The sequence below is a fragment of the Marinactinospora thermotolerans DSM 45154 genome (assembly GCF_900167435.1).
Lineage (GTDB): Bacteria > Actinomycetota > Actinomycetes > Streptosporangiales > Streptosporangiaceae > Marinactinospora > Marinactinospora thermotolerans.
On record NZ_FUWS01000003.1, the window covers coordinates 339,601 to 397,271 of the forward strand.

The 57,671-nt window shown below is 74.5% G+C and carries 38 protein-coding genes and 2 pseudogenes (1 of these 40 running past the window's edge); 30 read left to right on the plus strand and 10 right to left on the minus strand.

Going from position 1 to position 57,671, the window contains the following annotated elements; all coding sequences use genetic code 11:
- On the plus strand, positions 1–483 hold the 3' portion of the coding sequence (locus B5D66_RS07090; protein WP_078760830.1) for a methylated-DNA--[protein]-cysteine S-methyltransferase. It extends 66 nt beyond the left edge of the window; the window shows 483 of its 549 coding nt (coding positions 67–549); the start codon falls outside the window, past its left edge; the stop codon is at positions 481–483.
- Positions 484–493: 10 nt separating this feature from the next.
- Here the strand turns inward: B5D66_RS07090 and B5D66_RS07095 are convergent, their stop codons facing one another.
- Together B5D66_RS07095 and B5D66_RS07100 are read right to left on the minus strand one after the other, a co-directional pair.
- Positions 494–1,291: an NAD-dependent protein deacetylase gene (locus B5D66_RS07095; RefSeq protein WP_078760967.1), complete on the minus strand. Its 798-nt coding sequence runs from the start codon at positions 1,289–1,291 to the stop codon at positions 494–496.
- Between the two features lie 541 nt (positions 1,292–1,832).
- Positions 1,833–2,627 (minus strand): alpha/beta fold hydrolase, encoded by a 795-nt coding sequence (locus tag B5D66_RS07100; protein ID WP_078760831.1) that lies wholly within the window; start codon positions 2,625–2,627, stop codon positions 1,833–1,835.
- 1,049 nt (positions 2,628–3,676) lie between these two features.
- Between B5D66_RS07100 and B5D66_RS07105 the strand changes: the two genes are divergently transcribed.
- Positions 3,677–4,000, plus strand: a complete 324-nt coding sequence (locus B5D66_RS07105; protein WP_078760832.1) for a thioredoxin family protein — start codon at positions 3,677–3,679, stop codon at positions 3,998–4,000.
- 264 nt (positions 4,001–4,264) lie between these two features.
- Here B5D66_RS07105 and B5D66_RS07110 read toward each other — a convergent pair whose 3' ends face one another.
- Positions 4,265–4,573 (minus strand): GNAT family N-acetyltransferase, encoded by a 309-nt coding sequence (locus tag B5D66_RS07110; protein WP_235000823.1) that lies wholly within the window; start codon positions 4,571–4,573, stop codon positions 4,265–4,267.
- 31 nt (positions 4,574–4,604) lie between these two features.
- On the opposite strand from B5D66_RS07110, the gene B5D66_RS07115 reads away from it, so the two are divergent.
- The 4 genes from B5D66_RS07115 (at position 4,605) to B5D66_RS07130 (ending at position 9,490) form a co-directional block, all read left to right on the plus strand.
- Entirely contained in the window at positions 4,605–5,624 is a 1,020-nt protein-coding gene (locus tag B5D66_RS07115) for a helix-turn-helix domain-containing protein (protein ID WP_078760834.1), read from the plus strand.
- A gap of 548 nt (positions 5,625–6,172) precedes the next feature.
- Positions 6,173–6,862 carry a hypothetical protein gene (locus tag B5D66_RS07120; RefSeq protein ID WP_144390007.1) on the plus strand — a complete coding sequence of 230 codons (690 nt, stop codon included), beginning with the start codon at positions 6,173–6,175 and terminating at the stop codon, positions 6,860–6,862.
- Positions 6,859–8,133 (plus strand): hypothetical protein, encoded by a 1,275-nt coding sequence (locus tag B5D66_RS07125; RefSeq protein ID WP_078760836.1) that lies wholly within the window; start codon positions 6,859–6,861, stop codon positions 8,131–8,133. Before B5D66_RS07120 ends, B5D66_RS07125 begins: the two co-directional genes overlap by 4 nt.
- Positions 8,123–9,490, plus strand: a complete 1,368-nt coding sequence (locus B5D66_RS07130) for a hypothetical protein (RefSeq protein ID WP_144390008.1) — start codon at positions 8,123–8,125, stop codon at positions 9,488–9,490. The genes B5D66_RS07125 and B5D66_RS07130 overlap by 11 nt, the downstream gene beginning before the upstream one ends.
- Before the next feature lie 856 nt (positions 9,491–10,346).
- On the opposite strand, the gene B5D66_RS07135 is transcribed toward B5D66_RS07130, so the two are convergent.
- From B5D66_RS07135 to B5D66_RS07145, 3 genes and pseudogenes are all read right to left on the minus strand, one after another.
- Complete coding sequence (locus B5D66_RS07135; RefSeq protein ID WP_144390009.1) at positions 10,347–11,462, minus strand: NAD(P)-dependent alcohol dehydrogenase; 1,116 nt, start codon at positions 11,460–11,462, stop codon at positions 10,347–10,349.
- Between the two features lie 1,144 nt (positions 11,463–12,606).
- Positions 12,607–12,774 (minus strand): annotated as a pseudogene (locus B5D66_RS24950) (BldC family transcriptional regulator); the annotation flags it as partial.
- Positions 12,771–13,010 (minus strand): hypothetical protein, encoded by a 240-nt coding sequence (locus B5D66_RS07145; protein WP_078760840.1) that lies wholly within the window; start codon positions 13,008–13,010, stop codon positions 12,771–12,773. The gene B5D66_RS07145 and the pseudogene B5D66_RS24950, both read right to left, overlap by 4 nt.
- Positions 13,011–13,422: 412 nt before the next feature.
- Between B5D66_RS07145 and B5D66_RS07150 the strand changes: the two genes are divergently transcribed.
- The 6 genes and pseudogenes from B5D66_RS07150 to B5D66_RS07175 all read left to right on the plus strand — a co-directional run bounded on the left by B5D66_RS07150 (position 13,423) and on the right by B5D66_RS07175 (position 20,134).
- Entirely contained in the window at positions 13,423–14,763 is a 1,341-nt protein-coding gene (locus tag B5D66_RS07150) for an NsdA family TPR-like regulatory protein (RefSeq protein WP_144390010.1), read from the plus strand.
- A gap of 479 nt (positions 14,764–15,242) precedes the next feature.
- Positions 15,243–15,821, plus strand: coding sequence for a hypothetical protein (locus B5D66_RS07155; protein WP_144390012.1), 579 nt, complete (start codon positions 15,243–15,245; stop codon positions 15,819–15,821).
- 27 nt (positions 15,822–15,848) lie between these two features.
- Positions 15,849–16,491, plus strand: a pseudogene (locus tag B5D66_RS07160) (transposase).
- 268 nt (positions 16,492–16,759) lie between these two features.
- Positions 16,760–18,034, plus strand: coding sequence for a 3-phosphoshikimate 1-carboxyvinyltransferase (gene aroA, locus B5D66_RS07165; RefSeq protein ID WP_078760843.1), 1,275 nt, complete (start codon positions 16,760–16,762; stop codon positions 18,032–18,034).
- Positions 18,035–18,579: 545 nt separating this feature from the next.
- A complete protein-coding gene (locus B5D66_RS07170) occupies positions 18,580–19,371 on the plus strand; it encodes a 2,3-dihydro-2,3-dihydroxybenzoate dehydrogenase (RefSeq protein WP_078760968.1) in 792 nt (263 codons plus the stop codon).
- Positions 19,372–19,465: 94 nt separating this feature from the next.
- Complete coding sequence (locus tag B5D66_RS07175) at positions 19,466–20,134, plus strand: isochorismatase family protein (RefSeq protein WP_078760844.1); 669 nt, start codon at positions 19,466–19,468, stop codon at positions 20,132–20,134.
- A gap of 754 nt (positions 20,135–20,888) precedes the next feature.
- Here B5D66_RS07175 and B5D66_RS07180 read toward each other — a convergent pair.
- Positions 20,889–22,541: a (2,3-dihydroxybenzoyl)adenylate synthase gene (locus tag B5D66_RS07180; protein ID WP_078760845.1), complete on the minus strand. Its 1,653-nt coding sequence runs from the start codon at positions 22,539–22,541 to the stop codon at positions 20,889–20,891.
- 129 nt (positions 22,542–22,670) lie between these two features.
- On the opposite strand from B5D66_RS07180, the gene B5D66_RS07185 reads away from it, so the two are divergent.
- From B5D66_RS07185 to B5D66_RS07260, 16 genes are all read left to right on the plus strand, one after another.
- Positions 22,671–29,198, plus strand: coding sequence for a non-ribosomal peptide synthetase (locus tag B5D66_RS07185; RefSeq protein ID WP_078760846.1), 6,528 nt, complete (start codon positions 22,671–22,673; stop codon positions 29,196–29,198).
- Positions 29,199–29,276: 78 nt separating this feature from the next.
- The gene (locus B5D66_RS07190) at positions 29,277–34,763 is read left to right on the plus strand and encodes a non-ribosomal peptide synthetase (RefSeq protein WP_235000824.1); all 5,487 of its coding nucleotides are present in this window, start codon (positions 29,277–29,279) and stop codon (positions 34,761–34,763) included.
- A complete protein-coding gene (locus B5D66_RS07195) occupies positions 34,760–35,905 on the plus strand; it encodes a saccharopine dehydrogenase NADP-binding domain-containing protein (RefSeq protein ID WP_078760847.1) in 1,146 nt (381 codons plus the stop codon). Before B5D66_RS07190 ends, B5D66_RS07195 begins: the two co-directional genes overlap by 4 nt.
- On the plus strand, positions 35,902–37,029 hold the full coding sequence (locus B5D66_RS07200) for a Gfo/Idh/MocA family oxidoreductase (RefSeq protein ID WP_078760848.1): 1,128 nt from the start codon (positions 35,902–35,904) through the stop codon (positions 37,027–37,029). Before B5D66_RS07195 ends, B5D66_RS07200 begins: the two co-directional genes overlap by 4 nt.
- Positions 37,026–37,811 (plus strand): thioesterase II family protein, encoded by a 786-nt coding sequence (locus B5D66_RS07205; protein ID WP_078760849.1) that lies wholly within the window; start codon positions 37,026–37,028, stop codon positions 37,809–37,811. The genes B5D66_RS07200 and B5D66_RS07205 overlap by 4 nt, the downstream gene beginning before the upstream one ends.
- Positions 37,812–37,901: 90 nt before the next feature.
- Entirely contained in the window at positions 37,902–38,573 is a 672-nt protein-coding gene (locus tag B5D66_RS07210) for a class I SAM-dependent methyltransferase (RefSeq protein ID WP_078760850.1), read from the plus strand.
- Positions 38,570–40,408, plus strand: coding sequence for an ABC transporter ATP-binding protein (locus tag B5D66_RS07215; protein WP_078760851.1), 1,839 nt, complete (start codon positions 38,570–38,572; stop codon positions 40,406–40,408). The genes B5D66_RS07210 and B5D66_RS07215 overlap by 4 nt, the downstream gene beginning before the upstream one ends.
- On the plus strand, positions 40,405–42,144 hold the full coding sequence (locus tag B5D66_RS07220; protein ID WP_078760852.1) for an ABC transporter ATP-binding protein: 1,740 nt from the start codon (positions 40,405–40,407) through the stop codon (positions 42,142–42,144). Before B5D66_RS07215 ends, B5D66_RS07220 begins: the two co-directional genes overlap by 4 nt.
- A 78-nt stretch (positions 42,145–42,222) precedes the next feature.
- Positions 42,223–43,452, plus strand: a complete 1,230-nt coding sequence (locus B5D66_RS07225; protein ID WP_078760853.1) for a cytochrome P450 — start codon at positions 42,223–42,225, stop codon at positions 43,450–43,452.
- Positions 43,449–43,673 carry a ferredoxin gene (locus tag B5D66_RS07230; protein WP_235000826.1) on the plus strand — a complete coding sequence of 75 codons (225 nt, stop codon included), beginning with the start codon at positions 43,449–43,451 and terminating at the stop codon, positions 43,671–43,673. The genes B5D66_RS07225 and B5D66_RS07230 overlap by 4 nt, the downstream gene beginning before the upstream one ends.
- Positions 43,674–43,719: 46 nt before the next feature.
- Positions 43,720–45,231 carry an ABC transporter substrate-binding protein gene (locus B5D66_RS07235; RefSeq protein ID WP_078760854.1) on the plus strand — a complete coding sequence of 504 codons (1,512 nt, stop codon included), beginning with the start codon at positions 43,720–43,722 and terminating at the stop codon, positions 45,229–45,231.
- A gap of 74 nt (positions 45,232–45,305) precedes the next feature.
- A complete protein-coding gene (locus tag B5D66_RS07240; protein ID WP_235000827.1) occupies positions 45,306–46,241 on the plus strand; it encodes an ABC transporter permease in 936 nt (311 codons plus the stop codon).
- Positions 46,238–47,032 (plus strand): ABC transporter permease subunit, encoded by a 795-nt coding sequence (locus tag B5D66_RS07245; RefSeq protein WP_078760856.1) that lies wholly within the window; start codon positions 46,238–46,240, stop codon positions 47,030–47,032. Before B5D66_RS07240 ends, B5D66_RS07245 begins: the two co-directional genes overlap by 4 nt.
- A gap of 49 nt (positions 47,033–47,081) precedes the next feature.
- The gene (locus B5D66_RS07250) at positions 47,082–48,569 is read left to right on the plus strand and encodes an ABC transporter ATP-binding protein (protein WP_235000828.1); all 1,488 of its coding nucleotides are present in this window, start codon (positions 47,082–47,084) and stop codon (positions 48,567–48,569) included.
- On the plus strand, positions 48,562–49,305 hold the full coding sequence (locus B5D66_RS07255; protein WP_078760858.1) for a class I SAM-dependent methyltransferase: 744 nt from the start codon (positions 48,562–48,564) through the stop codon (positions 49,303–49,305). The genes B5D66_RS07250 and B5D66_RS07255 overlap by 8 nt, the downstream gene beginning before the upstream one ends.
- 208 nt (positions 49,306–49,513) lie before the next feature.
- Positions 49,514–50,458, plus strand: a complete 945-nt coding sequence (locus tag B5D66_RS07260) for a DUF2382 domain-containing protein (RefSeq protein WP_078760859.1) — start codon at positions 49,514–49,516, stop codon at positions 50,456–50,458.
- On the opposite strand, the gene B5D66_RS26540 is transcribed toward B5D66_RS07260, so the two are convergent.
- Together B5D66_RS26540 and B5D66_RS07270 are read right to left on the minus strand one after the other, a co-directional pair.
- Entirely contained in the window at positions 50,425–51,114 is a 690-nt protein-coding gene (locus tag B5D66_RS26540; RefSeq protein WP_078760860.1) for a MerR family transcriptional regulator, read from the minus strand. The two genes, B5D66_RS07260 and B5D66_RS26540, sit on opposite strands and share 34 nt — an antisense overlap.
- Positions 51,115–51,391: 277 nt before the next feature.
- The gene (locus B5D66_RS07270; RefSeq protein ID WP_235000829.1) at positions 51,392–52,156 is read right to left on the minus strand and encodes a ZIP family metal transporter; all 765 of its coding nucleotides are present in this window, start codon (positions 52,154–52,156) and stop codon (positions 51,392–51,394) included.
- Between the two features lie 227 nt (positions 52,157–52,383).
- On the opposite strand from B5D66_RS07270, the gene B5D66_RS07275 reads away from it, so the two are divergent.
- Entirely contained in the window at positions 52,384–53,565 is a 1,182-nt protein-coding gene (locus B5D66_RS07275; RefSeq protein ID WP_235000830.1) for a GTP-binding protein, read from the plus strand.
- Between the two features lie 36 nt (positions 53,566–53,601).
- Here B5D66_RS07275 and B5D66_RS07280 read toward each other — a convergent pair whose 3' ends face one another.
- Positions 53,602–54,168, minus strand: a complete 567-nt coding sequence (locus tag B5D66_RS07280; protein ID WP_159457230.1) for a TetR/AcrR family transcriptional regulator — start codon at positions 54,166–54,168, stop codon at positions 53,602–53,604.
- Between the two features lie 82 nt (positions 54,169–54,250).
- Between B5D66_RS07280 and B5D66_RS07285 the strand changes: the two genes are divergently transcribed.
- Positions 54,251–57,370, plus strand: coding sequence for a bifunctional cytochrome P450/NADPH--P450 reductase (locus tag B5D66_RS07285; RefSeq protein WP_078760863.1), 3,120 nt, complete (start codon positions 54,251–54,253; stop codon positions 57,368–57,370).
- The last annotated feature ends 301 nt before the right edge of the window (positions 57,371–57,671 follow it).

A 57,671-nucleotide genomic window follows, 5' to 3' on the forward strand; every position in this document is an offset into this window, starting at 1 on the left:
ACCCTCGTCGCCGAGGACGGCGCCCTGACCGGCCTGTACATGGAACGGCAGCGGCACCGCCCGGCCGACACGCTGTTCGGCGAGCGCGTCGAGGGGGAGGCCGTGCCCGTCCTCTCCGCCGCCGCCGAGCAGCTCGCCGCCTACTTCGCGGGGGAGCGCAGGGGGTTCGACCTGCCGTTGCAGCCGCGCGGCACCGTGTTCCAACGCCGCGTCTGGGCCGCACTGCGCGACATCCCGTACGGGACCACGCTCACCTACGGCCGGCTGGCCGAGGAGATCGGCAGCCCGGGGGCCTCGCGCGCCGTGGGGCTGGCCAACGGCAAGAACCCGATCGGGATCGTCATCCCCTGCCACCGGGTCGTCGGCTCCGGCGGCTCCCTGACCGGGTACGGCGGCGGGCTGGAGCGCAAGCGCTTCCTGCTCGACCTCGAAGGCGCGGGTGTGCCGGCCCTCGCACCGGCGGGGGTGGACACGCTGTTCTGAACCGGCCCCCTCAGCCGGTGTAGGCCGCCACGAGGGCGCGCAGCGCCGGCGAGCAGCCCGCGTCGACGGTCAGTGTCGCGATCGCGTCCGCCCGGGTCGCGCCCCGGTTGAGGATCACCACCGGCTTGCCCTGGTCGGCGGCGCGCTTGACGAACCGCCGGCCCGAGAGCACGGTCAGCGACGAGCCGGCGACCAGCAGGGCGGCGGCCTCGTCGACCAGCCGGTACCCCTCCAGCACGCGCTCCTTGGGAACGTTCTCCCCGAAGTACACGATGTCGGGTTTGAGCATCCCGCCGCAGTCCGCGCAGTCGGCCACCCGAAACCCCTCGGTCGAGGCCAGGACCGCGTCGGCGTCGGGGGCGACCTCGACGTCGGCCACGGCGTCGGCGAAGTCCGGGTTCAGCTCGGTGAGGCGGGCGTCCAGCCGTCCACGGGGGATCACCCGCGCGCACGACAGGCACACCACCCGGTCGTAGCGGCCGTGCAGGTCGATGACCCGCCTGCTGCCGGCCATCTCGTGCAGGGTGTCCACGTTCTGCGTGATCACCCCGGACAGCACGCCGGCGGCCTCCAGCTCGGCCAGCGCGCGGTGACCCTCGTTGGGGCGGGTCCGGTGGACGTGCCGCCAGCCGACGTGGTTGCGGGCCCAGTAGTGCCGGCGGAACGCGGGGTCGCCGACGAACTGCTGGTAGGTCATGGGCGTGCGCGGAGGGGAGCCGGGACCCCGGTAGTCGGGGATCCCCGAGTCCGTGGAGATGCCCGCGCCGGTCAGCGCGAGCACCGGTCCTTCGCCGAGGACCTCGCGCATCCGGACGGCGACGGCCTCCAGGTCGAGCGTGTCGGTCACGGTTACGAGGGTAGACGCCGGCGGACGCCCGCCGGTCGCGGCCTCTCCCGCCGCCGGCCTCCGCCGGATCCGGCTCCAGGGCCGCGTTCCCCGGCGCGTCGCCGTCCCCACAAGAAGCCCCGTCGCCCCGGGGCTCCCCGCCGGCGAACACCGGACCGCGGAGCCGGCAGGACGGCGACCTCACCCGCGGTCCGGGACCGCGCGGCGCTCCGGCCCGACGCCGCGCGGGTTCCCGGCCGACCGGCGCCGGCCCCGGTGAACATGTGCAGGGGGAGGACAGGCCGTCCTCGATGACGTCGCCGGACGACCACGGTCGGACGTGCGGGCGCGGCGCGGATCGCGTCGCCGAACCGCATTTCGGTGGAAACGGTGGTCCTCGGGGCGGGGCCTCCCCTCGCCGGGCCGCGGGCGCGGCAGGGGACGCCCGCCCCGGCTCGGCCGCGCGGGCGGGGCGAGGAGAACGGCACCGGGGGCAGGAGCGCGTCCGAGGCCGGGACGGTCCTCACCCCTCCCGGAGGAAGGTCACGACCAGGCGGCTGGCCAGGGGACGGAACTCCTGGAAGTAGGCGTGGCGGGCGCCGGGCAGCAGCTCCACGCGGGCGTCGGGAATCCGTGAGGCGAGGAGCCCGGCGTTGTCCGAGGGGACCATCTCGTCGGCGTCACCGTGCAGGATCAGGGTGGGGGCGGTGATCTCCTCCAGGACGTCCCAGGCGTCGTGCTCGTCGCTGGCCACCAGATGCCGCCGGCGTGCGTGCGGAGGCATCTTCGCGGAACCCACGACGGTGAAGGGGCCGCGATGCCCGGCCCGCCACGACGGCGTGTACATCAGGTCGAGCAGGGTCTCGCGGGCGACCTCGGGGTCACGGTGGCCCAGGGCGCGCCTGACCCGTTGGTCCCGTTCCCGGGCGTGGCGGCCACCGGGCGAGGTACACCCCAGCACCAGCCGGCGGACCCGTTCGGGATGGCGCGCCGCGATCCACTGGGCGACCCGACCGCCCATGGAGGTGCCGTAGACGTCGGCCCGTTCGACCCCCAGCCGGTCCAAGACGGCGATCGCGTCGTCGGCGAACCCGCGCGTGGAGTAGTGCGTGTCGGGCGCGTCGCTGTCGCCGGTACCCCGGTAGTCCATCGTGATGGTGGCGTGCGTGGCGTGGAAGTCCTCCCGGACACCGTCCCACCAGTGGTGGTCGTTGGCCTGGCCGGCGAGCAGGAGCAGGGGAGGGCCGTCGCCGTGCCGCTGGTAGGCCAGCGCGGTTCCGTCCTGGGCGCGGGCGTACCCGTTCTCCCTGGGTGTCATGGTCGTTCTCCTCGGGGGTGGGGTTCGGGGGAGCGAGACCTCCCCCGGCCTTCGGCGCGGTGCCGTCGCGGGGGGGCGGCGGAGGGCCGCCCGTGCGGGCGGCGTGGACCCATCGGGGCAGCTCCTCGGCAACGGCCGCCACGGCGCCGGCCGGGCGCCCGGCTGGGGGCATCCTGGAGGGCGTGCCATCCCTCGGGCCACACGGCGGCGCCCGCTCGACGCTGACGACGGCCCGTCGAACCGGGGGCTCGCGTCACCAGGGTGTCACGTCCGGAGGGGGAGCCCGCGCCCGGTGCCAGGGCACCGCCATGCCGGGGAAGCCGGGGCGTTCCGCGTGGCCGGACCGGTCCAGGGCGCCCGCCGCGTCCGCCCCCGGCCCGGGCGGGGAGGCGGGGCGCCCGCCTCCCCGCCCGGGCCGGCGTGTCCGTCCACGGCCCCACCCCGAGGCGGCGGCCACGCCTACGACCTCCTCGCCCGGCCGCCGGACCGGTCTCGCGCCGTCGCCCGTTTCCGGCGGGGACGGTCCGGGCGGGTGCCCGCCGTCGGCACCACGGCGCAGACGTCTGCCTGGCCGGGCATCCGTGCCGCGCCGCGCGGTTCAGGGCGGCGCGGCCGATGTGAGGTGACGCGCTTCGAGCCGCCCGCCGACGGGTGAGCCGGCCCGCCCGCCGCACCCGCCTCGGGGACCCGACCGTCCGGGGTGCGTCCTTTGCCGGTGGGGCGGCGCGGACGGTGTCACGGCATCCGGCCGGTCCCCGTCCTGTGGTCGGGGCCGTGGGAGGTCGTCCCCGAGGGGAGCGACGGCTCCGCTTCCGGCCTGTCTTCGAGAATGCCAAATCGGGACGGAAGCGCAGGAAGCACTTCCCGTCCTGGAAAACGCGGACGCGCGGGCCGGAACACGGCTACATTGCTCCTGTCCGGCGGGTGGGCGCGCGTCCACGCCGATCCCGTGCCGTCCCCGAGACACGGCCGCCCGTGGGGCGGACCGGACACCGGTCACGGCCGCCCGCGCGCCGCGCCCGTCACCGCACCCCGGGAACGAGGAGCACATGGCCGACGTCCACCAGGTCACGACCGCCACCTTCGACGACGAGGTGACCAAGGCGACCGAACCGGTCCTGGTCGAGTTCTGGTCCGTCGGCTGTCCGGCGTGCCGCGTCGTGGCCCCGACCGTGCGGGCCGTCGCCGAACGGTACGAGGGCCGCGCCAAGGTCGTCCGGGTGAACGTCGACGAGAACCCCGCCAGCGCCCTCGAACACGGTGTCAACGGCCTCCCCCTCCTCGTCCTCTTCAAGGACGGCGCCGAGGTCGATCGCGTCCTCGGTACGGCGACCGCCTCGAAACTGGAGGCGATGATCGACCGCGCGCTATGAGGACCGCCGGCCCTGGGACCGGGAGACCCGGCCCGTAGGACATACGGCTCGCCGTGATCCCTCGCCGGGCACGACGCCGCTGCCGGCCCCGGCACGGCCCCCGGGCGGCGAGTGTCTCCACGGCGGAAGATGGGGAAGGCCACCCGCGCCGCCCGCTCGGCGTTCGGCGGTTGGTCGAGCAATGCCCGCAGTGCCACACGAAGCGCCTCATCCGGATCACCGAGCGAGGCCCTGCCGTATGCGGCTACTGCGCTGTGGAGGCCGTCATTGGAACTTCTGCTTGACCAGCGAAGGCCCCGGGAGGTCGGCGGGGACCGCGTCCATGTGGACCTCGTTCACTCGCTGCCCGAGCCACACGTTCGAGTCGCGGCGGATGCCCTGTCGCTTGAACCCCGCCTTCTCATAGGCCCGGATCGCTCCAACGTTGGGTTCGCGCACGGTCAGCCAGACGAACGCCATGTTCGCGACGTGGAAGGCCCGGTCCAGGACGAGGCGGGTGGCCTCGGTGCCGATGCCCCGGCCGCGGATCGGCCGCTCGTCCCGCGGGCAGGCGGCCCACGGCCGGGCTTGCATCTCAAGCCGCTTGAGGCGCCACAGTGGCCCCATGAGCGACCAAGGGCTGTACCCCATCGGAGACGCCGCGCGCCGCAGCGGTCTGAGCGTCAGCGCCGTCCGGTTCTACGCCGAAGCCGGACTCATCGAACCCACGACCGTGACCGAGACGGGCCACCGGCTGTACGACATCGACGCCATCGCCCGGCTGGAGTTCGTCCGCACCCTGCGAGAACTGGACACGGGCCTGGACGACATCCGCCGGCTGATCGAAGGCGAGACGACCCTGCACGATCTCCTCACGGCGCACCTGGCGATCGTGGAGCGCCAGGAGCGCACCCTACGGGCCAGACGGGCCGTGCTGCGGACCCTGGTCAAGCAGCGCGGCACGGTCGCGCGGGCGGCCCTGATGCACCGGCTCGTGTCGATGTCCGACGAGGAGCGCGAGCGGCTCATCGACGACTTCTGGAACGACGTCGGCGAGGGACTCGACGTCCCCGACGGTTTCGTCGACCGGTTGCGGACGATGCGGCCGGTCCTGCCCGAGGACCCCACCGCCACCCAGCTCGAAGCCTGGATCGAGCTGGCCGAGCTGGTGCGGGACCCGGGCTTTCGCACCGAGGTCCGCGCCCACCTGCGGGAGACCTACTCCGACGATCTGGGCCGGACCATGGCGAGCGAGCCGTTCCAGGAGTTCATCCACAGCAGCGGGAGCCGGCTCATGGAGGAGGTCATCGCCGTCTACCGCGCCGGGGAGTCCCCCCGATCCCCGCGGGCGCAGGAGGCCGTCACGCGCTTCGCCGAGGCGGCCGCGGCGCTGTCCGACACCCCGCTCGCCCCTCATGTCCGGGAGCGGATGGCCGACGGGTTCCTCCAGGCCCCCGGGCTCCTGCGCGAGATCGCCGAAGAGGAGGCCGCGGGGGAGGCCCCCGGCTACGACGACACCTACGGCCGCTACCTGTCCCTGGTGGCGGTGGTCAACGGGAACGCGCCCGAGGAGGAGCAGGACCTTCTTCCGGTCCTCTACACCTGGATCGCCGAGGCGCTGCGCGCCCCGCTCACCGGGGCCTGAGTCCCCGCCCCGAGCGTCGAAGGCCGCGGCCCGCCGCGCCGCCTCCAGGCCGGCGCGGCCCACGCCGCGGGGGCGTCCGAGCGCCCGCGGCAGCCGCGTGCCGTCCGGATCTCCTGCTCCGCCTCCCCGCTCCGCAGCCCGGGGGCGTGGGCGCGCAATGGCGGAGCCGGGGCGGGGCGGCCGGGGTGGAGGTGAGGGAGGCACCCCGCGTCGCCCTCCTCACCCACCGGGAAATCCCCGTCGCAAAGGCCGAGGGCTCCGCCCGGCCGTGGCACCGGCGGAGGCGTCCTCGCCTGACGGACGCCTGGTCCCGCCTCCCGGGAGGCGGCACGCGCGCCCCCGGGAGGCCGGTGACGGGCACGGCCGTCCCCTCCGGTCCCTGGAGCGGCCCGGAGGGCCTGGGGGAGGCCCGCCGCCGTCGTGGCGCGTTCGGGCGGGGGCCGGCGCCCCGCCCGGACAGTGAGGGGGGTCCGGCGCTCCGATATCCTCCCGATGTGTTCCGGGTACCCCTCAGGCCGGTCGCCGCGGGCCTCCTTGCGTTGACGGGCGTGGCGGCCGTAGCCACCCCCGTGCAGGCCGACGCCGCGTCGACCGCCTCCGCCCATTTCGCCGCCGAGCTCATGGAACAGCCCGCGGGCGAGGCGGTCGTGGTCAGCGACGCCCTCGCCGGCGACTACGACCTCGGCCTCCTGGAGGAGAGTCTGCGCCGCTCCTTCGCGCGGCTCGACGTCCCCCACTACGTCATCGCCGGGCCGCTCATCGACTCCCCCACCAGCTGGAGGGACGTGCCCGCGATCGTGCACGACCGCATCGGAGCGGACGGGATCTACGTCTACCTCGGCCCCCTGAGCAGCCTCCACGCCGAGAGCTACGGCGTGGACCTGCCGGTGGACGACGCCGAGCTGGTCGTCAACGACCACCTCGACTACGACACCGCGATCGGCGCCACGGGGGCGGACTTCGTCGACCTCCTGCTGGATCCCGAGGTCACCGCGATGGCCGAGGAGGTCCGCTCCGGTTACGCCACCCCCGAGGACGTGGGGGGCGAGGGCCCCGTCGAGTCGTTCCTGGAGGACATCGACCCGCGCCGGCACAACGGCGCGGCCAACCTGGGCTTCCTCGCCGGCACGCTCGCGGGCGCCGCTTTGACCGCGGGCGGCATCGCCGTCCTGGTCCGCCGCGACCGAGCCAAGGCCGCCGAGGAGAAGGCGGCGACGGCGAAGGGGAGACGCGCATGAGCACGCGGGCGAGGCGGGCGGTGATCACCACGCTCGCCGTCCTGGCCCTGCCGGTCCTGATCATCGGGGCGTCCCTGGTCTACCTGTTCGGCGTCCCCGACCCGAACGCCTCGGACGGCGGGCTGCGGAGCGGGACGCCTCCGACGGAACCGCCCTACGTCGCCGACACCACGCGCGTCGAGCGTGTCGCCGACGGCCTGCGTGACCTCCCCCTCTACGTCGATCCGCTGGCCGAGGGGCCGCGCACCGGGCTGGACGCCGTCGCCGAACGGGTCGCCGACAGCGACATCCCTGTCTACGTCGCCGTCTTGCACATGGGCGGCGAGGACGAGTCGGACGGCGAGCCGGAGCTCTTCGCCCACGCCCTCCACCATGTCCTGGGCGAGGACGGGATCTACCTGGTCGTGCACCCCTCGGCCTACGACGTCCAGATGGTCGCCGTCCCGTTCGGCTACGCGCTGGACCTGACCGACCAGTACGAGATCTCCTCCCCGGATCTGGTGGAACCCACGGCGGCCGAGGCGCTGATGGAGGCGCTCGACACCATCGAGGACACCCCGGGGATCGTGCCCGACGGCTCCTCCCCCGAACCCGACCCCTTCCTCTTCGAGGAGCCCGTTCCCGCCCGGCTGCCGGAGTACCTCTCCAACATGCTGCCCGCGCTGCTCCTCGGCAGTGTCCTTTGCAGCCTCGTCTTCGGCGTCGGCCTGCTGGTGCGCATGACGGCGCGCGCGGTGTCCCGGGCCCGTTCCGACGGGGAGAAGCGGCCCACTGTCCCGGCCCACCCGGGACGGCGCCGGCTGGAACGCATCGCCGACGAGGAGACCGCGGCCCTCAACGCCGCGGTCGGCCAGGCCGGCCCCGACCACCCCCGGATGCCCCAGGCGATGGCGGCCCTGGACGCGGCGCTGCTGGTGCGCGCCGAGGAACCCGACGAGCTGGACCTCGTCGGCGTGATCGTGCTGCTGCGCGGCGCGCGCGAACAGCTCGACAGGAGGTCGGTCCGGCCGCGCCCGGTGTGCATGAACCACCCGCTGCACGGGTCCACCACCGAGAAGAGGCGCAAGATCCCCGGAGTGGGCAACGTCTACCTGTGCGCCGACTGCATGAACCTGACCAAGGCCGAGCGGGAGCGCCGCGCGCTGCGCGTGTCCGACGGCACCTCGGTCGTCCCCCACCACACCCTCGACCGGGTGTGGGTGCGCGCCCAGTACGGCGTACGGGGGGCGCCGCTGGCGGAACAAGTCCTGGAGGAACTGGGTGTGCACTGACCGACGGCGTGTGGTGGGCGCGCTTCCGATGACCGTCGCGCTGGCCGTGGCGCTGTGGACCCCGCCCGCCTTCGCCGCCGCCCCGGCCGCGGCGCCCCAGGGCGGCGAACAGGGACGGACCGAGCAGATCGTCTCCTCCCTGCGGGAATCCCCGATCTATGTCGACCCCTCCTACGCCTCGGCGATGCCGGAGGAGCAACGGCGCGAACTGGCGGAGGACATCCAAGACAGCGGGGTCCCCCTCTACGTGATCATGGTGCCGTTGATCCACGGGGGCGCCTGGCAGGGCGACGCCGGGGAGCTGATCGCCGCCGTCCACGACCGTCTGGGGGTGGACGAGGCCCACTACCTCGTCACCGACCAGTACGGGTTGGAGGGCGAGGACATCACCCACGGCTCGCAGGACCCCGAGCACAGCGCCTTCTACGCCGCCATGGTCGCCGACAACGAGGCCGACTACGACGGGGCCGTCGCCGCCCGGGTCGAGCGGGCCGTCGAGGTGACCCTTTCCGGCGAGGCGGAGGAGATCTACGACCGTCTCTCCGCCGAGGCGTTGGCCAGTGCCGAGGCGGTGGAGGAGGAAGCGGCGGAACAGGCGGCCGAGGAGACGCCCGAGCCCTCCGAGGAGGAGGTCGGAGGCGACGGCACCGCGCTGTGGTGGGGGGCCGCGGCCCTCCTGGCCCTCCTCGCCTTCGGCGGAGCGTTCCTGGTGTGGCGGCGCAGAGCCCGGCGGCCCTCTCCCATCGCCTCCGCCCCGGTCTCGCACGCGGCGTTCGACAACGCCGAGCACGCCCGGCTGGACGGGCTCGCCGAGCGTATCCGCGCGGACCTGGTCGAGGTCGGCGAACGGTTGAGCGCGACGACCACGGGGGACAGGGGCGGCCCCGAGGCGGTGGAGGCGCTGCGCCTGGCCCTCGACGCCCACGCCGCGGCGGGGGCCGCCTACGACGCCATCGGCGACGGGCGCGCCGACCTCGCCGACGCCGCGGGCGCGCTGGTGCTGCTCGACGTCGCCGAGGACGCCATGGCCCGGGCCCGCGCCCTCGACGAGGGCCGGGTTCCGGCGGAGCCCCGCGCGCACTGCTACGCCAACCCCCTGCACGGGACCCGGACCACCCGCACGCGGTGGCGGGCCCTCGGTGAACGCCGCAGCATGGAGGTGCCGCTGTGCGCCGAGTGCGCCCGGCGGGTGAACTCCCGGTTGCAGCCGGACGCCCTGCGCGTCGAGCACGAGGGGCACATCGTCCCCTACTACGAGGTGCCCGCCGAGCAGAGCGTCTGGTCGGCCACCGGGTTCGGGGCGCTGCGCGACGACCTGGTCGCCCGGATCACCCGCGGCGACCTCTCCGCGTCCTGACGACGCCGGCGTTGCGGCGACGGTGGTCCAAGTCGGGGCCGAAGTGGGCGCGGCACTGGGCTGCAATGACCGGGCCAGAGCCCCGCTCCCCGGGAGGCCGCGTTCCCGAAGGCCGGGGATCTCGGCGGAGGCGGCGAAGGGGGCCGGTGGAGTTCCAGGGCGTGGCGGCAACACCGCCACTGGCCGCCGTGCGCTGTCAGGGGTTCAGCGAGGCGCCCGGCCGTGAATCGCGTCGGGGACGACGGCTTTCAGCTCCTCGCGCGAGGGCCTGGACGCATCGCTGCCCTGCGGGAGGTATCGCCTGAGCGGGCCGCAGGTGTACTCGCCGGAGCCGTGCCGCCAGGAGTCGGGGGCGCAGAGTGAACCGGGATGTCGCCGGCAGGGGAACGCTTCGCGGGCGGCCGTCTTCGCGCCCTGGCGCCAGGCCGGCGGTCGCTTCGAACGGGGTGGCGGGGCGGTGTCCACGGAGGCGTCGCGCACGGCCGCCACGCTGTGCCCATCGGGTGGGCCAAGCAGCGTCACGTACCGGATGGCACGCTCGGCCAGGGGCCGATGGCCGACCGGGAATCCCGGGGCCCGACCAGCCCCGTATCCAGGCATCGCCGGCCGCCCGCCGGCCACGCCGCGGGCCGGCGGGAGAACCGTCCGGCGTTCTCGGGCCGGTTTCCTGGTCTCGAAGCCGTCCATCCTCCCCGCTCTTATGAGCGGGGTGGTGTGACGGCTCCTGGAACCCGGGTTCCTCCCGGTTCTTCACGCCCACACGGAGAACGTCCGGGCCGGCGTCGGCCCGGGCGGGACGGTTGGAGCGAGGGCCGGATCCGGAGTGTGTCGACGGACCCGGCCCCCGGGTCTGGGGTCAGGACGGGAAGCGCAGCACGGGCTTGAGCACCGCCCCCGAGGCGGCGTCGGCCGCGGCCTCGTTGATCTCTTCGGGCCGGTAGGTGCGGATCATCCGGTCGAAGGGCAGGCGCCCGGCGCGGTAGAGGTCCACCAGGGCCGGGATGAAGGTGAGCACGTCACTGTCGCCCTCGGTGACACCGCGGATGCTGCGGCCGTTGAGCAGGAAGTTGACGTCGAAGGTGCCGTCGGTGCCGGTGGCCGGAGCGCCCACGACGGCCACCGTGCCGCCGACCGCCAGGGAGTCGATCGCCTGGCGCAGCAGGGCGGGGACGCCGCTGCTCTCCAGGGCGTGGGTGAGGCCACGGCCGCCGGTGATCTCGGCGAGCCGCGCGGCGGTGTCCTCCTCACGGCCGTTGATGACGTCGGTGGCGCCCACCTCCAGGGCGAGCTCCAGGCGGGAGGGCACGATGTCGATGGCGATCACCCGGGTGGCCGGGGTCAGCGCGGCGGCCATGACGGCGGAGAGGCCGACGGCGCCGGCTCCGAAGACGGCGACGGTGTCACCGGCGCCCGGACGCAGCTCGTTGAGGATGGCGCCCGCGCCGGTCTGGACCCCGCAGCCGATCGGGGCGAGCAGGGCGAGTTCGTCCTCCCCCGAGGTCTCCACGGCGACGACGCTGCGCTCGTCCACCACGGCCCGCACGGAGAAGGAGGACTGGCCGAAGAACCGTCCGCCCAGCGGCTCGCCCTCCGGGGTGCTGATGGGCGTGGTGCCGTCGGGACGCCGACCGCCGAAGTTGCGCGCGATGAAGGTCTCGCAGTACCCGGGGTGACCGTGCTGGCAGGCGGAGCAGTGGCCGCAGGAGCTGAAGGACAGCAGCACGTGGTCGCCCACGGCAACGCGGGTGACGGCGGAACCGACCGCCTCCACCACGCCCGCGCCCTCGTGGCCGAGCACGGCGGGCATGGGGGTGTGCAGCTTCTCGTCACGGGTGGCCAAGTCGGTGTGGCAGATGCCCGCTCCGACGACGCGCACCACGACCTCGTCGGGGCGCGGGTCCTCCAGTCGGACGTTCTCCCACGTGAAGGTCCCGCTGCCGGGACGCACCACCGCGGCTCGGGTCTCGAACACGATGTCGCCTCTCCCTGGTCGGTCTGTGCCGGCGGAGCGGAAGCCCGTCCGGGGCGCGCCGCCGGCCTCGTCCGGTCCGGTGGGGCCGGGCGGAAACACGTTGTTTACAAAACGAACATATACCCCAAATATGTACAAAACATAACTTCTTCCCGGGAAAGAGTTGGGAAGTGGCCGACGCCACGGAGCCGCACGCGGGCCGCCGGGCCGGTCGTCCGCGCGCCGACGGCGCACGGACGGGCGAGGCGCTGCTTGGGGGAGGGGGAAACATCCGGAGCACCCCGATCCCATGCCCGCCCCTTCACCGTGCCGGTCCTCAACAGACCGGGCCTTTCTTGACCACGGCCCGGGACGGTGGAGCGGCCGCCGTGCAGGTGAGTTCGATGCTTGATCCGGGGCGTCACCGCTTCGCGCCCGTGGTGGAGCCGTCCACCGACCCGACAGACGCCGTTTCCGGCGTGGGACGCCGACCGGGAAGCGCGGTCCCAGGGAACGCCGCCGGCCGCCCCGTCGTGGGAAGGGTTCCATGCCGGTGGGCGGATCCCACCGAGGGCTCGGTGCCGAGAACGCCGAGGAGGGCCGAAGGCATGGCCTGGTCAGGTTGGAGCTGTCCGTGGTGTGGGGGCGTCTGTCCAGACGGGGAGAAGGCCCGTTTGGATTCCGATGCGGATCATCGTGGCGAGTTCGATGGTCACCACCTCATCCACTGTCTTGTCATCGAAGCCCGCACCACTCCGCTGGGCCGGTGCGGCCTTTGAGGGGTCCTGGGCGGGCGGGAGCGGCATCGTCCAAGACGGCGCGGCCATGCCCTGTGGGGCTGTTCGATCCTCTTGGTGGCGGCCTGGTCCGGGGGGCAGCCGCGCCGTGCGGACCGGGAACCGCTCCTGGGTCGTAGGCCGGATGTTGTTCCTGCTGGGGAGCTGATGTGGGCCCATCACCCGGCTCCCTCGGCGAGGGCGCGCACCGCCGTCTCCCGGTAGCATCGCCCTCGCCCGGCGGGGCGGATCGCGACCACGCCGCGCGCCGCCAGGTAGTCGTGGACCTTGCTGGCCTGCAGGCGAAGCAGGCTCGCCACCTCACCACCGGACAGGAGCCGTTCACCGTCATGGTCATATGCGGCGGGAGGCCCATATGCGCCGGTCTCGCCGGTGAGGAGGCCGTGGAGTTGGTCGGCGGGGTAGCGGCGGTGTCCGCCCGGGGTGCGGACCGAGGTGAGCCGCCCGGCTTTGGCCCAGCGGGTCACGGTCTTGGGATCCACCTGGAACAGGGCGGCCACCTCGGCGCGGGTCAGCAGCGCCACGCCCGGGATCATGGCTCCTCCCCAACGGCGGGTTGGAGGGAGCGTAGCCGGTCTTGGACGAGACCGAGGTAGGGGTAGTCCTCGGTGTGGCCGGTGGGCCAGGTCAGGGTGTAGGTCCACCCGAAGGGATCCGCATCGCGTCGCAGGCCCAACCCCAGCCGCCGCGCGGCCTCGGACACCCGGCAAAACGCCGCGTAGTGCTCATCGGGCACCGCGCAGGACTCATCCGGTTTCGTCGCGCCGCTCATCGGGCCGTCTCCTCCAGCATGGCGCGCAGCCGCTCCAGGGTCGGGGCGGTCAGGGACTGGCCGGGGCCGCGCGCGCACCACGAGACGCCGTCGCGGTGGATCACCCAGGCAGGGAAAGCGTCCTGGAGAAGCCGGGTGGTGAGGGCAGGAGGGCGACCGGGCATTCCCGCGAGTTGATCTGCGCAGGGCCGGGCAGGCCCTCGGGAAGGGGGTTCCATCATCGTCTCCTTGGCGTCCTTCGCGCTGACAAGGCCGTAGCCGCCCCCGGGGACAGGGGCACCGGCTGCGGCGGCCCCGTAGGGCTTGCCTCAGGGCCTGTGACCAGTACAGGGCAAACGGCGACCCGCGGGCAGGAGGGTGTGCTATCGAACCTGTTGAACGTGTTGAACGGTTGCCAGAGCGGAGCCCCCCCATGCCGCGCACGCCGAACACCCGGCTCGCCTCACTTCTTGCCGAGGCCGAGCTGACCTACGACGCGCTCGCGCGCGCGGTGAACCGGGTGGGTGCCGAGGCCGGACTCGACCTCCGCTACGACCGGACATCGGTCGCGCACTGGCTGTCCGGCGTCCGGCCACGTGGCCAGGTACCGAATGCCATCGCCGAAGCACTCGCCCGACAGTTGCGCCGTCCACTCACACCGACGGACACTGGATTCGCCGTACCTCCTTCTCTTGACGAGATCGGGCTGAATTGGCGCGGTGACGTTGTGGCCTCGTTGGCGGAGCTGGGGAGAGCAGAGATGGACGTGAGCCGTCGAACCGTCCTTCGTCACAGCGTGTACTCCCTGGCCGCCCTGGTCGCCATCCCGAACTGGCAGGAGATCGCGGATCGGTCCCAACACGCCCCTAAGGCCACGCTCGGGCGTGTCGGCCCCGGAGAGATCGAGGCCGTCTCGACGATGGCCGAGGCGTTCTCCACCCTCGACGACAAGTTCGGCGGTGGGCACGCCCGCGCAGCCATGGCCGCCTACATCACCAACGACCTCACCCGGTGGCTGCGGGCCGACGCCTCACCCGAGAACCGGGCGCGGCTGCACGCCGCCGCCGCTGAGTTCCTCTACCTCGCCGGCTTCATGGCCTGGGACGACGAAGCCCACGGTCTCGCGGAGCGCTACTACCTTCAGGCGCTCGGCCTCGCCGCAGAGGCCGGCGACCCGCTGACCTACGCCACGGTGCTGCGTGGCATGAGCATCCAGGCCAGCGCCCTCGGCCACCACGGCGAGGCACTGCACCTCGTGGAAGCCGCCGAGTCCGCGGCGAAGAGCGCCGCGCAGCCACGGATGCGCGCCTTCCTGGCCGGCCAGAGGGCCGTGGCCCAGGCCGCGCTCGGCGATCGCCGTTCCGCCGTCGCCTCCCTCGGCGAGGCGGAACGCGACCTGGAGTCGGCCACCAGCCCGGCCGAGACCTTCGGGTCCTACCACCACGCGGCTTTCTCCTTCCAGGAGGCCCACCTGCGTGCCCACCTCGGCGATGTCGATGGCGCGGTGAAGGCCATGACCGTGTCGAACAGGCGCCGCCCGGCACAAGAACGACGGTCCCGCGCGTTGTCGACGGCGCTCCTGGGCGACTACCGGTTCCGGGCCGGTCACCTGGAAGCGGCCTGCCAGACGTGGCATGACTTCCTCGATGACTACCCGTACCTGTCGTCGGGGCGCGCCGACACCGCCCTGGGCAGGATCCGGCGCAGCGTGAAACGGCACCCGGGCAACGCCGCCGCGGCGGCCCTGTCCCGCAGGATGGACGGCCTGGTGTAGACCAGGGGTGACCTGTCTGGAACCGAATTGCGCTGGGGCATCCTGTGCGCCGTCGGAGCGCTACAAGTGCCACGTCGCCATCGGTGCCAACACCGGCACCTCTGCTGCCGACCAGATCGCGCTCTCGGTGCAACGTGCCGACAACAACTGTCCTGGCGTCACTGAGTCTTGGTGTGTTGGCTTACAACTCAACGATGACTCTGTGGCTGCCGGCCTCGCCACAGACAATGATGCGAACCTGACCCCGCTGTGCATCGGCGCAACGTTGGACCGGAGCAAACCCGCCAACTCCGGGGCCGACGAGTTCATGTACGGCGTTCCCGGCAGCTGGGCAACAGGCAACTCGTCGATCAGGCCCCGACAAATGGGAGGATCGGGATGACGTCATCGAGCGTCAGGTGCTCCTGAGCCTGTTGACCACTGAAATCCAGGCCGACGCCCTCACGCGGGTGTCGGCCTCCTCAAGGAGAAGCCGCCTGATGAAGGACCTGATTTGCAATCTGCTCGTGGGCCTGGCCAAGGTGCTTCTGGGCTTGGCGTTGTTCGTTTCTACCGTGCTCATCGGCGGCGCCGTGGTCTTCAGGATCATGAAGTACTTCCATTTCGGTTGCGCAGGGCCATGGACAGGTGCGGCGCCACATGAAATGGCTTGCGACAATATGGGATACGTGATTCCCGTCTTGTCCATAGGGCTCCTGAGCGGTCTGTTCGCCATCACCTCTTACGTCGTCATCCTGCGGCGGATCCGCAGCCGACCGAGCAGGAAAGCGACCCTCGATCTGCTTGCCGGAATGCTCGTCACACTTCTCGGGATGGTGCTGTTCGCCGCCGCGTTCTTCCTCGGCGGTGTAGCGACCGTACACATCACGGAATACTTCGATATCGGGTGTGTGGGGCCATGGGCAGGAGCGGCGCCGATCGACGTCTCTTGTACTCAAGACGACTACATCCGGCCCATCGCGCTCGGTGGACTCGCCGCCGGATTGATCACTGTCATCACTTACGCCCTGGCCCTTCGACGGCTCCGCGACAACGGAGGACATGAAAAGGAGAGCTAGGGATTCTCCCGCGACCGCCATTCTCGGCTGAGTGCTCTCGGCCGGGACGATGTGATCACGGCGTCGGAGCCGTCCTGGACAGCCCCGTTCACGTGTGCCTTCGGCAAGCCGGTGACCACGCTGCGAGGCGACAGAGCGGACATGGTCGGTAAGGGGCGACCGTGGGGCCTGGTCCTTGGATCAGCCCCGCAAGCGGTTCACCAAGGATGCCGTGTTCATCGTGGACGGCGCCCTGGTGCCCACTCGTGACCACACCGGCGCTGAGCAGCCGAAGAACTACCGCTACTCCGCGAACCACCAGATCGTCATCGACGCCGGTACCCGGCTCGTCGTCGTGGTCGGCCGCCCGCTTCCCGGCGATCGCGGTGACGGCAAAGCCGGGGAGGAGTCCAGGGTCAAGGCCGCCGTCGGCAACACCAGGACGATCGCCGATGGCGACCACCCGGGCACTGGCCCCGTGATGCCTCACCACCGCCGCAATGGCGAGGAGCCTCCGGCTGGAAGCAGGCACCCGACAAGTCCCACCAAGCAGGTCCAGGCCCGCATCGAGCACGCATTCACCCGCATGAAGACCGGGAAGGTCCTCCGCGACCGTCGCCTCAAAGGCGACGGAGTCCACCACGCCATGCGCGGCATCGCCGGCCTGTACAACCTCACTCTCGCCGGATGAACGAGCAGGACACACGGCGGCCGAGCACAGCCGATGCAGCGGGCCTCCGGCAGCGCCTTCCGGGTGTTCACGGCCCACCCCAGGTCCTACGGGCGGGACTCGGCCCGGCCGCCGGGGCGTGGCGCCGGGCGGCGTCCCTGCCCGCAACGGGGCAGGGACGCCGCCTCCTCGGGATCTCCCGTGACCTATCCAGGCGAAACCCCGCTGTGGACGGCGGAGGATCGTTAGCGTGGGGACCGTCGGATCGTCGTGAGGGGAGAGGGCGGTCATGGGCCGGCTGAGGGTGAGCGGGATCCGTGAGGTCAAAGGCGTGGTCCGGGTGCCGGGGGACAAGTCGGTGTCGCATCGGGCGCTGATCCTGTCCTCCCTCGCGGAGGGCGTCAGCACGATCAGCGGGCTGTCCGGCGGGGAGGACGTCGCCGCCACCCGTCGCGCCCTGGTCCGGATGGGCGCGGACATCACGGTGGACGGCGCGCTGGTGCGGGTCGAGGGCGGAGTGCGCGAACCCGACGACGTGCTCGACTGCGGTAACGCCGGGACGGGCATCCGCCTCCTGGCGGGGATGTGCGCGGGCATCGACGGGGTGAGCGTGCTGACCGGCGACCGGTACCTGCGCCGCCGCCCCATGGACCGGATCGCGGTGCCACTGCGGCGGATGGGGGCCCACGTCGACGGCAGGGAGAACGGCAGGGTCGCCCCGCTGGTGGTGCGCGGGGGCGGCCTGCGCGGCATCACCTACGCCTCCCCGGTGGCCTCGGCCCAGGTCAAGTCCAGTCTCCTGCTGGCCGGCCTGTCCGCGCAGGGGTCCACCACGGTGATCGAACCCCATCCGACCCGTCGCCACACCGAGGAGATGCTCACCGCCTTCGGCGTCCGGGTCGAGGTGCGGGAGGAGCGGGTGACCGTCCATCCCGGGCCGCTCACGGCCACCGACGTCGCCGTGCCGGGAGATCCGTCGCAGGCGGCGTTCTGGGTGGTGGCCGGCCTGCTCGGCGGCGAGGTCGAGGTCCCGGGCCTGTACCTGGGGCATGGCCGTGCCGGGTTCCTCGACGTGCTGTCGCGGATGGGGGCCGACCTGGACGTGGACCCCGCGACGGGGACGGTGCGGGCGCGCGCGTCCAGGCTGCGCGGGGCCGACCTGGAGGCGTCCCATGTTCCCGGCGTGGTGGACGAGATCCCGATCCTGGCCGTGGCCGCCGCCGCGGCCGAGGGGTCCACGATCATCTCCGGCGCGGCGGAGCTACGGGTCAAGGAGTCCGACCGGATCGCCTCCACGGTGGCGATGCTGCGCGCCTTCGGGGTGGCGGCCGAGGAACGCCCTGACGGGATGGTGATCCACGGCCGTCCGGCGTTCACCCCGGCCGAGGTGGACTCCCGCGGCGACCACCGCATCGCGATGGCCGCCGCGGTGGCCGCCATCGCCCGCGCCGAGGGCGACACCGCGATCGCGGGGTGGGAGGCGGTGGCCACCTCCTATCCCGGCTTCGCCGAGGACCTGGTGGGCGTGGCCGGGGCGGGGGCGTGCGCCCCGGCCGACGGCTAAGACCCGTTCGGGCGACCGTGACCGCGGCGTTCTCGCCCCCGGCCCCGCGTGAGGTGGCACGGCCATGACGGTGGGCGCCGAAGGCGGGGACGTCGAGGGGTGCGCGCTTCCCTTCGCCCGGGGCGGGGTCCTTGTCGGTTCCGATCCGGTCGCCGGGGCCGCGTGTCGTCTGGCCGTGGCGTATGGACCCCGCCGCTTCGGGGCGATCGTCCCGCTCTCAACGGCCGGGGACCGTCCCGGTGACCGGCGTCCTTTGGCGGGTCGCCGCCCCGTGGCTCCGTCGCGGGGCGGCCCGTCTCGGATGTCCGGATCTCTGAGTCGTTCGGCGCGTGGGCGGGGACGGCCGCCGTCGCGGGGTCCATCGAGGGGCGGACGTCACCGCCTCCCGGGATCGGGGCCGTGACCGTTATCGCCGGGGATCCCGTCCCGAGAGGATCGGTGGGCGCCATCGCCGAGGGCCGACGGAGTGTCGCCTTGACGGTAAATATTGAAAATGATTATCTTTGTCGCGTTTTGGTGGTGAGTGAGGGGCGGTGCCGTCCGCGATGGGCGAGCAGGTGGAAGAGCCCGGCGCGCGTCAGGTCGCGCTGGTGACCGGCGCCTGTGGTGGGATCGGCGCGGCCGTCGTCCGCGGTCTCGTCGCGCGCGGTGCGGCCGTGGCGGCCCTCGACCGCGACGGCCACGGCGTCCGGGAGCTCGCCGCCTCCCTCGCTGAGGAGGGCGCCGAGGTGCTGCCCTTTTCCGTCGACGTCGCCGACCGCGTCGCCGTCGAGGAGGCCGTGGCCCGGGCGGAGGCGCAGGCCGGCCCCCTGACCTCGGCCGTCAACGTGGCCGGCATCCTGTCGCCGGGTTCGGCCCTGGAACCGGCCGAGGACGCCTGGCGCACCGCCTTCGAGGTCAACACCCTCGGCGTGGTCAACGTCTCCACCGCCGTGGCCCGACGGATGGTCCCGCGCCGCTCGGGGGCGATCGTCACGGTCGGTTCCGACGCCGCCCGCATCGCCCGCATCGACATGGCGGCCTACGCCGCGACCAAGGCCGCGGCGGCGCGCTTCACCATGTGCCTCGGCCTGGAACTGGCCCCCCACGGCGTCAGATGCAACGTCGTCTCGCCGGGCTCGACCGACACCCCGATGCGGCGGCTGCTGTGGGGCGACGACGGCGGCGCCGGTTCCGTCGCCGGCGCCCCCGAACGCTTCCGGGTGGGCATCCCCCTGGGGCGTATCGCCGACCCCGCCGACATCGCCGCCGCGGTCCTGTTCCTCCTCTCCCCGCAGGCGCGCCACATCACCATGCACGACCTGCACGTCGACGGGGGAGTGGGGCTCGGCCTCTGACGGGAGGCGAGCGGCTGAAGCACCCCCGGTCCCACCGCCGTGCCGGACCGCGGCGTCCACGGTCCGCGACCGTACCCATCGATGGAAGGAACCCATGACACCCCGATCAGGGAGCGATCACTCGTCGGCGCTGCCGGGCATCGCCGCCTACCCCATGCCCGCCGAGGACGACATCCCGGCCCCACGTGTCGGATGGAGCATCGACACCGACAGGTGCGCGCTCCTGGTCCACGACATGCAGAACTACTTCCTCAACGCCTTCCAGCGCGACGCCGAGCCGATCCCGGAGCTGACCGCCAACATCGCCGCGCTGCTGGAGGGCAGCGCCCGCCACGGGGTGCCACGGATCTACACCGTACAGCCGGGCTCCCAGGAACCGGCCCGGCGCGGCCTGCTGCGTGATTTCTGGGGCGAGGGGCTGCGCGACGAGGCCGCCCACACCTCCATCCCGCAGGAGCTGGCGCCGGCGCCGGAAGACACCGTGCTGGCCAAGCACCGCTACAGCGCCTTCGCGCGCAGCGACCTCCAGGGCGTGCTGCGCCGCATGGGACGCGACCAGCTGGTCATCTGCGGTGTCTACGCCCACATCGGCGTGCTCATGACGGCCTGCGACGCTTTCATGCGCGACATCGAGACGTTCGTCGTGGCCGACGCGGTCGCCGACTTCTCCGCGGAGGACCACGCGATGGCGCTGTCCTATGCCGCGCGCCGCTGTGCCGTCCCGATGAGCACCCGCGCGGCGCTGGCCGCCCTCGACGGCTGACGCAGAGCAGGCCCGTCCACGGCGGGCCACGCGCGGCGGCGGCCCGGTTCCGCCTCCTCGGGAACCGGGCCGCCGTCGCGTCACCGTGTCGTGCCTTCCGACCGGATCCACGTCCCCGAGGCGCGGCGCGGGTCTCGGGCGGGGCCGCCGGCCCTGGCGGGAGACCCGTCCCACCGTCTCGGGCGAGGGGCGTGCCGGGCGTGCCGCCGGCCGTGCCGTGGACCGTTCGGGCGAGCGGCCCCGCCCACGCTCGACCGCGACCGTATGGTTCCCCATCGTCGGGCCGAGGGAGCGGTGAGGGCGCCGTTGCGGCGGCTCCGGCGCGACCCCGCCGACCACAACGGTTCCCGGCTCGTCACAGGGCCGCGCCGGACGGGTCCGGCCCGCCGTCTGCCCTCGGCACCGCCGCCGTTCCCCTCGCCGCTCACGCCCGGACGCGGGGACCGGTGGCGCCGGCTCTCCCGGAGGCACGCCTCGGGCGCGTCCACCGGCGCCGCCGTCCGCCCGCGTGTCGCCCCGCGCGGCGGCGCCATCGCGATCACCGCGCCGGCCGCCCCCGCCACGCCACCCGCGCCGATCCGGCGCGGCCGACCAGGGGCGGTGACCCGCCCGTGGCCGGCGTTCTTCCCGGTGGGGCTCCTCGCCTCCTCCCGGCCGGGGTCCCCGTGGACGTCTCACAGGGGCGGCCGGTCGTGTCAGGTGACCGGCCGCCCTCCCGCCCCGGGGGCGAGGGGAGGCGCGGATCAGGCCCGCCTCACCCCGCGCCGGCCGTGGGGGAGGGGACCGTCGGCGTGAGGCCGGCGACGTCGGCGCGCAGCCGCCTCTTGTCGACCTTGCCGATCCCGGTCAGGGGCAATTTGGGGACCGCGCGCACCTCGTCGGGAACCTTGAACGCCGCCAGGCCGCGCTCCAGCAGCAGCCGGCGCACCTCGGAGCGTGAGGGGCAGGGCGCGTCGGTCTCCAGGAACGCCACCGAGCGTTCGCCCAGCTGCGGATCCGGCACGCCCACCAGCGCGGCGGCGCGCACGTCGGGCAGCGCGAGCAGGTGCTCCTCGACCTCGATGGCCGCGATCTTCTCCCCGGCCCGGTTGACCTGGTCCTTGATCCGGCCCACCACGACGAGGTCGCCGCGCGCCGTGCGCACCACGAGGTCGCCGGTGCGGTAGAAGCCGTCGGGGGTGAAGGAGAGGCGGTCGTGTTCCGGCGCCCGGTAGTAGCCGCGCAGGGTGTAGGGGCCGCGGGTCAGCAGTTCGCCGGGGTGTCCCGGCGGGACCGGACGGCCCTCCTCGTCGACGACGAGGATCTCGTCGGCGGGGGAGAGCGGGCGGCCCTGGGTCGTACAGACGACCTCCTCGGGGTCGTCCAGACGGGTGTAGTTGTTCAGCCCCTCGGCCATGCCGAACACCTGTTGGAGCCGGCAGCCCAGTTCCGGCCCGACCCGCCGCGCGGTCGCGTCGTCCAGCCGGGAGCCGCCGACCTGGAGGACCCGCAGGCTGCTCAGATCGCGGGAGGTGCGGCGGGCCTCGTCGAGCCAGTGGGGGACCAGCGACGGGACGAGCGCGGTGATCGTCACCCCCTCGGCCTCGACCAAGGTGAAGGCCGTGGTGGGGCTGGGGTCGGGGCACAGCACCACCGTCCCGCCGGCGGCGAGGGTACCGACGATCCCCGGCGAGACCATCGTGAAGTTGTGCGTGACCGGCAGGACGGCGAGGTAGACCGTGTGCTCGTCCAGGGCGCAGACCTCGGCCGAGGCGCGGGCGTTGTAGTCGTAGTCGGCGTGGGTGCGCGGGATGAGCTTGGGCGTGCCCGTGGTGCCGCCCGACAGCAGTAGCAGGGCGGGGTCACCGGGCGCGGCTCCGCTCGTGACCGCGGGGGCCTCGGCGCCCGCCCGCTCCAGCGCGGCCAGGGAGTGCCCCCCACCGGGGCCGGGGTCGCCCGCGACGACGAGGTGGCGTAGCGACGGGCAGGCGCGCGCCACCTCGGCCGCGCCCGTCCGGGGGTCGTTGCGTCCGCGCCCCTGGGCGACGACGTGCGCGGTGGCGCCGGACAGCCGGGCCAGCGCGGTCAGCTCGGTCGTGCCCAGGGAGGGCAGGGCCAGGATCGGCAGCGCGCCGATCCGCAGCAGGGCGAAGAGCGTGACCACGTACTCCTCGCGGTTGGGGAGCTGGAGCAGCACCCGGTCGCCCCGGTGGATCGGGAGCCCGGCCAGCCCGGCGGCCAGCCGGCCGGCGCGCTCGTCGAGGTCGGCGTAGCTCAGCCGTCCGGATGCCGAGACCAGCGCCGTGCGGTCGCCGTGCTCGGCGGCGCGCTCCCGGAGCAGGTCGTCCAGGGTGCGGTCACGCCAGTAGCCGGCGCGCCGGTATCCGGCCGCGGTCTCCTCGGGCCAGCCGATCACGTCGCTTCTCATGCATATCTCCCGATTCTTCGCGAATCCGGCTCGACTGGGACAAGCCGGCAGTGCTATACATGATGCCGCATAATGAAAACGGTTATCAGTTTCATTTTCGTGAGTGGCGTGCACTGAGGGGAGTGGGCGGTGTCGGGTCAGGGACGGGCTTTCGCCGGAGAGGTCCGCGCGAGGGTCGCGGAGATCATCGGCACGGACGACTTCGCCGACGGCGACGACCTCTTCGACCACGGTCTGGACTCCCTCGGCCTGATCCGGCTCGCCGGGACATGGCGCGAGCAGGGGGCCGAGATCACCTTCGCGGACCTCGCGGCCGAGCCCACCGTCCGGGCCTGGACCGAACTGCTGGAGACCGCCCCCGCCCCGGCCCCGGCCACCACGCGGACGCCGGCCGAGGACGAGCCGTTCGAACTGGCCACGATGCAGCACGCCTACTGGATCGGCCGCCAGGACGAGCAGCCGCTGGGCGGGGTCGCCGCGCACTTCTACACCGAGTTCGACGGCCACGGGGTGGAGCCCGCCCGGCTCACCGCCGCCGTCGCCGCGGTCGTCGAACGCCACCCCATGCTGCGCGCGCGCTTCCTCGACGACGGGCGTCAGCGGATCGTCCCGCCGGGCGGCCCGGTTCCCGTCACCGTCCACGACCTGCGCGACCTGCCGGCCGCGGCGGTGCGAGAACGCCTCGACGCGATCCGGGACGACGCCACCCACCGGCGCATGGACGTCGCCTCGGGGCGGGTCCTCGACGTCGCGCTGTCCCTGCTGCCGGACGGGGCGACACGGCTGCACGTCGACCTCGACATGATCGTGGCCGACGCGCTCAGCCTGCGTGTCCTGCTCGACGACCTCGTGGCCGCCTACGACGGGCGCCCCCTGCCGCCCCTGGAGTACGGCTTCGCCCGCTACCTGGCCGAACGGGCCTCACGCGACACCGCGGCCAGGCAACGCGACCGCGCCTGGTGGCACGGGCGGCTGGGCGACCTGCCCGCCCCACCCGAGCTGCCCACCGTGATCGACGCCTCCCGGCCCACCCCCGCCGGCTCGGAGTACGCCCGCTCCACCCGCCTGCACCACCGGCTCGACCCCGAACGGGCGCGCCGGCTGACCGAACGCGCCCGCGCCGCAGGCGTCACCCCCGCCGCCGCGCTGGCCGCCGCCTTCGCCGAGGCGCTGGGCGGCTGGAGCGGCGCGCCCCGCTTCCTGCTCAACCTGCCCCTGTTCGACCGCGCGCCCCTGCACCCCGACATCGACCAGGTCATCGGCGACTTCAGCGGGTCGGTGCTGCTGGCCGCCGACGTCGAGGGCGACCTCCCCTTCACCGAGCGGGCCGAACGGATCCAGCGCGAGTTGCACCAGGCCATCGGCCACGGCGCCTACAGCGGTGTCGAGGTGCTGCGCGACCTCGCCCGCGCCGCGGGCGGTACCCCCGTCCTGGCCCCCGTCGTCTACACCAGCGCGATCGGCCTGGGCCCCCTGTTCACCCGCGCCGTGCAGGAGTGCTTCGGCCGGCCCACCTGGATCATCTCCCAGGGGCCGCAGGTGTGGCTGGACGCCCAGGTGACCGAGTTGGACGGCGGCCTGCTGCTCAACTGGGACGCGCGCGAGAAGGTCTTCGCCCCGGGGGTCTTGGAATCGGCGTTCGCCGCCTACCGCGACCTCGTCGACGCGCTCGTGGACGACCCCGACACCTGGCGGCGGCCCTTCACCACGCCGGGCCGTCCCGAGATCGTCGGCGCGTCCTCCCCGCTCCCGCAGGCGCGTCCGCTGCACGGGAGGTTCTTCTCCCACGCCCGCCGCGCCCCCGACGCCACCGCGCTGGTCGCCTCGGACGGCACCACCCTGTCCTACGGGGAGCTCGCCGCGCGGGCCCTGCGCGTCGCCGGCGCCGTCGCGGCGCGGCTGCCGGTGGGCGGCACCGTCGCGGTCGACCTGCCTAGGGGCTTCGACCAGGTCGCCGCGGTGCTGGGGGTCCTGGCCGCCGGATGCGCCTACCTTCCGGTGGGCCGGGAGCAGCCTCCCGCGCGCCGCGCGCGCGTCATCGGCGTCGGGGGCGCCGGACTCGTCCTGGCCCAAGACGCCCACGCCCCCGGCGAGGGGGACGACGCGCCGCCGGTCCTCGCCGTCGCCGACGCCCTGGCCGCCCCGCCCCTGGCCGCCCCCCGCGACACCGACCCCGACGCGGTGGCCTACGTGCTCTTCACCTCCGGGTCCACGGGGGTGCCCAAGGGGGTGGAGGTGGCGCACCGGGCCGCCGCCCACACCATCGACGTGCTCGCCGAGATCGTCGGGTTCGGCGCGTCCGACCGCACGCTCGCCCTCGCCGAACCCGACTTCGACATGTCGGTCTACGACCTGTTCGCGCCGCTGTCGGCCGGTGGCGCCGCGGTCCTCGTCGAGGGCGACGCCCGCCGCGACGCCACCCGATGGGCCGACACGGCCGCGCGCGGCGGCGTGACGATCCTCAACTGTGTCCCCGCGCTGCTCGACCTGCTGCTGTCGGCGGCCGAGGCCGACATGGCGCCGATGCCGCCGCTGCGCGCGGTCCTGCTCGGCGGCGACCGGGTCGGCGTGGACCTGCCCGGCCGGCTGGGCGCGCTCGCCCCCGGCTGCCGCTTCCTCGCCCTGGGCGGCATGACCGAGGCCGCCATCCACTCCACCCTCCAAGAGGTGGAGCGGGTCGACCCCGCGTGGCGCTCGATCCCGTGGGGACGGCCGTTGCCGGGGGTGGCCTGCCGGGTCGTGGACGCGCGCGAGCGCGACCGCCCCGACCACGCCGTGGGGGAGCTGTGGGTCGGCGGCGCCGGACTGGCCCTCGGCTACCGCGGCGACCCCGACACGACCGCCGACCGGTTCGTCGTGCGCGACGGACGGCGCTGGTACCGCACGGGCGATCTGGTCCGCCGCCTGCCCGACGGGACGCTGGACTTCCTCGGCCGCGCCGACCACCAGGTCAAGGTCCGCGGCGTGCGCGTCGAGCTCGGCGAGGTCGAGGCCGCCCTGACCGCCCACCCCGACATCGCCGGCGCGGTCGCGCTGGTGCTGCCCGACCCCGCGCCGCGCCTGGTGGCGGCCGTCACCGCGGCCCCCGACGCCACGGGCGACCCGGCCGCCGCGGCGGCCGGCCACGCCGGTTCCCTGCTGCCCGCGTCGATGCTGCCCGAGCGGATCGTCACCCTGCCCGAGATCCCCCTGACCGCCAACGGCAAGCCCGACCGCGCCGCCGTCGTCCGCGCGGTGCGCGCCCGCGCGGACGCGGCCACCACCCCCTCGGCGGCGCCCTCCGGCCCGGTCGAGGCCGCCGTCGCCCGGGTGTGGGCTGACCTGCTCGGCCGGTCGCGGGTGGGGCGCGACGACGACTTCTTCGCTCTGGGCGGCGATTCACTGCTGGCCACGCGGGTGGTCGCGGCGCTGCGGGAGGAGGGCTACGCCGACGCCGGCGTCGGCCGCCTGTTCGCCTCCCCCGTCCTGCGCGACTTCGCCGCCGCCCTCGCCCCCCAGGTCGAGGGCCGGCGCGCGGCCCGGGTCGAACCGGACCCCGACCACGCCCACGACCCGTTCCCGCCCACCGAGGTGCAGCGCGCCTACCTGACCGGGCGCAGCCCCGAACTCCCGCTCGGTGGCGTCGGCACCCACCACTACACCGAGTTCGACGGCGCCGAGGTGGACCTGGACCGGCTGGAACACGCCTGGAACGTCCTGGTCCGCCGGCACGGGATGCTGCGGGCGGTCTTCGACGACGACGGCCGCCAGCGCGTCCTGCCCGAGGTGCCCCACGTCCGTATCCCCGTCACCGAGGCGGGGCCCGGCGACCCCGGCCACGCCCTGGCCGCGCTGCGCGAGGAGATGGCCCACCGCGTCTTCGAGCCCGGCCGCTGGCCCCTGTTCGACCTGCGCGCCGTCCGCTACGTCCGCGACGGCGTCGAGCGCACCCGCCTGGGGGTCGGCCTGGACTACCTCGTCCTGGACGCGCTGAGCATCATGACGCTCTACACCGAGCTGGGCCGCCTCTACACCGACCCCGACACCGTCCTCGACCCGATCGACGTGACCTTCCGCGACTACGTCACCCAGGTCCACGACGACCCCGCGGCCGTGGAGCGCGCCCGCGACTACTGGCGCGAGCGCGCCGTGCAACTGCCGCCGCCGCCCGCCCTGCCCCTGGCCACCGACCCCGCGACGGTCGCCACCCCCCGCTTCACCCGGCGCAGCGCCCGCCTGGACCCCGGGCAGTGGCGCGCCCTCACCGACCTCGCCCGCGGCGCCGGGATCACCCCGTCGACCCTGCTGCTCGCCTGCTACGCCGAGGTCCTGGGAGCCTGGAGCGGGCAGACCGCCCTGAGCCTGACCCTCACCCTGTTCAACCGCCACGACACCCACCCCCACATCTCCCGGGTCCTGGGCGACTTCACCTCGCTGTCGCTGACCTCCTACCGGCGCGACCCCGGCGAGAAGCTGCTGGACGCCACCCGCTCCCTGCAACGGCGCATCGGCCGCGACCTCGACCACCGCGAGGCGTCGGCCCCCTGGGTGCTGCGCGACCTCGCCCAGCGCACCGGCGTCGCCCACACCGGCGTCCCCGTCGTCTTCACCAGCTCCCTCGGCCTGGGCGGCGACGTCTCCATGGACCTTCCGCCCGCCTTCCCCGAACGGGTCTGGGGACTGTCGCAGTCGCCCCAGGTCCACCTCGACAACCAGGTCCTGGAGATCGCGGGGGGCCTCCAGGTCTACTGGGACGCGGTGGAGGAGCTGTTCCGCCCCGACGTCCTCGACGCCATGTTCGCCGCCTACCTGGAGACGCTGCGCCACCTGGCGCGCACCGGCCGGATCGCGGCGCCACCGGACCTCCTGCCCGCCCGGCAGCGCGAGGAGCGCCGGCAGGCCAACGCCACGAGGGGGCCGGCCCCCCGAGGCCTGCTGCACGACGCGGTGTTCGCCCGCGCCGACCAGCGCGCCACCCGCCCCGCCGTCATCACCGACGACGGTGAGCTCACCCACGGTGAACTGGTCGAACGCGCCCTGCGCATGGCCGCGGGCCTGCGCCGCGCCGGCGTGGAGCCCGGCCAGGCCGTCGCGATCGGCCTGCCCAAGGGCGCCGACCAGGTCTGCGCCGTCCTGGGCGCGCTGGCGGCCGGGGCCGTCTACGTCCCGGTGGGACCCGACCAGCCCGCGCGCCGGCGCGAGCGCATCCACCGCGCCGCGGGCGTCGTGCTGGCCATCGCCGAGGAGGCGACGTCGCCCGGCACCGTCACCCCCGCGCGGCTGCTGAGCGAACCCCCGCTGGAGGCGCCGGTCCGGCGCGACCCCGACGACACCGCCTACGTCATCTTCACCTCGGGCTCCAGCGGGGAGCCCAAGGGGGTGGAGGTCACCCACGCGGCGGCCCTCAACACCGTCACCGACATCAACGAACGTTACGGCGTCGGCCCCGACGACCGGGTGTTCGCCCTGTCCGCGCTCGACTTCGACCTCTCCGTCTACGACCTGTTCGGCCTGCTCGGCGCGGGGGGCGCGCTCGTGCTGCCCGGCGAGGAGGAGCGCAGGGACGCCGCCAGATGGCGCGACCTGGCCGAACGGCACCGGGTGACCGTCTGGAACACCGTGCCCGCCCTGCTCGACATGCTGCTGCTCGCCGCCCAGGACGGCCCCGTTCCCCCGGACCTGCGCCTGGCCCTGGTCTCCGGCGACTGGGTGGGCACCGACCTGGCGCCGCGGCTGCGCGAGGCCACCGGCGGGCGCGTCCGCCTCGTCGCGCTGGGCGGGGCCACCGAGGCGGCGATCTGGTCCAACGCCTTCGACGGGGGGCACGCCCCCGAGGGGTGGCCCTCGGTCCCCTATGGGCGCCCGTTGCGCAACCAGCGCTACCGCGTCGTCGATCCGCACGGCCGCGACTGCCCCGAGTGGGTGCCCGGAGAACTGTGGATCGGCGGCGCCGGGGTGGCCCTGGGCTACCGGGGCGACCCCGACCGCACCGCCGACAGGTTCGTGACCGACGAGGGGGTGCGCTGGTACCGCACCGGCGACCTGGGCCGCTACCGGCCGGGGGCCCTGCTGGAGTTCCTCGGCCGCGCCGACCGGCAGGTCAAGATCGGCGGTCACCGCCTGGAACCGGGCGAGGTGGAGGCCGCGCTGGAGGACCACCCGGCCGTGCGCCGGGCCGCCGTGGTCGCCTCGGGTCCGCGCGAGGCGCGTCGCCTCGTCGCCTTCGTCGTCGCGCGCGGGGACGACGTCGCCCCCGGCGACCTCGCCGCGCACCTGGCCGACCGGGTTCCGGCCCACGCCGTCCCCGCGCTGATCCACGTCCTGGCGGAATTGCCGCTCACCGCCAACGGCAAGGTCGACCTCGCCGCGCTCACCGAACGCGCCGGCGCGGCCGGCCCGCTCCCCCCGACCGCCGCGGCACCGCTGGGCGACGACGTCGAACGCGAGATCGCGCGGGTGTGGAGCGAGCTGGTCGGGGTGCCGGTCGCCGACCGCGAGGCCAACTTCTTCACGCTGGGCGGCACCAGCCTGCTGGCCATCCGGATGATCACCACCGTGCGCGCCGTCCTCGGCGTGGAGGTCCCCACCCGTTCCTTCCTGGCCGCCCCCACCCTCGCCGCGCTCGCCGCCAGGGTCCGCGGCGCCGGAGGCGACCGGGGGGAGACCGGCGTGATCTGACCCTCCGCCCCACCCACGTCCCACCATCCCCGACGGCCCCCGGCCGCCCGCAGAAACCAGGAAGAAGAGGCGAAGCACGTGTCCGCCATCGACGACTCCACCGGCACACTCCCCGCGCTGCTGGCCGACCTGCGCGCCGACGGCGTCCACCTCTGGGAGGACGAGGGACGGATCCGGTTCCGCGCCCCCACCGGCACGCTCACCGAGGAGCGCCGCGCGCTGCTGCGCGCCCACCGCGACGAGATCCTCGCCCTGCTCCGGGCCGAGGCCCGGCCCCGGCTGACCCCCGACCCCGCCGCGCGCCACGAGCCGTTCCCGCTCACCGACGTCCAGGGCGCCTACCTCGTCGGCCGCGGGACGGCCTACGACTACGGCGGCGTGGCCTGCCACGCCTACGCCGAGCTGGAGTTCGACGACCTGGACCCCGAACGGCTCCGCCGCGCCTGGGCCGCCCTGGTGGAACGCCACGACATGCTGCGCGTCGTCGTCGCGGCCGAGGGCCACCAAAGCGTCCTGCCCGAAGCCCCCGGCGAGGCCCTGACCGTCACCGACGTGCGCGGCAGCGATACCACCGTCCACGTCGAGCGCGCCCGCGAACGGCTGCGCGACCTCGTCCCCGACCCGGGCACCTGGCCGCTGGTGCGCCTCCACCTCACCCGCGGCGACGACCGCAGTGTCCTGCACCTGTCGGTGGACCTGCTCGCCGCCGACTACGCGAGCGTGCGGATGCTCCTCGACGAGCTCGCCGCCCTCTACGCCGACCCCGACCACCCGCTGCCGCCCATCGGCGCGACCTTCCGCGACTACGTGCTGGCCCAGCGCGCCCTCAAGGACGGTCCCGGCTACCACCGCGACCGCGCCTACTGGATGGAGCGGATCGAGGACCTGCCCCCCGCCCCCGAACTGCCGCTGCGCGAGCGCGCCATCGACGCGCCCGCCCGCTTCACCCGCCACCGGGCCGCCCTGTCCGCCGCCGAATGGCGGGCCCTGCGCTCCCGGGCCGCCGAACACGGGCTCACCCCCTCGGCGGTCGCGCTGGCGGCCTACGCCGAGACGATCACGCGCTGGAGCCGCCGACCCGACTTCACGCTCAACCTCCCGGTGGCGCGGCGGCTGCCGCTGCACGAGGACGTCGACCGGATCGTCGGCGACTTCACCACCGTCACCCTGCTCGCGGTGCGCTCGGGTGACGGCGCGACCTTCGCCGAGCGCGCCCGGACCCGGCAGGGCCGGCTGATCGAGGACCTCGACCACGCCCTGTACTCGGGGGGCGAGGTGCTCGCCGAGCTGTCGCGCCGCCGCGACGAGCCCGCCGTGCTCATGCCGGTGGTCTTCACCGGCGCGATCGGCGCCGAGGAGCCCGACGCAGCGGGCGGGTCGTGGGCCTCCCGCGAGGTCCACGGCGTCAGCCAGACCCCGCAGGTGTGGGTGGACTGCCAGGTCTCCCTGGAAGAGGGCGGGCTCGGCGTGCGCTGGGACGTGCGCGAGGAGGTTCTGCCCGAGGGGGTCGCCGCCGACGCCTTCGCCGCCTACGTCGACCTGCTGCGCCGCCTCGCCGGCTCCGCCGACGTCTGGGAGGACGCCGACCCGGTCCGCGTCCCGCGCCACCAGCTCGACCTGCGCGCCGAGGTCAACGCGACCGCCGGCCCGCTGCCCGGCGGCCTGCTGCACGAGGGGGCCCTCGACGCCGCGCTGCGCACCCCCGACGCTCCCGCCGTCATCACCCCCGAGGGGACGACCAGCCACGGCGAGCTGTGGGCCCGCGCGGCCGCGGTCGCCGCCGTGCTCGCCGAGCGCGGCTGCCGTCCCGGCGACCGCGTGGCCATCGTCATGGACAAGGGGGTGGAGCAGGTCGTCGCCGCCTACGCCGTCCTGCTCGCCGGCGCCGCCTACGTTCCCATCGACATCGCCCAGCCGGCCCACCGGCGCCGCGTCATCCTCGCCGACGCCGGCATCCGCCACGTCCTCACCCAGTCCTGGCTCACCGGGATCGACGACTGGGCCGACACCGCCGAGCCGATCGCCGTGGACGCCGTTCCCGCCGGGCCGGCCCTCACCGCGCGGCCGCCGCGCGCCGCCGCGCCCGGCGATCTCGCCTACGTCATCTACACCTCCGGGTCCACCGGTGTGCCCAAGGGGGTGATGATCTCCCACCGGGCGGCCCTCAACACCGTCGCCGACGTCAACCGGCGCTTCGAGGTCGGACCCGGCGACCGGATCCTGGGGTTGGCCTCCCTCGGCTTCGACCTGTCGGTCTACGACCTGTTCGGCCCCCCGGCCGCGGGGGGAGCCCTCGTGCTGCCCTCCGCCGAGCGGCGCGGCGACCCCTCGCACTGGGCCGAGCTGGTCGCCGACCACGGCGTCACCCTGTGGAACTCCGTCCCCGCCCAGATGCAGATGCTGGACGACTACCTGGCCTCGGCGGGTGACGCGGACCTGCCCACGCTGCGCCTGGCCCTGCTGTCGGGTGACTGGATCCCGGTCACGCTGCCCGACCGCATCCGCGCCCGCGTCCCCGGCCTGTCGCTGGTGAGCCTGGGCGGCGCGACCGAGGCGGCCATCTGGTCCATCCACCACCCCATCGGCGAGGTGGACCCGGCCTGGCCGAGCATCCCCTACGGCCGTCCCCTCGCCAACCAGACCTTCCACGTCCTGGACGAGCGGATGAACGACCGCCCCGACTGGGTCGTCGGCGAGCTCTACATCGGCGGGGCCGGGGTGGCGCTGGGCTACCTCGGTGATGAGGCCAGGACCGCCGAACGGTTCGTCACCCACCCCCGCACCGGGGAGCGCCTGTACCGCACCGGTGACCTGGGCCGCTACCGGCCCGGCGGCGACATCGAGTTCCTGGGCCGGGAGGACTCCCAGGTCAAGGTCCGCGGCCACCGCATCGAGCTCGCCGAGATCGAGGCGGCGCTGCTGGCCCACCCGGGCGCGGCCGCCGCGGCGGTCCTCGCGGTGGGCGACCGCGACTCCCGCAGGCTCGCGGCGTTCGTCGAGACCGCGCGCCGCGACCACCCCGCCGAGGACACCACGGCCCCGGCCGCCCGCGCCCGCGCGGCGGCCGAGACGGCCACCGCGGGACTGGACCGCGCCGACCTGGGCGTCTTCCTCGACGCGATGGACGAGGCCGCGCTGGCCGCGATCACCCGCACCCTCACCGGCGCGGGCCTGTTCGCCGAGGGGGCATCCCACACCCGCGCGGAGGTCGCCGCGGCCCTGCGCGCCGACCGCCGCCACCACCGCCTCGTCCGGCGCTGGCTGGACGCCCTGCTGCGCGCCGGACGCCTCGGCGAGCAGGACGGCCGGCTCGTCGGGCTGCGCCCGGTCGGCGAGGAGGAGGCGCGGCGGGCCTGGGAACGGCTGGCCGAGCTGGAACGGCGCGTGGACTACGGCACCGAGGTCCTCGACTACATGCGCGCCTGCGCCGAGCACCTGCCCGAACTGCTCAGCGGCGAACTCGACGTGCGCACGCTGCTGTTCCCCGGCGCCGGCCTGGACACCGCCGGCGCGGCCTACCGCGACAACCTCGCCATCCGCCACCTCAACGCCGCCGCGGCGGCGGCGCTGCGCGAGGTCGCCGCGGCGCGCACCGGCGAGGAGCCGCTGCGGGTCCTGGAGATCGGCGCCGGCGTGGGCGGCAGCACCGCCGAGATCGTCCCGGCGCTGGCCGGGCACGACGTCGAGTACCTGTTCACCGACATCTCGCCGTTCTTCCTCACCGAGGCACGCGAACAGTTCGCGGCCTTCCCCTGGGTCTCCTACGGGCTGTTCGACGTCAACCGCGACATCGGCGACCAGGGGCACGCCCCCAACTCCTTCGACGTGGTCGTCGCCGCCAACGTCGTGCACAACGCCATCGACGCCGACGCGGCCCTGCGCCGCCTCCGCGAGCTGCTCGTCCCCGGCGGCCACCTCGTCCTCATCGAGACGACCCGGGAGCACAACCCGTCCCTGCTCGTCTCCATGGAGTTCCTCGACGGATTGGACGGCGGCCACCACGACGCGCGGGCCGCCGCCGACCAGACCTTCCTCACCCGCGAGCAGTGGGCCGCCGCGCTCGCCGGCGCCGGGGCCGTCACCGACCTGGTCCTGCCCGGCGACGACGACGGCCTGGCCCGCACCGGGCAGAGCCTCTACCTGGCCCGGTTCAAGACCGACCGGCAACCGCTCACGGCCGGCGAACTGGCCCGCCACGTCGCGGCCCGGCTGCCCGACTACATGGTCCCGGCCCAGTGGCGGATCCTCGACGCGCTCCCGTTGACCGGCAACGGCAAGGTGGACCGCGCCGCGCTGGCGGCGGCCCTGCCGCGCGAGGACACCCCGACCGCCGTCGCGGCCCTGCCCGCCGAGCCCGCCGACGACCTGGAACGCGCCCTGGCCGACCTGTGGGCCGGCCTGCTGGAGCGCGAGCACGTCGGCCGCGACGACGACTTCTTCGCCCTGGGCGGGGACTCGCTGCTGGTCGCGCGCATGGTGGGCCGGCTGGGCGAGGCCGTCCCGGGCGTCGGCGACATCGAGTGGGAGGTGGTGCTGCGCCACATGCTGCGCCGTCCCACCGTGGCGGGCCTGGCCGCCTACCTGCGTGACCGCGCCACCCCGCACCGCGGCGCGGACGCCGCGCCGGCCGGCCCCTACGTGGCGCTCAACGGTCCGGGCGGCGGCACGGTGACGGCGCTCGTCCACGCCGGGACCGGGACGCTGGTCCCCTACCGGGCGCTGATCACCGAGATCCGGCGCAGGTCGGCCGGCGCTACGACCCTGGCCGGACTGGAACTGCCCGATGTGCCGGTGTTCTTGGAGGCCGATCCCGCCACCGTCATCACCCGGTGGGCGGCCGACTACGCCCACGCGCTGCTGGAACAGGGCGGGCGGCGCTTCCACGTGGTCGGCTACTGTCTGGGCGGGCTGGTGGCGACCGAGGTCGCGCGCACCCTCGCCGAGGCCGGCGCCGAGGTCGCCTCGCTCACCGCGATCAGCACCCACCGCCCGCCCTTCCGCCTCGACGACGAGCTGATCTCGGAGTACGCCTTCGCGGTCATGATGGGCATCGACCCGGTGGCCGTGGGCTTCCCCGCCGACGAGAACCGGGTCTCGGCCGCCTCCGATGTGCTGCTGGAACGGACCCCCGGCCTGCTGCCCGACGGCGCCATCGGCGAACTGACCGGCGAGTACGCCGACGTCGCCGCCTGCTTCCGGGCCCTGGCCGAGGTTCCCCGTGACGTCCGCGTCGAGCGCATGTGCGCGGCCGTTCCGCCCTCGGCGGGCACCTACGAGCCCGAGGCGCTGCACGAGCTGTTCCGCATCTTCCGCCAGAGCGTCTTCGCGATCTCGCGCTATGAGCCCGAGCCCTACGCCGGCGACATCACCTTCCTGCGGCACAGCGGCGCCTACCCCTTCCCCGGCAACAAGGAGAGCGTCACCGACTACTGGGAGCGGCTCGTCCTGGGCGACCTGCGCATCGTCGACGTGGCCGGCGACCACTTCAGCTGCCTGTCCGTCCCCTACGCGCCGGGCGTCGTCAAGCTGCTCGACGAGATCACCGGAGGGGACCTCACCCGATGACCCCCCTCCCCGACACCCCCCTGGTCGGCGTCACCGGGGCCTCGGGCGCCGTCGGCACGGCCGCGGCCCGCTTCCTGCGCGGGCTCGGCCACGCCCGGCTGCGCCTGGGCGGACGCCGCCACGCCCCCCTGGCGGACCTGGCCCGGGAACTGGGGCCGGGCGCCGAAGCGGTCACCGTGGACGTCGAGGACCCCGCGGCGTTGGCGTCCTTCGCCGCGGGCTGCGCGGTGGTGCTCAACTGCGCCGGCCCCTCCTACCGCATCGTCGACCGGGTGGCCCGCGCCGCGCTGGACGCCGGCGCGCACTATGTCGACGTCACCGGGGACGCCCCCGTGCGCCGGCGTTTCGACGCCGACCCGCCGCGCCCGGGACGCGCGGTCGTGCTGTCGGCCGGGGTGCTGCCCGGCCTGTCGGCGCTGCTGCCGCGCTGGGCGGCGCTGCGCGGCCCCGGGCTGCGCAGCGTCGTGGCCTACTGCGGCGGCCTGGAACGGTGCACCCCGGCGGCGGCCGGCGACCTCCTGCTCTCCCTGCCCGGCGCCGACCCGGCCGCCGTGTTCGGCGAGCCGCTGGCCGCCTGGCGCGACGGGCGGCGCGTGTCCCGGGCGCTTCGGGCCGTCGACGAGGCCCAGCCGCCCTTCTTCCCCGCGCCGGCCTTCGTCCAACCCTTCCTGACCGACGAGGCCGCCCGCCTGGCCGCCTCCCTCGGCCTGGCGGAGCTGGAGTGGTACAACGTCCACCCCGGCCCGCGCGCCCGCTCGGTGCTGACCGCCGTGGCCGGGCGGCCGGAGGCGGCCACGGCGCGGACCGCCGAACGGCTGCGCGCGGCGGCCGACCTCGACCTGGCCGGGCGCGTCCCCTACTACCTGCTGGTCCTGCTGCTGACCGACCGGCAGGCGCGCGAGCGCGCGCTGGTGGTGCGACTGTCCGACAGCTATCGCATGACCGGGCGGGTCGGCGCGGTCACGGCCGACGCCGTGCTGCGCGGCGGGATCGGGGCCGGCGTCCACGACGCGGCCGAGGTCGTGGACCCCGACGCGACCGTGCGGCTGCTGTTCGCCGACGCGGAGGCGGGGACCCTGCGCGTGGTCGAAGGGGTGGCCGCGGCGGGGGAGGCGGCCGGGGCCGAGGAGGGGACGCTGTGACCGGCCCGTCCCGACGCCCCCTGCGCACCGTCGTGTGCGGTACCGGGTTCGGCCGCTTCTACGCCGAGGCGGTGCGCTCCCTGCCCGGGGAGTTCGAACTGGTCGCGATCCTGGCCCGGGGCGGGGAACACTCGCGCGCCTACGCCCGGCGCCTGGGCGTCCCCCTGTACACCTCGGTCGAGGAGCTGCCGGAGGGGGTCGACGTCGCCTGCGTGGTCGTGGGCGCGGCCGTCTCCGGGGGGCCGGGCAGCGAACTGGCCCGCGCCCTGCTGTCCCGCGGCGTCCACGTGCTCCAGGAGCACCCCGTCCACCACGACGAGCTGGCCGCGACCCTGCGCACCGCCCGCGCCCACGGGGTGGTCCACCACCTCAACCCCTTCTACCGCCACGTCGCCCCCATCGCCCGGTTCCTGGCCGCGGCCGCGGAGCTGCGGCGGCGGGGACGGCTGCTGTTCGCCGACGCCACCGCCGCCATCCAGGTGCTCTACCCGCTCCTGGACGTCATGGGCCGGGCGCTGGGCGGGCTGCGCCCCTGGGGCCTGGCCGACCCGGTGGAGCCGCCGGCCGGGGTGGAGGCGCTGGCCGCGACCCCACGTCCCTACCGGACCGTGCAGGGCGTCATCGGCGGCGTCCCGCTGACACTGCGGGTGCAAAACCAGCTCGACCCCTCCGACGGCGACAACCACGCGCTGCTGTGGCACCGCCTGGCCATCGGCGCGGAGGGAGGCGTCCTCACCCTCGCCGACACCCACGGGCCGGTGCTGTGGAACCCCCGGTTGCACGCGCCCCGCGACGCCCACGGGCGGCTGGTCTCGACCGGGCCGGGCACCGAGCACCTGACCGAGCCCAGCGCGACCGTGCTGGAGGGCACCGAGCCGGTGCCCTTCCGCGAGGTGTTCGCCCGGCTGTGGCCCGAGGCGATCGCCCGGGCGCTGCGCGGCCTGGCCGCCGACATCGCCGAAGGCGCCGACCCGCTCGCCCGCGGCCACTACGACCTGGCCGTCTGCCGGATCTGGCACGACGTCACCGGCCGCCTGGGCCGCCCCGAGATCATCCGCCCCACCCCGCCCCGGCCGCTGCGCGCCGCCGAGCTCGCCGGCCCCGCACCGACAGGAACCCCATGACCGCGTCATCGCCCCACCCCTGGCTGCGCCGCTTCCGCCCGGAGCCGGGCGCCCGGCTCCGCCTGGTCTGCCTGCCGCACGCGGGCGGGGGCGCCAACGCCTACCGCTCCTGGGCGGCGCTGCTGCCGTCCGCCGTGGACCTGGTGTGCGCGCAGTACCCGGGACGCGAGGACCGCTTGGGTGAGGAGCCCGTCGACGACATGGCCACCCTCGTCGCGGCCCTCGCCGACGGGCTCGCCCCGCTGCTGGACCGTCCCTACGCCCTTTTCGGCCACAGCATGGGATCGGCCGTCGCCTACGAGCTGGCGCGCGAGCTACGGGCCCGCGGCCACGCGGAGCCACGGCGGCTGTTCGCCTCCGGGCGCATGGCCCCGGGCGACGCGCCGGCCGGCACGGTCCACCTCGCCACCGACGAGGAGATCGTCACCGAACTCGTCCGCCTGGGCGGCACCGAACGCGAGGTGCTGGCCGACCCGGGGATGCGCGCCGTCGTGCTGGGCTGCGTGCGCGCCGACTACCGGCTGATCGAACGCTACCGGCCCTTCCCCGGCGCGCCCCTGTCCTGCCCGGTCAGCGTCTTCACCGGGAACGCCGACCCCGAGGTCGACGCCGGCCGCGCCGCGGGCTGGGCCGGGGTCACCACCGGACGCATGGACGTCCAGGTCTTCCCCGGCGACCACTTCTACCTGGGGCCGGCCCGCGAAGCGGTGGTCCGCGCGCTGCTGCGCAGGCTCGATCCGGCCCTGGCCGCGGCACGCCAGCCGTGGCCCAGCACCCCCTGACCACGCCTTGAACCTTCGGAGGACACCATCACCGCGCCCGACTACTACTCGCCGGCGGCCGAGTTCTTCGACCTCGTCGGCCACCGCCACCTGACCTCCAGCGCGCCTGCGTTGCGGGCCGCGCTGGCCGGCCTGGACACCTCGCACGGTCCCATCGTCGACATCGGCGCCGGCACCGGCCTGGTCACCGCGACCATCGCCGAGACGCTGCCCTCGGCGCGCATCATCTCCGCCGAACCCTCGCCCAACATGCGCGCGATCCTGACCAGCAGGGTCTTCTCAGACCCCGACCTGCGCCGGCGCGTCACCGTGCTGCCCGAGCCCGCCCAGGAGCTCCCGCTGCCCGACTCGATCTCCGCCGCGGTCATCTTCGGCGTCGCCGGACACATCCCCCGGCCCGAGCGGACCGCGCTGTGGCGCCGCCTGGCCGACCGGCTCCCCCCGGGAGGTCCCATCGTGGTCGAACTGATGGGGGTCGACACCCCCCGCACCATCCCCTTCACCCGCATGGTCCGCGAGAGCGTGGGCGAGCAGGTCTACGAGTGGTGGGTCTCCGGCGAGCCCGCCGGCGCCGGCGTCATGCGCTGGCGCACCGAGTGGCGGGTCCACCGCGGCGGCGAGCTGGTGCGCACCGTGGCCGACGAGTACGACTGGGAGACCTTCGGCGTGCAGCGGCTCGCCGAGGAGTCGGGGTTGACCGCCAAGCGCCTGGTCCAGGCGGGGCGCGAGGCCACGCCCGAGATCGGGGTGCTGGTCAAATGACGGATGTGTCGGCCCCACCGGCCAACCGGTCGCCCGGCGGCGGGCCGCGCGGCGCCACGGCGCGGGGGCGGCGCCGTCCCGCCGGACCGCTGGGGGTCCTGCTGCGTCCGGTTCGCGCCCGGGTGCGCGCGGCGGTGGCGCTCCAGGCTCTCGCCGGCGTGCTCGGGCTGTTCCCGCTCATCGCCGTCGCCGAGGTCGCCCGCGCCCTCCTCGCCGCGGGGGGACCCGACGCCGCGCGCGCCTGGACGTGGGCGGCCGTCGCCCTGGTGGCCGCGCTCGCGGCCTCGGCGCTCTCCGCCGTCTCGGTCCTGGTGGGCCACCTCGCCGACAACGACATGCAGCTCGACGTGCGGCGCTCCCTGGCCGACAGGCTGGGCCGGGTCCCGCTCGGCTGGTTCTCCGGCCGCGGGTCGGGCCGGGTCAAGAAGGCGCTGCACGACGACATCGACGAGGTCCACTCCCTGGTGGCGCACACGCTGCCCGACCTGGCCACGGTGGTCACCGTCCCGGCGACGGCCCTGGTCTACCTGGCCGTCGTCGACTGGCGGCTCACCCTCGTCGCGCTCCTTCCCGTCGCGCTCGGCGTCCTCCTGTTCGCCCGCGCCATGTCCGGGTCGATGCGCCGGATGGCCGAGTACGCGGCGGCGATGAGCGACGTCAACACCGCCGCCGTGGAGTTCATCGACGGCATCACCGTGGTCAAGCACTTCGGCGGGCAGCGGCGCGCCCACGAACGCTTCACCCGGGCCGCGGACCGCTTCGCGGACTTCTTCATCGCCTGGTCGCGGTCGACGATGGCCCCCTCGGTGGGCTCCTTCCTGGTGCTGTCGCCCGTCGTCGTCACCGTTGTCGTCGTCGCGGCGGGGGCCGCGACCGCGGCCCTGGGGTGGAACGACCCCTTCGACGTGGTCCCCTTCGCCCTGCTCGCGCCGGCGCTGTGCGCGCCGATGAACGTCATCGGGTCGCGCGTCCAGCAGATCCAGGCCGCCCGGGCCGCGGCCGGCCGGGTCGCCGACCTGCTGGCCGAGCCGGAGCTGCCCGAGGGCGGCGGGGCCTCGCCCGAGGGCGCGCGCGTCGTCTTCTCCGACGTGGCCTTCGCCTACCCCCCGGCCGACGGGCAGGGGTCGGGCGAGGAGGTGCTGCGCGGCGTCGACCTGGTGCTGGAGCCCGGCACCGTCACCGCCCTGGTGGGCCCCTCGGGAGCGGGCAAGACCACCCTGGCCACCCTGCCGGCCCGGTTCCACGACGTCACCGCCGGATCGGTCACCGTCGGCGGCGCCGACGTGCGCGACATCCCCGCCGCCGAGCTCTACCGGAAGGTCGGCTTCGTCTTCCAGGAGGTCCGGCTGCTGCGCGAGTCCATCGCGGCCAACATCGCGCTGGGCCGCCCCGAGGCCACCCGCGCCGAGATCGAGGCCGCCGCCCGGGCCGCCCGTATCGACGAGCGGATCCAACGACTGCCGCGCGGCTACGACTCCGTCGTCGGCGAGGACGCCGAACTCTCCGGCGGCGAGGCCCAGCGCGTGTCCATCGCCCGGGCCCTGCTCGCCGACACCCCCGTGCTCGTCCTCGACGAGCCCACCGCCGCCAGCGACCCCGTGTCGGAGGCCGCCGTCCAGGACGCGCTGAGCGAACTCGCCCGGGGCCGGACCGTCCTGGTCATCGCCCACCGCCTGGCCACGGTCACCGGCGCCGACCGCATCGCGGTCATGGACGGCGGCCGGATCGTGGAGAGCGGCACCCACGACGACCTGCTCGCCCGCGGCGGACGCTACGCCGCCCTGTGGCGGGCCCAGCACGACGCCACCCACGACGGAGGGGGAGACGACCGGTGATCCGCGCCTTCCTGCACGCGATCGGCCCCGAACACGCCCGGCCGGTCCGCACCCGCCTGCTCCTGACCGCGCTGGTCTGCGCCCTCCAAGGCGTGCTGTTCGCGCTGCTCGTCCCCGTCGTGACCACGCTGCTGGGGGAGGGGCCCGCGGCGGCGGCACCCTGGCTGATCGTGCTGCTGGTGGTCACCGTGCTCTACGCGCTGCTGCGCTCGGTCTCGCTCTACCTCAACTTCGAGCTGGGCGGGCGGGTGTCCCGGGCACTGCACCACCGGCTCGGCGCCCATGTGGCGCGCCTGCCCCTGGGGTGGTTCACCGGGGCGCGCCTGGGCGAGCTCAACCGGATGGCCACCGACGGCGTCTCCCGTGCCATGCAGGTCCCCGTGCACATCCTCCCGCCGTTGGCCGACGCGGTGGTCACCCCGGCCGTGGCCGTCCTCGCGCTGCTGGTCTACGACTGGCGGATCGGTGTGGCGGCGGCGGTCTGCGCCCTGCCGCTGTGGGCGGCCTTCCACCACGCGGGCCGGGCCGTGGGCCGCAACGAGGCGGCGCGCGACACCGTCGCCGACGAGGCCGCGGGACGAGTGCTGGAGTACGCCCGGGCCCAGCCGGTCCTGCGCGCCTTCGGCCGGACCACGCGGGGACACGCGCGGTTGGACGAGGCGCTGCGCGCCGAGCACGCCGCCGTCCGCCGCCTCCTGCTCGCGGGGATCCCCGCGCTGACCGGGTACGCCCTCGTGCTGCGGGTCGCGTTCGGTGCGCTGGTGTTCCTCGCGGTCCACCTCGCGCTCGGCGGAACCCCCGACGGGCCGCTCGCGGTGGCGCTGCTCGTCCTGGTCGTCCGTTTCGTCCACCCGCTGTCCAACGCGGCCGACCTCGGTGCCGCGCTGCGCATGGCGGCCGCCGGCCTGGCACGCATCAACGCCGTCTTGGACCTGCGACCGCTGCCCGAGCCCCGGCAGCCGCAGACCCCGCGCGACGCCGGGGTGGAGTTCGACGACGTCCGGTTCCGCTACACCGACGAGGGGCCCGACGTGCTCGACGGCGTCACCTTCCGCGCCGCGCCCGGGACGGTGACCGCCCTGGTCGGCCCCTCGGGGTCCGGCAAGAGCACCGTGGCCCGGCTGCTCGCCCGCTTCCACGACCCCCGGCAGGGGCGGGTCCTCATCGGCGGCGTGGACACCCGCGACCTCGGCAGCGAGGAGGTGTCCCGCCAGGTCGCCATGGTCTTCCAGGACGTCTACCTGTTCGACGCCACCATCGCCGACAACATCCGTGTCGCCGCGCCGCAGGCCACCGCGCAGGACCTGGAGCGGGCGGCCCGCCTCTCCGGCCTCGACGAGGTCGTCGCCACGCTGCCCGACGGCTGGGACACCCGAGTCGGCGAGGGCGGCACGGCCCTGTCGGGCGGGCAGCGCCAGCGCGTCTCCATCGCCCGCGCCCTGCTCAAGGACGCGTCCATCGTCGTCCTGGACGAGGCGACCGCGGCCCTGGACGCCGAGAACGAGGCGATCGTCTCCGCCACGGTGGCCGAACTGGCGCGTGAGCGCACCCTCATCGTCATCGCCCACCGCCCGGCCACCGTGCGCGCCGCCGACCACGTCGTGTTCCTCGACGCGGGCCGGGTCGTGGAGCAGGGCGGTCACGACGAACTGCTCGCCGCCGACGGCCACTACACCGGGTTCCTGCGCGCCCGCGAGCGGGCCCTGGGCTGGCGGCTGTCCGCCGGGCCGGCCTGACCGGCGCCGCGCGGAGGCGTCCGGATCCTTTGGCACTCGACCCTTCGAGAAATTTCAGAGAAGAGAAGAAGAGAGAAGATGACCTCGTCCCCCTCCGCCGAGCCGCGATCCGCCGACGGCCGGCCCGCCTCCTTCCCGATCGGCCGCTCCTGCCCCTTCGCGCCGCCCGACGCCTATGCGGCGATGCGCGAGGAGGCCCCACTGACCAAGGTCGCCATCCCCGGGGGCAAGGAGGCGTGGCTGGTCACCCGCCACGCCGACGTGCGCACCGCGCTGGCCAGCCCCGCGGCCAGCTCCGACGCACGCCACCCCGCCTTCCCCGCCCTCGGCGACGGCGAGCAGGCGGTCGCCGCCGACCTGCGCCCCTTCATCCGGATGGACCCGCCCGACCACACCCGGGTCCGGCGCATGCTCGTCGGCGAGTTCACCGTCAAGCGGGTGCGCGCCATGCGCCCGGCGATCGAGGAGATCTGCGCGGAGCAGGTGGACCACCTGCTCTCGCGGCCCGCGCCGGCCGACCTGGTCGGCGACTACGCCAACCGGGTCTCCACCACGGTGATCTGCCGGCTGCTCGGGGTGCCAACGGCCGACCTGGAGTTCTTCCGGCGCGTCACCACGATCACCGGGGGACGCTCCAGCACCGCCGAACAGGTCGGCGCGGCCCTCGCCGACCTGTTCGCGCTGCTCGACCGCCTCATCGACGACAAGGCCGCCGACCCGCAGGACGACCTGATCAGCCGCCTGGTCACCGGCCCCCTCGCCCGGGGCGAGATCACCCGCAGCTCCCTGCTGTCGCAGATCGGCATCACCCTCAACGCCGGCCACGAGACCTCGCGCAACATGATCCCGCTGGCCGCGCTCACCCTGCTGCGCCACCCCGACCAGCTCGACCTGCTGCGCGCGGACCCCGGCCTGTGGCCGGCCGCGGTCGACGAACTGCTGCGCCTGCTGTCGGTGGCCGACGTCATCCCGCTGCGGGTGGCCACCGAGGACATCGAACTCGACGGGGCGACCATCCCCGCGGGCGACGGCTTCATCGCGCTGCTCGCCGCGGCCGACCACGACCCGCGCGCCTTCGCCGACCCCGGCGAACTCGACATCACCCGATCCGAGCGCCACCACGTCGCGTTCGGGTACGGCGTGCACCAGTGCGTCGGCCAGAACCTGGGGCGCCTGGAGCTGGAGGTGGCGCTGCGGACCCTGTTCGACCGGGTGCCCACCCTGCGCCCGGCCGTTCCCGTCGAGGAACTGCCGCTGCGCTCCGCCTCGGCCATCTTCGGCCTGGAGGAGGTGCCGGTCCGGTGGTGAGCCCGGGGTCCGGCGCCGGAGCGCTGCGGGCGCGCGCCGAGACCGGCGTGTGCGTGGGCGCCGGCCAGTGCGCGCGGGTCGCCCCCGCCCTGTTCGACCAGCACGACGACGGGACGGTCCGCCTCCTGCGCGCCGACGTCCCCGCGGAGGCGCGAGACGACCTGCTCCTCGCCGTCGACCTGTGCCCCTCGGGCGCCCTCGGCGCCGAGGAACCCGCGTGAACCGCCGCGCTCGGCGCGGCACCGAACCTGAAAGGTCCCTTCCCCGATGAGATCGCGAACGATCCTCGCTCTCGGGTGCGCCCTCGTCCTCGCCGCGACCGGCTGCGCGGGCGGCGACACCGCGGCCACCACCGAGGATCCGGTGACACTGCGCTACGCGGCGGTGGGCGCCCCGGCCGCCATGACCCACGACCCCCACGGCAGGGTCGGCAACGAGTCGGACTACCTGCGCTTCGCCATGCTCTACGACGTGCTGACGGTCCCCGACGAACAGGGGGTCGCCCAGCCGCGTCTCGCCCTGTCCTGGGAGGCAGTGGACGGCGACCTCACCCGCTGGCGGATCGCGTTGCGCGACGACGCGGTCTTCTCCGACGGCTCCCCGGTCACCGCCGATGACGTGCTGTTCTCCCTGCGCCGCATCCAGGGCAAGGGGGCCGAGAACAACGGCCGGCTCTCGATGTTCGACCTGGAGTCCTCCCGGGTCACCGGCGAACACGAACTGGAGCTACGCACCCACCAGCCCTACGCCGAGGTGGGCGGCGCCCTGGCCGCCCTCACCTTCATCGTCCCCGAGGGCACCGGCGAGATCACCGAGCCCGTCCCCGGCTCCGGCCCGTTCGCGCCCGCCGGCGGCGACGACACCACCGCCGTCCTGGAACGCAACGACGCCTGGTGGGGGCAGGCGCCGCGGGTGGAACGCCTGGAGATCACCGCGATGCCCGACCCCGCGGCGCGCGCCGCGGCGGTCGCCTCCGGGCAGGCCGACGTGGCGGGCAGCGTCTCCCCGGTCAGCGCGCAACAGTACGCCGCCGACGAGACGATGCAGGTGGTCACCCGGCCGGCCTCGGTGAACTACCCGCTCGTCATGAACCTGGAGACCGAGCCCTTCGACGACCCGCGGGTACGCGAGGCCGTCAAGCTCGCCCTGGACCGCGAGGAGCTGGTGGAGACCGTCTTCCTCGGCTACGGGACGCCCGGCACCGACGTCGTGTCCCCGGCGGAGGCCGCCGCCCCCGAGCCCCGGCCGGTGGAACGCGACGTCGAACAGGCCCGCGAGCTGCTGGCCGAGGCCGGCCACGAGGACGGCGTCTCCCTCACCCTGCACACCACCACCTCCTACCCGGGCATGGAGGACGCGGCCGTGCTCGCCGCCGAGCAGCTGGGGGAGGCCGGAATCGACGTCACGGTGGACAGCGGCCCGCCCGACACCTACTGGAGCGAGGTGTGGAACGTCGAACCGTTCTACCTCAACAGTCTCGGCGGCAGCGCCTTCGTCGACTTCGCCCGCATGGCGCTGGTCACCGACGGCCCCATCAACGAGACGGGCTGGGCCGAGGAGGAGTGGGACGCCGACCTCGCCGACGCGCTGGCGACGGCCGACGATGAGGAGCGGCGCGCGATGATCGCCGACCTCCAGCAGCGTGTCGCGGAGGAGGGCGGCTACGTCGTGTGGGGGGTCGGCGACGGCATCGACCTCGCGCGCGACGAGGTGAGCGGGCTGCCCACCGGCCTCGGCTTCCAGCGGCTGTTCATCGACCAGGTCGACGTGGCCGGCTGATGGACCTCGGTCCTGTGACCCGCCCCTCCCGCCCCGCCGCTGCCCGGCGGGGCGGGAGGGGACCGGCCGTCGCCGTGGCCGTCGCGCGGACCCTCCTGCTGCTCTTCCTGGTGTCGGTCGCGGTGTTCGCCGCCACCGAGCTGCTTCCCGGCGACGCCGCGACGCAGCGCGCCACCCCCGGCGCCACCGAGGACCAGGTGGCCGACCTGCGCGAACGGCTCGGCCTGGACCAGCCGGCCTGGTGGCGCTATGCCACGTGGGCGGGGGGACTGCTCACCGGGGACGCCGGGGTCTCCCTGGTCAACGGCCGACCGGTCGCCGAGGCCATCGCCCAGCGCGTCCCGGCGACGGCCGTGCTGGTCAGCGGGGCGCTGCTCCTGGCGGCGCCGGCCATGCTTGTGCTCGGCTGGTGGGGCGGTGCCGCCCGGCGCGGGCGGACGGTGGCCGCGGCCGTGCTCACCGGGGGCGCGGCGGTGCCCGCGGTGGTGGTCGCCGGCGGATCGGCCGCGCTGCTGTCGGGGGCGCTGGGCCTGGTCCCTCCGGTCTCGCTGCTGCCACCGGACCGTTCCCCGCTCGCCGTGCCCGAACTGCTGGTGCTGCCCGTGCTCTCCACCGCCGTGCCCACGGCGCTGTTCGGCGCGGGACTGCTGGCGGGCGCGGTCCGCGACACACTCGCCCGCCCCCACGTGGCCGACGCGCACCGCAGGGGCCGCCCGGTGTGGCTGGTGGCCTGCGTCGACGTCGCACCGTTCCTGCTCGCCCCCTTCACGCGGATCCTCGCGATCAGCGCGGGCGGCCTGGTCGCCGCGGCCACGGTCGTGGAGACCCTGTTCGGCTATCCCGGGCTGGGGTCGCTGCTGGTCACCTCCGTGGCGGCGCGCGACCTTCCGGTGATCCAGGCCGGCGCGATGCTGGCGGCCGCGGTGGTGCTGGCCGGCCTGCTCGCCGCCGACCTCGTCGCGGCGGCCACCGACCCCCGCGCCGGCCGGACACAGGCAGGGGCGAGATGAGGGCGCTGGGTGTCGCGGTGGCGGGGGTGTCCCTGCCGCTGCTGTTGGGCGTGGTCCTCCTGGGGGGCGTGCTGGCGCCCCAGGACCCCACCGCGTCGGTGGCCGCCGCCTGGCAGCCGGCCGGGCCGGGGCATCCGCTGGGCACCGACGGGCTGGGCCGTGACGTGTGGTCCCGGGTCCTGGCCGGTGGCCGTGACCTTCTCGTCACCGGGGTGGCCGCGGCCCTGGCCGCCTCCCTGGTGGGCGTGGCGGGCGGGCTCGCCGCGGGGTGGGCCGGCCGGACCTGGGACCGGGTGCTCACCGGTGTGGCCGACCTGCTGCTCGCCGTCCCCACGCTGCTGCTGGCCCTTCTCGCCGCCGTCACCCTGCCGGGCCGGGCCGCGGTCGTCGTGGCCACCGTGTGCGGAGGGGCGCCGTTGACGCTGCGGGTGGTGCGTGACGCGGTCCGTTCCCTGCGGCACAGCGGCTACGTCGAGGCGGCGTTGTGCCGGGGGGAGCGGCCCGTCGCCGTCGTGGTCCGCGAGGTGCTGCCCGTCATGCGCGGGCTCGTCGCCGCGGACCTCGGCCTGCGCCTGGTGGTCGCCCTCCAGATCGCCTCGGCGCTGAACCTGCTGGGGTTCGGTGTCTCCCCGCCGGCCCCGGACTGGGCGCTGATGCTGCGGGAGAACATGCCGGGGATCGCGGCCAACCCGGCGGCGGTGGCCGCCCCCGCCGTCGCCCTCGGCCTGGTGACGGTGGCGTTGGCCCTCGCGGTGCAGACGGTGACGCACCACAGGGGCTCCGATGGGTGAGACGCCGGCCGTCACGGAGACGGCGGGGCGGGGAGAGGCGGGGCGAAACGTGTCGGAAGGACTCGACGTCCGCGGGATCCGGGTGGTGGACGCGGGGGGACGGCCGATCGTGGGGCCGCTGGACCTGCGGGTCCCCCCGGGACGGGTGGTGGCCGTCATGGGGGAGTCGGGCGGTGGAAAGACCAGCGCCGTCCTCGCGGCCCTGGACGCGCTTCCCCCCGGCCTGCGCCGAGCCGGCGGAACCACGTGGTGGAACGGGCGTCCGGTGCCGCCCGGCCGCGCCGCCCGCCGATGGCGCAGGGCCGAGGCCGGTCTGCTCGGCCAGGACCCCGCGGCCGACCTGCACCCGTTGCGGACCGTCGCCGGTCTCGTCGCCGACGGGTTCCCCCGTGGCCGCGACGGTCGCGGCGACGCCGTTGGCCGGGTCCTCGCCGAGCTCGGGTTGGACCCGCGGGAGGTGGCGCACCGCCGCCCCCACCGGCTCTCCGGCGGCCAGGCCCAGCGCGTGGCGCTGGCCCGCGCCATCGTCGGCGATCCACCCCTGCTCGTCCTCGACGAACCGACCAGCGGACTCGACCCCGCCACCGTCGAGCTCGTCGTGGGAGTGCTGCTGCGGCGGCGCACGACGCCGGGGGCGGCGACCCTCGTCGTCACCCACGACCGGGGTTTCGCCGAACGTGTCGCGGACGAGGTGGTGACGGTCGGCGCGCGGCCGGCCCCGCGCCGCGAACCGGCCACCGCGCCACGGCGACGGTCACGCGGCGAGCCGGTGGCGCTGCGGCTCCGCGGTCTCGACGTGGCCCCTCCCGGAGGTGGACCGTCCCTGTTGACCTCGGTCGACCTGGAGATCGGCCGGGGCGAGCTCGTCGCCGTCGTGGGGCCGTCCGGCAGCGGCAAGTCGACGTTGCTGCGGGCCGTCGCCGGACTGCACCCCCCGACGGCCGGCACGGTCGAGGTCGAGGGGCGTGCCCTGCCCGCCCGGGTGTCCGACCGCGACCGCTCGTCGCTGCGCGCGGTCCAGTTCGTCGGACAGGACCCGCTGGGGGCGCTCAACCCGGCCCACCGTGTCGGTGCGGCGCTGGCCCGGCCGGCCCGGGTCCTGCGCGCGCTGCCCGCGGCGCCGGCCCGGCGACAGGCGGAGGAGCTGCTCGCGGAGGTCGGCCTGTCCCCGCAGGTGGCCCGCCGCCGCCCGCGCGGACTCTCGGGCGGGCAGCGGCAACGTGTCGCGATCGCCAGGGCGCTGGCGGCCGGTCCCGCAGTCCTCCTCGCCGACGAGGTGACCTCCGCGCTGGACGCGGTGAACGCGCACGCGGTCCTGGACCTGCTGGAGGACCTGCGCGCGCGCCAGGCCATGGCGGTGCTGTTGGTGACCCACGACGTCACGGTGGCCGCCCGGGCCGACCGCGTGTTCGCGATCGACCCGGAGCACGCCCGGTTGCTCCCCGTCGGCAGCGCCGCGGACGCGGCGGCGCCGGACCGTGACGGCCGGGGACGACGGACACCCGAGAAAGATGAGAAGGAGAACGCCGATGCGTGAGTACCGGGACGACTATGTCCGATCCGGCGAGTACATCGACATCCTGATCGCGCCTTGGTGGCAGCGGTTCGGGCGGGACGTCGCCGAGGCGCTGCGCGGCGTCGACGCGCAGGCCGGCCCCCTGGTCGACATCGGGGCCGGCGGCGGTCAGGGAACGCGGCTGGCCGCCGAGGTCCTGCCGGAGGCCGAGGTGCTCGCGGTCGAACCCTCGCCGTTGTTGCGGGGCGTCCTGCTGTCGCGGGTGGCCGAGCGGCCGGACCTGCGCGAGCGGGTCAGCGTCGTGGCCGAGGACCTGCTCTCGGCCCGCCTTCCCGAGCGGATCTGCGGCGCGCTCGCGATGAACGTGATCGGCCACTTCGACCCTGATGGTCGCGAACGTGTCTGGTCCCTCCTCGCCCGCCGGCTGTCGCCCCGGGGACGGATCGCGCTCAACCTCAGCGAACCCCTCCGGCCCGCGAGGGTGCCCCGCGCCCCCATGGGGGAGGCGCGGGTGGGCCGTGGCCGCTGCGTCGGCTGGGCCGCGGCCGAGCCCTCCGGCCCCGAGAGCGTCACCTGGTACATGGAGTACGAGGTCCACGACGGGCTGGGCGGGGTGCGCACGAGCCGGACCGACTACACCTGGTGGACCCTTGACGAGGCGGGTCTGCGAGCGGAGACGGCCCGCCACGGGTTGGCCGTGTCCGCCTTCGGCCCCGCCGGCGCGGGCTTGTTCGTCCTGTCCCACGGGCGGGGGTGACCACCCGCGCCGTCCCGGGGACGGGTGATCGGCGCCCTCGTGACCAACGGGCGGCCAGGTCATACCAAAGCCCTTTTTCGGAATATGTCAGGAAAAACCCGGGGTCGCGTGGTGAACGCCCGGGTACCACGGCCCACGAGCCGGAACACGGAAAGTGGACCGGTCGTCCGGTGACAGCGACGGGAGAAACGGATCGGGGGCGGTTCTCATGGCGCCGCAGAAGGCAGCGCAGGAGTTCGTCGGTCACAAGCTGCTCGACCGGGAGGGGAACAACGTCGGAAGGATCGAGCAGATCTACTTCGACGACCGCACGGACAAACCCACCTGGGTGTCGGTGCAGACGGGCATGCTGGGCCGCCGGCACAGCCTCGTCCCGTTGCAGGGGGCGCGCGTCAACGAGGGCGACCTGATGGTCCCCTTCGACAAGGAGCGGATCAAAGACGCCCCTGACCTCGACGTCGACCGCCACCTGTCGGTGGAGGAGGAGAATCGTCTCTACCGGCACTACGGGGTGCAGGTCCCCGGGCCCCGGCGTGGCATGCAGGACCAAGGGGACGCCCAGGGGCGGCACGCCGCGGGCGCGGCGGAGGAGACCGGAATGGCCGGCCGCGCCACGGGCGAACATGGAACGGACACCCGCGCCGCCAACGCCCGGGCCATGAACGCCGAAGCGGCCGACGCCCGGACCGCCGAGGCCGACACCCGGAGCGGACGGGGACGCGCCGACGCCATGGCGGATGAGGACATCACCATGGTGCGGTCGGAGGAGCAGGCCCACGTCGGGGTCGAGAGCCGCGAGAGCGGGCGGGCCCACGTGCGCAAGTCCGTCGACACCGAGCACTTCGAACAGGACGTCCCGGTGTCCCATGAGGAGATCCACGTCGAACGGGTGCCCCTCACCGACGAGGACCGGGCCACCGCAGGGAACGCGCAGATCGGCGAGGAGGACGAGGAGATCATCCTGCACGCCGAGCGCGCGGTGGTCGCCAAGGAGACCAAGCCGGTCGAGAAGGTGCGCATCTCCAAGGAGAAGGTCACCGACGTCCAACACGTCGAGGGCGAGCTGCGCAAGGAGCACGTCGAGGTGGACCGCGAGGCCGATCACCTGACCGAGGACGACTACCGGGGGCGGCGCCGCCCGCCGGCCGGTTGACCGGCCACCCGAGGGGGCCGGGTCCGTGTCCCGGCCCCGATGCGCGAGCCGATCGGCCGGACTCGGGGGCGTGCGCGGCGGCCGTTCCCAAGGCGCGGTGCGCGGCGTAGCCGTCCAGGGCGGCCGGGGCGCGTAGCCGCAGCGGATCCCGGTGGCGCGGTCCCCGTCCCCGTTCGGCGGGTTCGGCGCGGACCCGACCGGGATCGGCCGTGGCGCGCGGTTCCCCGGCACCGCTCACACGGCGGGGAAGGGGAGCGGGCCCGTCTGAGCAGGGCGACGCCCCGGGCCTTGAGCGGTTCCGCCTCGTCGTAGCGCCGGTATCCGGTGGACCGCTCCCGATGGGGGGCGAGCGGTTCGCGCTTCTCCCAGAGCCGTAGCGCCGAGGTGCGCACCCCGGCGAGGCCGCGACCGTCGCCGATTCCACGGCGGCGGACTCGAACGCGCTGAGCGCCGTCTCGAAGTCGGCCCGTTCGCGCGTCCGGTTCGGCGCGACCGCGATCGACGGCCCCGATCTGCACGGTGCCGGGAAGGCGTCCGCCCCTCAGCCGGTCGGTCAGGGCCGCGGCGCGCGGCCCTTCCCGCAAAGTTCGCGGGGTGGTGTCACGGCCGACGGTGTGCGGGCCGCGAGCGGGCTGTGCCCTCGCGCTCGCCGTCATGACACGACCCCGGCCCACCCCAGGGCGTCGCTCCGCGAGGCGGGGCGAGATGTCAAGATCCTGGTCCCGGAGGACGTCAGGGCGGGGTGGTGCCTCCGGTGGCGCGCCGGCCGCCGTCCCGGTCTCCGGCTGCCAGGGGACGACGCTCGCCCGAGGAGGCGTTGTGGGGCCGCCGTCCTTCCCGCATGTGGACCGGGATGGCCCCTGGCCGCTTCTTCGAGATCGTCTGGACCGGGACGGCGGGGACGGCGGAGCGAGACGGTCGTCCTCTGCCCGGTCAGTGGGACAGCCCGGCCACCACCCACATCAGGGCCGTGCCGGCCAGCGTGCAGGCCAGCGTGGCGCGGTTGGGGTGCGGGCTGTGGGCCTCGGGCAGGATGTCGGAGGTCGCCAGGTAGAGCAGGAACCCGGAGAAGAGGCCCAGGTAGAGCCCCAGCAGGTGGTCGGGGACGGTCAGGACGAGGGTGAGGGAGGCCCCGGCCACCGGGGCGAGGGCGTCGGCGGCGACGAACACCGCCGCGCGGCGCCGGTCGTTGCCGTAGGTCCTGACCAGGGTGTAGGTGTTGAACCCGTCGGCGAAGTCGTGGGCCACCACCGCGACCGCCACGGCCGCCCCCACGCCGCCGCCGATCTGGAAGGCGGCGCCGATCGCCAGCCCGTCCATGAGGCTGTGCAGCACCATCGCGCCCGCCGCGGCCACGCCGATGCCCCGTTCGGGGGCTCCCCGGGGCGGGGTGGCGGCGACCGGGTGGGTGTGCGGGGCGTACTCCCCCTCGTGGGCCCGGTGGATGGCCACCGATCGTTCGACGACGTGCACGGCCAGGAAACCGACCGCCGCCGCCAACAGGGCCTGTGGCACCCCGAACAGCTCCCCACCCGCGGTCTCCAGGGCCTCGGGGAGCAGGTCGAAGGCCACCACGCCCAGCATCAGTCCCGCGGCCAGGCCCAGCGCCAGGTGGCGGCGGTCGCCGGCGTGGCGCGCCGTCCAGCCGCCGAGCAGGGTCGTGAGAAAGGCCGCGGCGGCGACGGCGACGGCGATCACGGCTTCCTCCCGTTACGTCGAGGCCGTGGGGCGGGGCCCGTGGAACGCGCCCGGTCCGGCCGGGTGCGCGCGAGTCTAACCAGGTCGGGGCGGCGTCGCCGGTCGACGTGCGGGGCCGGCGGGAAACGGACGGCCGTCCCCGCGCAGGGGGCTTCCGCGGCCGGGTTCCCCGGCGCCCATCCATCTGTATGATAATGAAAATCGTTTTCATTAGGAGGGTGGGTGGAATGCGACAGGAACGTCCGATGCGGGTGGTGGTCGTGGCCGGCAGGCACCGCGAGGCGCGCGCCCGCACCGTCGACGAGCTGCTCCTGGCCGAGCCCAGGGCGGTCGCCGTCCACCACGATCTCGGGCGGGTCGCCGAGGGAGTGGTCCACCGGATGGTGCGCGACCGCTGGGGCGTGGTCGACGGCGCGCGCGTGGCCGCCGTGCCCTCCTGCGTCTCCTGCACCCTGCGTGAGGACCTGCGGCTCTTCCTGGAAGGGCTCGCCGCGCAGGGGGAGCACCCCCTGTGCGTGGTCGAGCTGGCGGACGCGGTGGAACCCCGGGCCGTGGCCGAGTCGATCTCCGCCTGGGAGGGTGAGGAGGACGCGCGGGGGCGCATCCACCTGGCCGCGGTCTGCACCGCGGTGGAGGCGGGCCTGCTCGCCACCGACCTGGCCGGTGACGCCGCGCCCCGCGGCCGCTCCCCGTGGACGGCCTCCCGTGGGGAGGGCGACACCGTCGCCGAGGTGGTGGCGCGACAGGTCGAGTACCCCACGCTGCTCACGCTGACGGCCCCGCGCGGCGGCCACGCCCTGTGGGAACAGGGGCGCGCGTTGCTGGAACACCTCAACCCCGCGGCCCTGGTGCTGCCCCCGGTGGGGGAGCGGCTGCTGCGCGCCACCCGTGGACGCTTCTCGCCGCGCACGGCCGCCGCGCGCCTGGACCCCGCCTGCGCCCAGTACCCCGCCTCGCGCCGCACCGGGCGGGTGTCCACCATGACGTGGCGTCGAAGGCGCCCCCTGCATCCCGAGCGTCTGCACGCCGCCCTGGAGCGGCTGGCCGAGGCGGCCCCGCGCAGCCGGGGACGGTTCTGGTTGGCCGGACGGCTCGACACGCTGCTGACGTGGGAGGCCGCCGGTGGCGCGCTCGCGATCGGCGCGGCCGGACCGTGGCTGGCCGCGCTGCCCGACACCGCCTGGGCGCTCGTCTCCGCGCAACGCCGCATGTCGGCGCGGGTGGACTGGCATCCCGTCATCGGTGACCGCGGCCAGTGCCTGTCCTTCACCGGGGTCGACCTCGACGCCGGGCGGATCGCGGAGGTCCTGGACTCCTGCCTGCTCACCGACGAGGAGATGGGAGACCCCGGCCACACGCGGCCGGCGGCCCACGACCCCTTCGCCGAGGTGCTCGGCGGCGTCCGCTGACCGTCGCCGTCCGGCCCCGTCCCCGAGGGGCGGGGCTCAGCCGGTGGTACGCCGAAGGCCCGCCACGATGATGTCCACGGCGAGCTCGAAGGTGCGGTCGACGTCCTCGGCGCCGCGCTGGCGGCCCAGCTCGTCCCTGCTCTCGGCCGTGACGAAACCCGAGACGAAGGAGTACAGGGCCTCGCCGGTGGCGGCCAGGTCCTCCTTGGGCACCCCGGCGGCGAGGAGGGTCCGGCACAGCGCGCCCCACATGCCGTCCTCCCTGCCGATCATCTCGGGGTGGACCTGCACGTAGCTCCACAGCGCCGGATGCAGCCGCGCCAGCGAGCGGTAGGTGTGGGCCAGCGCGCGCAGCCGATCCTGCCAGGCCGAGCCGTCGTCGGGAGGCGGTTCCAGCCGCGCGACCACCAGGGAGCAGACCCCTTCGAGCAGCGCGGTCTTGTTCTCCACGTGGTGGTAGAGCGACATCGGGTTGACGCTGAGCTCGGCCGCCAGGCGGCGCATGGTCAGGGCCTCGACCCCGCCCGCGTCGATCAACCGTAGCGCCGTGGTGAGGATCTCCTCCCGCGTCAGGGGCGCTCCCCTGCGCGCATGACTTGCCATACGTCGTATGGTACCGTCTGGCATACGGTGTATGGCTGGAGGGCGCGGAAGATATCCGGCCCTCGGAAACACGAGGAGTCCCATGACGGTCACCGAGATCCCCGCCCCCCGCGGCCTCCCGTTCGTCGGCAACACCTTCCAGATCCCGGCCCACGCCCCCAGCGCCTACTTCAACTCCCTCGCCGCCGCCCACCCCGAGGGGATCTACAGGGTCACGGTGCTCGGCCAGGAGATGCTCCTCGTCTACGACCCCGACCTGGTGGCCGAGGTCTGCGACGAGAGCCGTTTCTACAAGTCGATCGACCCGCCGCTGTCGATCGTCCGCGACTTCGGCGGCGATGGCCTGTTCACCGCCCGCCGCAGCGAACCGGTGTGGGGGCACGCCCACCGCATCCTGATGCCGGCCTTCGGGCAGCGCTCGATGAAGGCCTACTTCCCGCAGATGCTGGAGATCGCCGACCAGCTCGTCGCCTCCTGGCGCCGCCGCCAGGGCGAGGAGATCGACGTCAGCGACGACATGACCCGGCTCACCCTCGACACGATCTCCCTCACCGGCTTCGACTACCGTTTCGACTCCTTCGACTCCCCCGAGCTGCACCCCTTCCTCCAGGCGATGGGCCGGGCCCTCACCGAGGCGATGCTGCGCAGCCGGCGCCCGCCCTTCGTCACCCGGTTCATGAAGCGCCAGGAGCGCGGCTACCGGGCCGACATCGCGACCATGCGGGAGCTGGTCGACGACATCATCCGGCACCGCCGCCAGGAGGGCCGCGCGGGAGGCCGCGACCTGCTCGGCCTCATGATGGAGGCCGCCGACCCCAAGACGGGGGCGCGCCTGTCGGACGAGAACATCCGCAACCAGGTGCTGACCTTCCTCATCGCCGGGCACGAGACCACCAGCGGGCTGCTGTCCTTCGCGGTCTACAACCTGCTGCGCAACCCCCACGTGCTCGCCCGCGCCTACGCCGAGGTCGACCGCCTGCTGCCGGGGGAGGAGCCGCCCACCTACGAGGCGATCATGCGGCTCGACGTGATCCCGCGGATCCTGGACGAGACGCTGCGGATCTGGTCGCCGATCCCGGCCTTCAGCGTCAAGTCCTTCGTTGACACCACGCTGGGCGGCCACCCCGTCCCCAAGGGCCGCAAGGTCGTCGTCCTGCTCCCCTCCCTGCACCGTCACCCCAAGGCGTGGGACAGGCCCGAGGAGTTCGACATCGACCGATGGCTGCCGGAGAACCGCGCCGGCCACCACCCGGCCGGCTACAAGCCGTTCGGTAACGGGCAACGGGCCTGCATCGGCCGGCAGTTCGCCCTCACCGAGGCCCGGCTGGCGCTGGCCCTGGTCCTGCGCTCCTTCGCGATATCCGACCCCCACGCCTACCGGATGCGCACCCGCCAGACCCTCACCCTCAAACCCGAGGGGTTCACCATCAGGGTCCGCGAACGCCGTCCGCACGAGCGGGCGGCCGTCGTGCCGGCCGAACCCGAACCCGAGACCGGCGGCGACGAGGTGACCGTGACCGGCGTCGCCCTCACCGTGGCCTACGGGTCCAATCTGGGCACCGCCGCCGACGTGGCCGAACGCCTGGCCGAACGGGCCGGGCGCTCCGGGTTCACCACGACCCTGACGACCCTGGACGAGCTGGCCGCCGCGCCACCCGGGGAGGGTGTGCTCGCCGTGGTCACCTCGACCTACAACGGCAAGGCGCCCGACAACGCCCAGGACTTCGACGCCCTCGCCGCGCTGCCCTCGATGAAGGGGGTGCGCCTGGCCCTGCTCGGCTGCGGCAACACCCAGTGGCCCACCTACCAGGACTTTCCCCGGCGGGCCTTCGACAAGCTCGTCCGGGCGGGCGCCGAGCCCCTGCTCGAACGCTGCGAGGCCGACACCGACGGCGACTTCGACGGCGCCGTCTCGGAGTGGACCACACGGCTGTGGGCCGCCCTGGCCGCCCACTACGGCACGAGCGCCGCGCAGGAGGGGCCGCGCTACACGATGGAGGTGCTGCCCGAGACCGAGGTCCGGCCCGCCGTCGTCTCCGCGAACGCCGTCCCCCTGACCGTGGTCGCCAACGAGGAGCTCACCGGTGACCCCGAGGGCCTGTGGGACTTCGAGCTGGAGGCCCCCCGGCCCGGCGTGCGCTCCATCGTGGCCGAGTTGCCCGAAGGGACCGCCTACACCGCCGGCGACCACCTCGCCGTCTTCGCCAAGAACGACCCCACGGCGGTGGAGCGGGCGCTGCGCCTGCTGCGGATTCCCCGCGAACAGGTGGTGCGGCTGCGCGCTGAGGGGAGCAGCCACCTGCCATTGGACACGCCGGTGACGGCCGGACTGCTGCTGAGCGAGTTCGTGGAGTTGCAGGAGACGGCCACCCGCGCCGACCTGGAGACCCTGGCCGCGCACACCGCGTGCCCCTGGACGCGGGGGGAGCTGGCCCGGCTGGACTACGTCGAGGACGTCTTGACCCCCCGTGTGTCGGTGCTCACCCTGCTCGAACGCTTCCCCGCGATCGAGTTGCCGCTGCCGGTCTTCCTGGAGATGGCCGGACCGATCCGGCCGCGCTACTACTCGATCTCCTCCTCAGCGCTGGCCGACCCCGGACGGGTGCGCATCACCGTGGGCCTGGTCGAGGGGCCGGCCCTTTCGGGTGCCGGCCACTACCGGGGGACCTGTTCGGCCTACCTGGCCGGTCTGCGCCCCGGCGACGTCTTCTACGGCTACGTCCGGGTCCCGGCGCCGGCCTTCCGGCTGCCCGCCGATCCCGCGACGCCGCTGCTCCTCGTCGGGCCCGGAACCGGGTTCGCCCCGTTGCGCGGATTCCTGGAGGAACGCTTCCTGACCGGCGCCTCCGGCCGGGTCGAGGTGTTCTGCGGCTGCCGCCACCCCGAGCACGACTGGCTGTACCGCCGGGAGCTGGAGGAGTGGGAGCGCGCCGGGGTGGCCCGGGTCCACACCGCCTTCTCGGCCGTGGAGGGGCACCCCCACCGCTTCGTCCAGGACGCGCTCGCAGCTAAGGCCGACGTCGTGGGCGACCTGCTCGACCAGGGCGCGCACGTCTACGTCTGCGGCGACGGGGTGCGCATGGCCCCCGCGGTCCGCCGGACCCTCGCCCGCATCCACCACGACCGTACCGGCGGGGACGGTGAGGCCTGGATGCGCCGCCTGGAGGCCGAGGGCCGCTACCACCAGGACATCTTCGCCTGACGGCTAGAGAGCGTCTTGAGCTGCGTTCATGATTCGGAACCACTAGGTCGCGATGGACGCCGATGCCTGCTTTGTCACCGCCAGCAGACCGCTGTCCGGCAACCGTAGCCGGGCATGGGACTTCGGTGCGAAGACCGTTGTCGGCCCCTCTTGAAGATTGCCGACGGCAACTACCAGGGGGGGCCGGCCTGGTTGTTCCGTACTACCACCGACGCCAGAACAAGAACAGAAACAAGAACCCGCCTTCCTGGCAGGAGAAGCGCAACGCCTTGTATCGCTGATTCTGCGCGGATGAAGAGCA

Bases quoted from the DNA above. Each gene is read 5' to 3' on its own strand.
- B5D66_RS07110 (WP_235000823.1), bottom strand. From the start codon at position 4,573: ATGCAAGCCCGGCCGTGGGCCGCCTGCCCGCGGGACGAGCGGCCGATC.
- B5D66_RS07170 (WP_078760968.1), top strand. From the start codon at position 18,580: ATGGGCGAGCAGGTGGAAGAGCCCGGCGCGCGTCAGGTCGCGCTGGTG.
- B5D66_RS07100 (WP_078760831.1), bottom strand. From the start codon at position 2,627: ATGACACCCAGGGAGAACGGGTACGCCCGCGCCCAGGACGGAACCGCG.
- B5D66_RS07105 (WP_078760832.1), top strand. From the start codon at position 3,677: ATGGCCGACGTCCACCAGGTCACGACCGCCACCTTCGACGACGAGGTG.
- B5D66_RS07155 (WP_144390012.1), top strand. From the start codon at position 15,243: ATGAAGGACCTGATTTGCAATCTGCTCGTGGGCCTGGCCAAGGTGCTT.
- B5D66_RS07255 (WP_078760858.1), top strand. From the start codon at position 48,562: ATGCGTGAGTACCGGGACGACTATGTCCGATCCGGCGAGTACATCGAC.
- B5D66_RS07125 (WP_078760836.1), top strand. From the start codon at position 6,859: ATGAGCACGCGGGCGAGGCGGGCGGTGATCACCACGCTCGCCGTCCTG.
- B5D66_RS07225 (WP_078760853.1), top strand. From the start codon at position 42,223: ATGACCTCGTCCCCCTCCGCCGAGCCGCGATCCGCCGACGGCCGGCCC.
- aroA (WP_078760843.1), top strand. From the start codon at position 16,760: ATGGGCCGGCTGAGGGTGAGCGGGATCCGTGAGGTCAAAGGCGTGGTC.
- B5D66_RS07235 (WP_078760854.1), top strand. From the start codon at position 43,720: ATGAGATCGCGAACGATCCTCGCTCTCGGGTGCGCCCTCGTCCTCGCC.
- B5D66_RS07195 (WP_078760847.1), top strand. From the start codon at position 34,760: ATGACCCCCCTCCCCGACACCCCCCTGGTCGGCGTCACCGGGGCCTCG.
- B5D66_RS07260 (WP_078760859.1), top strand. From the start codon at position 49,514: ATGGCGCCGCAGAAGGCAGCGCAGGAGTTCGTCGGTCACAAGCTGCTC.
- B5D66_RS07175 (WP_078760844.1), top strand. From the start codon at position 19,466: ATGACACCCCGATCAGGGAGCGATCACTCGTCGGCGCTGCCGGGCATC.
- B5D66_RS07215 (WP_078760851.1), top strand. From the start codon at position 38,570: ATGACGGATGTGTCGGCCCCACCGGCCAACCGGTCGCCCGGCGGCGGG.
- B5D66_RS07095 (WP_078760967.1), bottom strand. From the start codon at position 1,291: ATGCGCGAGGTCCTCGGCGAAGGACCGGTGCTCGCGCTGACCGGCGCG.
- B5D66_RS07115 (WP_078760834.1), top strand. From the start codon at position 4,605: ATGAGCGACCAAGGGCTGTACCCCATCGGAGACGCCGCGCGCCGCAGC.
- B5D66_RS07285 (WP_078760863.1), top strand. From the start codon at position 54,251: ATGACGGTCACCGAGATCCCCGCCCCCCGCGGCCTCCCGTTCGTCGGC.
- B5D66_RS07180 (WP_078760845.1), bottom strand. From the start codon at position 22,541: ATGAGAAGCGACGTGATCGGCTGGCCCGAGGAGACCGCGGCCGGATAC.
- B5D66_RS26540 (WP_078760860.1), bottom strand. From the start codon at position 51,114: ATGACGGCGAGCGCGAGGGCACAGCCCGCTCGCGGCCCGCACACCGTC.
- B5D66_RS07245 (WP_078760856.1), top strand. From the start codon at position 46,238: ATGAGGGCGCTGGGTGTCGCGGTGGCGGGGGTGTCCCTGCCGCTGCTG.
- B5D66_RS07205 (WP_078760849.1), top strand. From the start codon at position 37,026: ATGACCGCGTCATCGCCCCACCCCTGGCTGCGCCGCTTCCGCCCGGAG.
- B5D66_RS07150 (WP_144390010.1), top strand. From the start codon at position 13,423: ATGCCGCGCACGCCGAACACCCGGCTCGCCTCACTTCTTGCCGAGGCC.
- B5D66_RS07145 (WP_078760840.1), bottom strand. From the start codon at position 13,010: ATGAGCGGCGCGACGAAACCGGATGAGTCCTGCGCGGTGCCCGATGAG.
- B5D66_RS07280 (WP_159457230.1), bottom strand. From the start codon at position 54,168: ATGGCAAGTCATGCGCGCAGGGGAGCGCCCCTGACGCGGGAGGAGATC.
- B5D66_RS07275 (WP_235000830.1), top strand. From the start codon at position 52,384: ATGCGACAGGAACGTCCGATGCGGGTGGTGGTCGTGGCCGGCAGGCAC.